The organism is Singulisphaera sp. GP187, from assembly GCF_900129635.1.
In the GTDB taxonomy this organism is placed as follows: domain Bacteria; phylum Planctomycetota; class Planctomycetia; order Isosphaerales; family Isosphaeraceae; genus Singulisphaera.
This window is the reverse complement of the sequence record NZ_FSRB01000001.1, coordinates 6,140,930-6,198,600: the sequence shown is the minus strand read 5'-3', so window position 1 is coordinate 6,198,600 and position 57,671 is coordinate 6,140,930. Positions and strand designations below refer to the sequence as shown.

Genomic DNA, 57,671 nt, shown 5'->3' with positions numbered 1-57,671 from the left:
CAAGGAATTCGAATGGGAGGGCGGCGATTCGCCGGAATCGCACGCCGTTCTGTCCGCTCGTCCGAGGCCGTTATCCCGACAGGAATGGGGGAACCGACCGAACTCGACGGCCATTCCGGGAGTCGCCGGCCTGGGGGCTGGTCCGCGTCCTTCGCCTCGCGCAGCAGCCCGACGACGCCGATGAGGAAGAAGAGGAGTAGCGTATAGGTATGGACCGCCAGCACGGTCATCGAGTCGATGGGCCGGGCGACTCGCCCCTTGAGGTCGGTGATCCCCCAGAAGAGCGTCGGGCTCACCCACATGCAGGCGAGGATCGCCAACAGCGTGCCGCGTCCGAGGGTGGTCGATGGCCGCTCGACCCAGGAGACGGCGAACGGCACGAGGAGGAGGAGAAAATAGTGCTCCCACGTGATCGGGCAAACGAGGAGCATCGCCGTCACGGCGAGGCCGTATGCCTTATCCTCCGCGGCCCGACCACGGATACGCCTCGTCGCCCAGGCCAGGAGTCCGACGATGGCGAGGTAGGAGCCGCCGATGGCAATCCGTGCCATCACCGGGCTGTAAAAGAGCGGATCCGAGCGTGAGGCGGCGCGCAGCCTCTCCGGCGCCGGGTCCAGCAACCTGCTCCAGAACCCGACCAGCGAGACGTTGTTCCACCCGACGCGAAACCACTGGATCTCGGGCAGGACATCCTTGAAGTACGCGACGTAGGTGGCACTCCCCAGCACCGCCGCGGTCAGGACCGTGAGGGCGGTCGCGGAGAGCAGGCCGCCTCCCACGACCTTCCACCGCCCGCGCATCGCATAGTAGAGCAGGAGAAACCCGGGGAAGAGCTTGACGGCCGTCGCCGCCCCGAGCAAGGCCCCGGCGGCCCAAGGCCGCCCGGTGCGTTCCGCCGCCCAGGCACCCGTCAGGAAGACGAGCAAGACCATGTTGAGCTGGCCGAGGCGGATCTGCTCCAGGAATGGGTCGGACATCAGCAGTATCACGGTCGTCGAAATCAACGTGAGCGCGGTGATCCGGACCTTGAGCTGATGAAGTACCAAGAGTAGCGCGGTTTCGAAGAGGAAGAGGGAGGCGACGTTCCACCCGCGGAAGGCTTCATCGAAACCGAGCCCGGCGAACGGGAGGGCGAGGAGCACGGAGGTCGGCGGGTGGGCGTTGACCACGACGAAAGGCCGGTTCTGGTCCGTCCGGGTCCCGAGATAGCGAGGGATCGTCTCGAGATGGCTCGTGTAGATGGGCAGCCCCTCGACTCGGTTGCGGGCGGAGGCATATTCCTGGAAGAAATCGGTGCCCAAGCCCCCCGGCGACTGGAAATTGTGGGCCAACGTCGAGCCCCGGATCAGGGCGACCCAGAAGGCGAGCGAGACCCAGAGCCATCGCCGATCGGCCCCCCGGTTGCCCGAGTGACCTGCGGCCAAGGCATGGCTCGATCCCCCTCCCGTCCCGTTGATTTCAACTCTCATATTCAGCTCGAATCAGTAACTATCCGCATGATTCAAACTGGAAAACCCACGCGGGATCACGAACGGCGACCTCGAGTCGGCGAGGCGTTCGCCGACCTGTTGAATCCGGCCCTCGCTCACGGCCCCCAACCGGCGGCCGGCGGCTTCCCTCAGGTACGCGATCCTTTCCGGTTCCATCCCCATCAGGCGGGTCGCCGTGGCATCGACGGCGAATGGGTCGGCCCCGATCACGACGGCCCCCAACGGCTTCGCCGTCCCCAAGAGGGGGCCGTCTCCTTCCATGCCGACAATCCCGTCGACTATCGAAATCCTTGGCCTGACCAGGCAAGCGATGTCGAGAATCGACTGGTGGATCCCGGCCCAGTGCAGGACGTTCTTCGGCCAGCCGTAGTAGGTGCCCGGAAGCACGCCGAAGAGGTTCTTCGCCGCCAGGGTGACCCCCGCCCAATGATGGGTCTTCAGCTTGGGCATCGAGACGACGAAGTCGGCCTCGGCGACGACCCTGGGCAAGTAAAACCGGCCCAAGCTCGTGAACTTCGTCCGATTGGCGCGTGCTACGACGTCGGCGAAATTCAGATCGATGACGTCAATCCGTCGCTCCCTGCAGAATGGGCCATAACTGGACGCTTCCAGCAATTGGTCCGAATCACGGCTGAGCCCTTGCCCCTCGCCGACGACCACATCCCCGGCGCCCCACCTTCGGAAAACTTCCACGGCCGCGCAGAGCAGTTTCGGATGAGTATTGGCATGCGGGGTCGTCCCGATCGGATCGACGAGATTCGGCTTGATCAGCACCGAGCGATCCTTGAACTGGTCCGGCGTGTACCCGATCTCGGACAGGCCCCGTCGCACCAACCCTTCGAGATCGTCGTCGTAAGAAGTCGCCTTGCCGACGAAGACCCGGGTTCGCGCCCTTCGTCCACCGAGGGTCCAGAATCCCCCGAGGCCGCATGCGGTGGCGGCCCCGGCTCCGAGGATCAGCTTCCGTCGATGTACCATGTCGCGAATCACTCCCGGGCGTACGTCGGCGGTCTAGTCGCGGTCAAAGAACAAGCCCGAATCGCCGGGCCCGCCCGAGGAGGCCGCCAGCAAGAATTGCGAGAGATGCCAGGCCGATTCGGTGATGCCGGGTGATGCCAGGTACGCTTCAAGGAGGATCCGATCGGCCGAGTCGAGGCGCCGGCCCCAGGCGTGAAGTCCCAAGAGTCCCCAACAAACCGAGTGGATTCCCTTGACCCGCGATAGCTCGCCCTTCAGATAGTCGAGACTGGCTGCAACGTCATCGGGTCCCGCGACGCCCGAGCCCGCCAGCGCCAGGAGGGCGAGGCCGGTGGGGGCGGGTTGCGCGGGGTGGGGCCGATGCTGGACGGCCTTCACCCCGTAGTTCCAACCGCCGCTGCCGATCATGCGGTCCTTGATTAGGTGTAACGCCTCCCGGACCCGAGGGTGTTCGTAGAACCCTCGACGGCGGAGTGCGATCATCGACCACGCCGTCGGTTCGATCCACGAATGCGTGTTCGCGGTCCAGGGCCATCCCGCGAGGGTGGTGTCGTGCGCATCCCACTCGCCGCGGAGGCGGGGCATCGTCCTCCCCTTCTGATCGAGCAACCAAGCCGTGGCCCGGTCGGATGCGTCCTTGCAACAGCCGATCCGGGACCAGACGACGATCGCGAGCGAAGTCGGCCAGCCCGGCCCCGCCAGCCCGGGGTGGACGCTGATCGACCCGTCGGGATTCTGCCCGTCGGCGAGCCATCGTGCGGCCTTCCCGACGGCCTCGCGACCCTGATCGTCGCCGACCCCGGCCACTTGCTCCGTCGCCAGCAACCCCATGCAGGAAAGGGCCGTCGCCTCCGCGCTCGGGGTGCCTGACCGTGTGTACCCCCACCCGGTCCGTTCCGGACGGATGCGAATCAGGGTCGCCCTCACCTCCACGAGACGTCTCATGATGTCGGGATGCTCGTACGCCATGATGAGGCACTCGGGGTGTCTGACGCGTCGGGAACTGGTTCGGAGTGGCGACGACCGGGGATCGCCCGGACTCGTGGCCCTGCGGGAAGCGCGGGCAAACATCGAGGTGGTCCCCTCTGCCAGGACGCGAGGTTTCGGTCGCCTGCCCGGCGCGTTCAGCGGCCGGGGCTACCGACCGCCTCCCCGCTGACCTCGACCTCGACCTGTTGCTGGTCACGCCAATCGGTGAATATCGCCGTCTTGAGTTCGAACGGGCCCGGCCGGGAGGGGGCCTTCACCTGTGCCTGGACCGAGGCCTGACTGCGTCTCCGGATCAGCTTCGGGAGTCCGAGGATCGAGATGCAGCCGCGAGGGCCGCAAAAATCTCCTGAGCCGACGAGTTTCACGTCGCCCGCCGAACGATTGGCCAGGGCAATGCTCACCCGGACCTCCTCCCCGCACTCGATAGGACCTTCGAGCCTACAAGGGACGCTCTCGACGATCGCCGTGGAACTCCAGGCCAGCCGGAACGAATACAAGGCGAAGGCCGAGAGAACGAGGGCGAAGGAAAGGGCGATCAAGGCCTGTTCGACGCGACCCTTCATCGTCACCTCGGCGACAACCGCTTCAAGAGGAGCGAAACCAGGAGAAAACCGACGCCCAGCGCCAACAGGAGCAACACGGTGTGATCGCGCGGCTTCGCCCTGACGTAGATATCCGGCAGGCCATAAGCCGCCAAGGTGAACGCACTGTCCTCGATCTCGTCGCGGGACACGGCGGTGATATCGGCGACCTTCTTGTCATCGCCATGCGGGTAACGATAGATGTATTCCACTCGCTCCGGAAAGACCCCGACATCCGGCCATCTCCGATTCACGATTTTCCCCAGCCGCTTGGACCCTTTCGGTATGGTTTGCTGACCGGGAGCTTCCGAATTGATGTCGAGGTCGTATTCGGTCACAGCCCAGTCGAGGGAGGGATCGAACACCAAGCGGCCGCCCCCGACCCAATGATTCGCGGACGAGTTGTCGAACTGGAGCTCCACCTTCCTCGCTTCCTCGCTCTCACCGGCCGCCGCCGGCAGGAGTGTCGCTTGACTGATCTTGCAATGGTCATCCCAGAGCAAGTCGGCCAGGCGATCCTTATCGATGGCGTAATTCTGATTGGTCGTATGAATCGAGTTAATAGAAACCCCCTCCAGGAAGTTTCTCGACGTTTCGTCCCTAAGCCCTACCGACCTCAGGACGTAAGGGCCGGGCTTGCCCGCCTGGTACTGGGAGTGGAGTTGGAAGGAGTACTCGGGAGTCACACAGAACACGTACGCGTCGTCGATCTTCTTGCCCCGCAGCAACGTGTTGTGGTTAACGACCAGGATTTTTTTCTGCTTGTACAGGATCAACTTCTGGATTTTGGTGTGATCATTCAAGCCGGTGATTTCAAAGTCGGCCTGGCATCGGAGCTGATCCGAGACCGCCTCGAGCCGGCTCGCAGCCTGCCGGTATTCTTTGCGGAATCGGTCCAAGACGTCGTCCGAGGCGGACGCAACGCCGACGAAAACGATCGGGGCGAGCACGAGTGCCACAGCACGGAAGATCCAAGGCCTGGCCGCTCGGATTGCCGCTCTCAGTATTAGTCCCGTTCTGTTCACGACAAATCACTCCTGGGCATTGCGTGAAGAAACCAAGACGACCCGTCCGTCCACCCCGCCCCAAAATCGAAACTCGACGAAACTCATTCACGCAGTTGATGGCATCGGACGCGACTGCGAAGACTGTGACGGTTGACCAAGAAGCAGCGAGACATTTGCGATTCTCTCGATGTCTCCAGTGCGCGCTCAGGCCGCGGATGCGGTCCACAAATACGATCGTCACAAGGAGCGAGGCTCCTGCGGCGGCGCTCAGACTCCGACCATGACAGTTCCTCGACGTCTCGATCGAGGCGATAAAATCTTCGACATTCGCGGCCCAATCGAGGCGGACGCCCACGCGTCGAGTTCATGGAGAAGCTAGCTGGCGTCGCTTGCCTCGCGGAGGCTTGCATCACGGAATACGAATCAACCGCGGGAGCCTCGCCGAAGCCCATGGCCGGCTGGTTCGCGGAACGCTTACAACCCTCCGCAGAAAGCCCGGCACGGACCGCCAATCGCTCAGGTCGCACTTAACTTGCTACGGGAACATGTCGGCACTCCGATCGAAGTGCTGACATCCCTGAGAGGAGATCGACCAATCAGTGATATCAGCACCCGATGAAAACGTCATCAACGAGAGCGAGCCCGCGAACAAGCCTGGAGCCGGGGGCGACCCACATCGGTGACTTCCACACGCTCGATCAGGCTGCTCTCACCCTTGGACGTGGCAAGGCTTCAGTCACCACCACCTCGGGATCAGCAACCTCAAGTCGGATAGCAGACCGTCCCCTGGCAGGCACACGAAGGACAGGTTGCCCCCGTGAGGCATGTCGAGGTCGCGGCGGGACAACCGTCGCAAGTGGCATCGCCACAATTCGCCGTGAGGAATTCATCGGCCATCGCGGTCGAGTTCACGCATGCGACCCCCATCGCCAGGGCGAGGGTGATCGCGCACAGCGAGGCCGAGACGGAAGACGCAAATTGAAGGAGCCGATTCATAAATTTCTCCTCAAGCAAGGATTTGTGAAAAGGATCATCTCCGAAAATTCTCACTCCGCGGTCAATGGCCTGAACCCCCGACATCCAGACTGGGCGGCGACACGTCCCCGACGACCTCCAGCGGGACGGTCCGATCGGAATCCAGCGACGTGAAGAGGATGACCGTCTCCTTCAGACTGCCGGCCTTCCCCTTCGGGTCGATGCGTATATTGAAATTCTTGGAGGATTTGGGGCCTATGGTAAGCGGCAGCTCGTCGGTAACCAGGCAGGTGCAAGACAACTTCGCACCGACGATCTCCATCCGCTTGCCGGACGAGTTGGAGATCTTGAAGGTCACGACCTTCGTCTCGGCCTGCCCGAGGTGCCCCACCGACTTCGATGCGGAATCGAGGAAGACGCGGTTCCCCGAGAGGTACTTCAGCGATTTCTCGACCGACCCGAAGAGGGTTATGGCGCCGAGAACCAATGCGACAATGAGCACATTTGTCGTAATAAGAAATTGGCTCATCCAATTGCCTCCCCTGCCGAGGTTGCCGCCGTTGCCGATTTTTATTTCGCCCATCATTCAGCCCTCTTTCGCCAGTATGACACGGCAATGCGGCACCACGAGTTGGGGCGCAGCATCTCATTGACCCACCGGAGAAGCTCACCGCTCCAGGCAGAACGACTGCGATGGTTTTTGAAGCTACCGAATGAAACAGATGCCCCCGCTCCACAAATGGGCATGCGTACAGCAATCCAGAAAACCTTCGAGACAGGCCTGCTAAGGCGATTTACCCATCAGCGCCCCCGCATGACTTGGCTGTTCACTCACTGGCGAAGATCAGCGCAACTGCCTACGGGCCAAAGAGTTCCTGACGCACCCGCAATGCGGGCAGAGAGGCTATCGAGCTATTCCGATTTATGCCACATTGCCTCTATCAGGTGATCTTGACGATTCAAAACGGCGGGGTCAAGCAAAAAAACATAGTTCGAGCTAATTCCACTGCAACCGTTTTAGGAATCTCGTAACTCATTAGTTGAAGTCCATTTGCGAACGACTCGGAGGGCATTCCTGTATTCGTGCATATCAGAACTGAATTCGTGAGTTCTCGTTAAGCCGCAGCACTCAACTCACTTCTGCGGCGACCTGCTCGCGGAGCACTTATAACCACACATGACTTGATTTTGACACTCTGACCGCCGGAATGTCCCCCTCGACTCACCGTCGCCCCAAACACAAAGCCACACATCCACAACTGGCAATGTTACATTACAATGCCATCCCACCCCGCTCCGCACCTCGTAATGATCGAGATCGGCCTCACCGTTGCCGGCCTCGAAAACCTCCTCGATCCGGTGTCGTTGACGCGGGGCGCGAACCATCTCGGCCAAGGGGACCTCGTCATCGGCGTTGGCCCGATGTTCGGCCCGATAGAATTTCGGGAGATCGCGTTGGAGGAAGTCGGTCACGCGGTCCGAATAGCCCGGAGCGGCCTCGGGTGTGAGGATCGCGTCGTTCAGGAGCGTTTGAGCTTCGGGGTGATCAGAAGCGACATGAGAGGCACGTCCCGACGCAAACTGTCCACAGATTACCCGTTGAGAAAGCCTGTCCCGAGAAAGTCCCGCCAAGGGGCGATTTTCGATTCCAGAACCCCCTACCATCCCGGCACTTACAGCAACATTTAGAAGACTTAATCTCCGTTTAACGGTCAGCTTAGGCTCGACCGCTAAACTTCCTCTCGGATCAAGGACGTGCTGGCTGAGTTCCAGCCGCCCCATCACGACCCGGGAGGAAGTGTCATGGACTCATCCGCATTCCACATCTTGGTCATCCCCGTCTGCCAGGGCCTCGGCCTTGGGCTGATCGCCGGGTTGGCGAGTCATCTCACCCTCAAGTGGCTTGCCGCGCTGATCGAGTTCGGCCGCGAGACTCCTGCCACTCCGGAACGGCTCATCTTCAGCCAGCGGAGTGAGCCCGCCTGGGGATTCGCCAACAATCGACGCCTTCCGAGTCACCGGGAAGACGGCATTTGGAAGTAACACAACAACCCCTCATAAACTCAACTCTTACAACTCCAACGAGGCATTCCATGATGCTTTTAACCTTCATCAAATTCGCCCTGACCCCGTTCGACGCCCCATCGGCTGATACAGACAACCTGATGGACGAGTCTCCGAACGACGTTCGCGAGGAGGACCTGACCTGGTTCAGCCTGAATCTCGATCGCCGAACGCTCGGTCGGCCAGGCGATGAGCTGGCCCGGCTCAGCCTGACGACTCCCGAGCCGGGCTCGGCGGCAAATTCGGATTTCGGGCGTTGGATGTGAGCGCGCGAAGCTTGAGGCTGTCTACAATAGAGCGATCAGGTTTCTCCTCAGAGGCGATCGGCGGGACCGGTTCATGGGCATCCGCATTTTGATGGTCGAAGACGATGAGCTGATCGCCACCTCCGTGGTGCGCGGACTGCGGGAGGAAGGGTACGTCGCCGAGCGGGTCGCCGACGGTGAGGTCGCCTGGTCGATGTTGCAGCACGGCGACTGGGATCTCGTGATCCTCGACTGGTGGCTGCCCGGGCAGGATGGCCTGACGATCCTCCGCCGCTTTCGCCAGCGCGACCGCGATACGCCGGTCCTGTTCCTGACCGCCCGCGACTCCGTCTCCGACCGGATCATGGGACTTGATGGAGGCGCGGATGATTACCTCTGCAAGCCGTTCTCGTTCGACGAGCTTCTGGCGCGGATCCGCGCCATGCTTCGCCGCGCGGAAGGGCGAGCCGGCACGGTCTTGACCGCGGCCGACGTCTCAATCGATCTGGCCACCCAGCGCGTCGAGCGGGCCGGACACCCTCTCGATCTCACGGCCAAAGAATACGCCCTCCTGACCTACTTCCTCCGCCATCCCGGCGAAGTGCTCTCGCGGACCCGGATCTACGAGCACGTCTGGGACGAGCGGTACGACGGCCTCTCGAACACGCTGGAAGTCCACGTGTTCGAGTTGCGGCGAAAGCTCGAAGCGCAGGGCGAACGGTTGATCCACACGCTCCGGGGCCGCGGCTACGTCTTCGGCGCAGCCCCCGGCGGGCCCGAAGGAGACCCGGTATGAGCCTGGCCACGCGCGTTTCCGCCTTTTTCCTCGCGGCCCTCGGGATCACCCTGCTCGGGTTCTCGGTCGTCCTGTACGCGCTGGCCGACCATCACCTGCACCGGCAACTCGACGACCGCCTGGAATCGGCCCTGGCCACGTTGGAGGCCGCCGTGGACGTCGAACACGATGGCCTCGAGTGGGAGCCGACCGAACGTCGGCTCACCCTCGGCCTGGAACCGGGCGTGGAACAGGTGCACTGGTCGGTCCAGGATGAACACGGCCATATGATCGACCACTCGGCCAACATCGGACATGACTCCGGTCACTTTCCGATGAGCTGGAAGCCGAACCGTTGGCCGACTCAACCGACCGACGGCACCGTGTTCGACGCGAACCCAGGGTGGCGCCTCGCCGCGCGTCGGCTCTTGCTCGAAGACCTCCTGCAACACGGTCGGGGCCACCCCGAAGACGATGGCCCCGAGGACGACATCGAGTACCCGATCCTGGTGATCACGGCTGGGATCTCGCCCACCCCGGTCGAGGCCAGCCTGAACCAGCTCGGCCTGACCTTGGCCGGCCTCTCGGCGAGCCTCTGGCTGGTGGCCGCCATGCTCGGACGCAAACTCTGCCGCCACGCGCTCGCTCCGCTCGGCGCCATGGCGTCGGCCGCCCGCGGGATGATCGTGGCCGGGCACGGCGAGTTCTTACCGGCCCCCGGCACCCGTGACGAGTTGGACGATCTCCGCGTCGCCTTCAATGAGTTACTGGCTCGGCTCCACGAGACGCACGAGCGCCAGAAGCGATTCACCGGTGACGCCTCGCACCAGTTGCGGACCCCACTTGCAGGCCTGCTCAGCCTGGTCGAAGTCATCAGGCGCCGGCCTCGGCCCACCGCGGAATACGAACAGACGCTCGACCAGGTCCACCAGGAGACCCTCCGGCTCAGTCAGATCGTCGAGTCGTTGCTCTTCCTGGCGCGGGCCGAGGCCGACGCGGAATCGCCGAAGGCCGAAGTGGTCGACCTCGCGGCCTGGGTCCCCGCCCAGATGACCCGCTGGATGGATCACCCGCGGGCCGCCGACATTCGCGAGGAAGGGCCCAACAACCCGCTCCCAATCCTGGCGCAGCCGTCGCTGCTCGCCCAGATGCTCGAGAACCTGCTGGACAACGCCCTCAAGTACAGCGAACCGGGCGACCCGGTCCTGATCCGAACCTGGCGAGAGTCGGACGCAGTCTTCCTCGCGGTGGAAGATCGAGGCGTCGGCCTCGCCGAGGACGAGCGAGAGAAGGTCTTCGATCCGTTCTATCGCTCGCCCCAGGCGCGACGGATGGGCCGGACCGGCGTCGGCCTCGGACTCTCGATGGTCAAACGGATCAGCCTCGCCTTCGGCGGCTCGATCGACGTGGAGAGCACGCCGGGGCGCGGCAGCCGGTTCGTGCTTCGCTTCCCCGCGCGCCCCGACTTGCCCGCGCCCCCCGAGTCTGAAAAGGCCCGCAGCCTCCGGAATCAAATCGAGGCGGAAACGATCGCGGCCCGCGCCTCGTGAATCTCCCCCCGCGGTCCCGCCCCCCTGGGATCGCCGACGGCGGGCCAACGCCCCTCGACGATGACGATCGTTGAGGGACGGAGGCCCGCCGTTCCCTATTTTTTTCTTTCGGGATCAGAGCGACTCGCCCCCCAATCACAGCACAATCAAATCACATTATCGCTTAAGCAATTCTCTAAATTGCTAACCATTTTTCCTTTTCCATAGGCTTCCGTCAGTTCCTTGGTTAACTTCCTTTTCGAAGTGACTGATTCCGAACGAACCGTGAGGCCTCGCATGATCGTTCCTCCTTTTACCCGCGAATCGGCGATCCAAAAGGTCCGAGCCGCCGAGGACGGCTGGAACTCACGCGACCCGGAGCGCGTGTCACTTGCCTACACCGAAGACTCGGTCTGGCGAAATCGCATCGAGTTTCCGGTCGGCCGCGCGCAGATCCGCCAATTCCTGACCGCCAAGTGGGCCCGCGAGCTCGACTACCGCCTGATCAAGGGACTCTGGGCGTTCACCGATAACCGGATCGCGGTGAAATTCGAGTATGAGTGGCATGACCACGCGAACTCCTGGTTTCGCAGCTACGGCAACGAGCTCTGGGAATTCGACGAGCGCGGTCTGATGCGTCGTCGTGAGGCGAGCATCAATGACCTCCCCATCATGGAGGCCGACCGCAAATTCTTCTGGCCCGCTCCCGGACCAAGGCCGGCCGATCATCCTGGCATCGAGTAACGGCTTCAGCGTTTGCCATCGTCGGATTCCATCGGCACGGTAGGAAACCCTTCGCTCACTCCTGCCGAGCCCGAGCTCATTCACGTTGTCGGCATGCGTTATGCAGGTGCCCCTCAACAACGAACAAGGAATCCGCGATGACTGCGAATGTCCAATTTGAACCCAAGGCCGAGGAATTTGCCAAGGCGACGGCGAACCCACCATTTCCCTTCGACCCGCTCCAGGTTGATCGCCAATTCACCGTGGTTTCGCATGACGGTCCGTTCGATCGGGCTGAGTGACGCGCGGCGGTATCGGCCGTCGCGGCCCCCACTCGAGGTTCTTGTTCTTCTCAATCGGGAGAGCTTTTCATGACACGAGAATCGGCCCCCATGACTCAAGGCAAGAGGACTCCCATCGTCCCCCCACTCGCGTTAGGCACCGGAACCCCACCCCGAAACGAGGGCAAGCGGCCCTGGCTGGTCGGCCCGGCCACGTTCGGCCTCCTGGTCATCGCCACGGTCATCCCGCCGGGGTTCGCCGCAGTCCGGGCGGAAGAGCCGGCGGTCAAGTCGAGCTACGACCAGATTGCCCCCGTGCTGATCGGCAAGGGAACGTTCCAGGCTGTGATGACCAAGGACAAGGCCGACAAGCCGCCGGTCATGGCTCGCCAGAAGGAACTGCTGGAGACGCGGTACAACCTCACCTCACGGCCGGACAGCAAGGTCCACATGACCCGCGGCAAGCCGATCCAGGTCGGGCCAACGGCCAAGCTGGCCGAAGGCCTGACCTGGGAGAAGTTGGCCGCGATGGATCCCGAAGAGGTCCGCGACAAGGGCCTCTTTCCCAAGGGCTACCTCCCTCTGCCGCACCCGAAGCACGAGGTCGGCGGCATGCTCTTCCCCCAGATGGAGATCAAGCAACTCCCTCGCCTCGAGCGGTTTGACCTCGATTTCGACCTTCCCGAGCACTTCCTCCCCGAGTTCCCCCCCGCCTTGTTCCTGACCACCCGGACCGACCTGGGCGACGTCTCCCAAGGCAAGATCATCACGGTGGACAACTTTCAGGAGCTCTTCCAGGGCATCCTGAACGCCAAGGACCTCGAAGGCCTCCGCTTGCTGGTCACCCAGTTCCCCCAGCAACAGTTCAACGCCACGAGCGACCGCAAGACCGAGAGCCCGATCGGGATGCTCGGCGTCTCTTGCTTCGATTGCCACGTCAACGGCCACACGTCGGCGGCGACCCACCTCACCGGCGACATCCGCCCGCAATCGCACCGCCGGCGGATCGACACCCCGAGCCTCCGCGGCGTCAACATTCAGCGTCTCTTCGGCTCGCAACGCGCGTTGAAGTCCATCGAAGACTTCACCGAGTTCGAACAGCGCGGGGCCTACTTCGACGGTGACCAGGTCTCGGCGGCCGCCAAGGGAATCAACCCCCTGGAGCGCGGCAGCCAGGTTCACTTCATGTCCGAGCTCCAAGAGCTGCTCGACTTCCCGCCGGCCCCCGGCCTGGGAATCGACGGCAAGCTCAACCCCAAGAAGTTCGGGCCCGACTCCCTGGAAATGAAAGGTCAAAACGTCTTCTTCGGCAAGGCCGACTGCGCCTCCTGCCACCCGGCCCCGTACTACACCGACAACCTCATGCACGACCTGAAGGTCGATCGCTTCTACAAGACCCAGACCATCAACGGCCTGGTCGCCACCTCCCAGGGACCGATCAAGACGTTCACACTTCGAGGCATTAAAGAGTCTCCGCCCTACTTCCACGACGGTCGGTTGCTCACGCTCGAAGACACGGTCGAGTGCTTCAACCTGATCCTGGAAACCAAGCTTTCCTCGGAGGAAAAGCAAGCCCTGGTCGCCTTCATGCGCCAGCTTTAACACGGCGACCGTCTGCCTTCGCCTTGATGTCGTCTCGGCCCTGACCGAATCCCCACGGCGCACCTGATCCGTCGTTGGGGATCCTCCCTCCCCCGGCGCGAGGGCCGGGGGAGACCGGTCCACACGCACTTGGCATCGCACCCGACTTCCTTGTTTCAATCGTTTCAATCCGCCCCCGGCGCGAAGGCCGGGGGAGACCTTCTCTGCCAGTCGGACGGCCTCCCTCCGATGCAGTTTCAATCCGCCCCCGGCCCGGAGCCGGGGAGACACGACGGCGGTTGCCGAGGATCTTGGCAGTGACCCGTTTCAATCCGCCCTCGGCCCGGAGGCCGGGGGAGACTTCCATCCTCCGGAACGGCGGCGTACCTAGTCTGGTGTTTCAATCCGCCCCCGGCCCGGAGGCCAGGGGAGACTTTTTGTCTGCCCGAACCGATCCATTCGTCGCAAGTTTCAATCCGCCCCCGGCCCGGAGGTCGGGGGAGACCCTCGTGGCCGGTTCCGCCATGATGTTGCACGGCTGTTTCAATCCGCCCCCGGCCCGGAGGCCGGGGGAGACCTCCCGGAGTCGCGCAGCTCTGGCCGCCAGATTTTGTTTCAATCCGCCCCCGGCCCGGAGGCCGGGGGAGACGCGCTTTCGCCAGGTCGCCACACACGATCAGGGAGGGTTTCAATCCGCCCCCGGCCCGGAGGCCGGGGGAGACGACGATGTCGGGGGTGAGCTGGCCGTTGTTGACCTGTTTCAATCCGCCCCCGGCCCGGAGGCCGGGGGAGACGAGGTTCCAGGGGATGTACAAGCCTTGCGCGGGCTTGTTTCAATCCGCCCCCGGCCCGGAGGCCGGGGGAGACGAGCGACCGATCCTCTTGGGTACGCCGTGGGTCAAGTTTCAATGCGCCCCCGGCCCGGAGGCCGGGGGAGACAGCGACATCGGGGGTATTCTCGCCGCAAAAAAATTCGTTTCAATCCGCCCCCGGCCCGGAGGCCGGGGGAGACCGAGCCCTCGCCGAAGGCCACCTCGTCTTCGTTGCGTTTCAATCCGCCCCCGGCCCGGAGGCCGGGGGAGACGGAACGGACAAGGTTAACGCGGTGACTTGCGTGATGTTTCAATCCGCCCCCGGCCCGGAGGCCGGGGGAGACTCGATCACTGCTATTCCTGCCTGGTTTTGGGCAGTTTCAATCCGCCCCCGGCCCGGAGGCCGGGGGAGACTCGATCACTGCTATTCCTGCCTGGTTTTGGGCAGTTTCAATCCGCCCCCGGCCCGGAGGCCGGGGGAGACCAGTTAACGATCTGAACGCCATTGCAGTACATTTGTTTCAATCCGCCCCCGGCCCGGAGGCCGGGGGAGACGCGCGACGACGTCCTCGAGCGTGACTGTTTGCTTCTGGTTTCAATCCGCCCCCGGCCCGGAGGCCGGGGGAGACGCTTGGGCCAGGGTTTTGGTGGCGGGGATTGTGCCCGTTTCAATCCGCCCCCGGCCCGGAGGCCGGGGGAGACGAGATTTGGTCTTGGATCATGCTTGAGAACGTATTGTTTCAATCCGCCCCCGGCCCGGAGGCCGGGGGAGACGTGGAGGTCTGCCGGTCTCGGCCACCGCGACAAACGTTTCAATCCGCCCCCGGCCCGGAGGCCGGGGGAGACGCAGACGACCACGGAACCGTTAGGATAGAGGTAGGACTGTTTCAATCCGCCCCCGGCCCGGAGGCCGGGGGAGACTCCGGAGAGGCCGCGAGCTTGCTGATATCGCCAGTGTTTCAATCCGCCCCCGGCCCGGAGGCCGGGGGAGACAATCTCGAAACGGGACGCACCTACAAGATCGCGGTTTCAATCCGCCCCCGGCCCGGAGGCCGGGGGAGACGGGATCACCGATCGCCATCGGATCCGAAGCAAACAGTTTCAATCCGCCCCCGGCCCGGAGGCCGGGGGAGACGCCGACGGTCGAGTCGAAGCTCGAGGACGCCCAGTTTCAATCCGCCCCCGGCCCGGAGGCCGGGGGAGACAAGGCATCATGAACGAACTCGTCCGACTCCGCACGTTTCAATCCGCCCCCGGCCCGGAGGCCGGGGGAGACTCCCGCATGGGGGCCAAATTTACGGCATGACGTTCGTTTCAATCCGCCCCCGGCCCGGAGGCCGGGGGAGACCCCATGCCGTCCACCTTCATCTGGCAGAACAGCGAGTTTCAATCCGCCCCCGGCCCGGAGGCCGGGGGAGACTACCGGATGGGCTTCATCCCAGCGCCGACCGATGCGTTTCAATCCGCCCCCGGCCCGGAGGCCGGGGGAGACCGGTGATCGGCCAAGATCCAGCGGCAGGCCGCGCGGGTTTCAATCCGCCCCCGGCCCGGAGGCCGGGGGAGACCAGCGTGCCCAGCGAGTTCCGCAACCGTTGCGATGGTTTCAATCCGCCCCCGGCCCGGAGGCCGGGGGAGACGTTCGAGTCACCGTCGATCGAGTGAGTCAGATGGACGTTTCAATCCGCCCCCGGCCCGGAGGCCGGGGGAGACGACGCTGCCGAACTCCGGTCGCTCGATCAAGAGGTGTTTCAATCCGCCCCCGGCCCGGAGGCCGGGGGAGACGTCGAGCGAGTGGGTCCAGCGAGTAAGGGTTGAGTTTCAATCCGCCCCCGGCCCGGAGGCCGGGGGAGACCTCGATGGCGACCTCGGTGCCTTCGTAGAGGAAGTTTCAATCCGCCCCCGGCCCGGAGGCCGGGGGAGACCCGCTTGTCGCGATCGGCAACCTTGTGCTTGATGACGTTTCAATCCGCCCCCGGCCCGGAGGCCGGGGGAGACCGCCAAGGCACTTCATCGCGTCCACGACGAATTCCGGTTTCAATCCGCCCCCGGCCCGGAGGCCGGGGGAGACGGACGCTCGGGGACCTGCAGGTGGGAAAGCAGCTTGTTTCAATCCGCCCCCGGCCCGGAGGCCGGGGGAGACAGGTAACGCTTGACGCGACGGCCGTCAGGCAGGAGTTTCAATCCGCCCCCGGCCCGGAGGCCGGGGGAGACACCGGGTCGTTGAACAGGTACGACACGCTTTCGCGGTTTCAATCCGCCCCCGGCCCGGAGGCCGGGGGAGACACGCTTCGGTGGTCGCGGTGACGAGAGTCTGGAAGAAGTTTCAATCCGCCCCCGGCCCGGAGGCCGGGGGAGACGGCCAACGACTCCCCCGTAGTGCTTTGCCAGGAAGTTTCAATCCGCCCCCGGCCCGGAGGCCGGGGGAGACTCCAGGGATTCGACTCGAACGCGAACCCTTTCTTGTTTCAATCCGCCCCCGGCCCGGAGGCCGGGGGAGACGCCGCGTGGTTGAGAACGCGGAGGGCGACGAAGTAGTTTCAATCCGCCCCCGGCCCGGAGGCCGGGGGAGACGCCGAGCGGGTAGTCAGGAATGCGACCATCAGAAGGTTTCAATCCGCCCCCGGCCCGGAGGCCGGGGGAGACCCTGAGTCAGTCAGTATCAACGCCCGGATGATCCGTTTCAATCCGCCCCCGGCCCGGAGGCCGGGGGAGACGGGCTTCCCGGAGCGCCGGTCGATCGAGATTTTTGTTTCAATCCGCCCCCGGCCCGGAGGCCGGGGGAGACGGTCCCGCTTCAGCTTGTTGATTGCCCCATAGATGTTTCAATCCGCCCCCGGCCCGGAGGCCGGGGGAGACCGGCACGGAGTACTCGACGAACCTTCCGGAAGACGTTTCAATCCGCCCCCGGCCCGGAGGCCGGGGGAGACGCCTTTTCCCATCAGCCCCTCACTTCCTTATATATAGTTTCAATCCGCCCCCGGCCCGGAGGCCGGGGGAGACGAAGAACTCCCCGGTCTCATCAATACTAAAGTTGTTTCAATCCGCCCCCGGCCCGGAGGCCGGGGGAGACACAGCCGATTCGTTATGATTGGGAATGAGTGGAAGTTTCAATCCGCCCCCGGCCCGGAGGCCGGGGGAGACCCATCATGCTTTGGCCGAGGCCGAGGCGACGACGGTGTTTCAATCCGCCCCCGGCCCGGAGGCCGGGGGAGACTGTTCACACAGCACGACATGACCGCGCTCTTGCGTGTTTCAATCCGCCCCCGGCCCGGAGGCCGGGGGAGACTCTGGGTGATCTGATTCATCGTCCGGAATTGGCTGTTTCAATCCGCCCCCGGCCCGGAGGCCGGGGGAGACGGCACCTACTGGGCCGAGGTCGTCACGCTCAGCGGTTTCAATCCGCCCCCGGCCCGGAGGCCGGGGGAGACACGAAGTGCCACCGGAAGCACAAACAGCCATTGAGTTTCAATCCGCCCCCGGCCCGGAGGCCGGGGGAGACCATTATCGTCAGTCACGAACCCACATATTGATATGTTTCAATCCGCCCCCGGCCCGGAGGCCGGGGGAGACGTCGGTCGCGGTTTGCAGAGAAGTGATCAAGAGTGTTTCAATCCGCCCCCGGCCCGGAGGCCGGGGGAGACTTCGGACTGTTTGCCTGCGCGGAAAAAGAGGGGCTGTTTCAATCCGCCCCCGGCCCGGAGGCCGGGGGAGACGCGTTTCCGAAGCCAGATCGCGAGGCAGGAAGACGGTTTCAATCCGCCCCCGGCCCGTAGGCCGGGGGAGACCGTTGACCAGGGCGGTTTCGGCGTCCTTGAGCTTGTTTCAATCCGCCCCCGGCCCGGAGGCCGGGGGAGACCCCTCGGCCACCTTGTGCTGGACAGTCATTACGATGTTTCAATCCGCCCCCGGCCCGGAGGCCGGGGGAGACGATGTACGGCTCGACTGACCCCCACGAATACCCTGTTTCAATCCGCCCCCGGCCCGGAGGCCGGGGGAGACGCGATCCCGCGAGGTGTAGAGATCGGCACCGACAAGTTTCAATCCGCCCCCGGCCCGGAGGCCGGGGGAGACCCCGCACGACCGGGAGTGGTTTCGCGAATTGACGAAGTTTCAATCCGCCCCCGGCCCGGAGGCCGGGGGAGACGTCATGGCTTATGACGAGGGCGCCTTGGTCGGCGCGTTTCAATCCGCCCCCGGCCCGGAGGCCGGGGGAGACGGCCAATCGGAGCGGCGGATCCGCGCGGTGAATCGTTTCAATCCGCCCCCGGCCCGGAGGCCGGGGGAGACCCCGCGGTGACGGGGCGACGGTCGGGATGGTGGCGGGTTTCAATCCGCCCCCGGCCCGGAGGCCGGGGGAGACCTGAGGAGCTTCGCCTGCTCGGTCGGCTTCTCTTTGTTTCAATCCGCCCCCGGCCCGGAGGCCGGGGGAGACACAAACCGAGGCAAGAGCACCAGACAGTTGTTCCGTTTCAATCCGCCCCCGGCCCGGAGGCCGGGGGAGACCCAGGGGGCCGCGAGGATCAGGAAACTCTCTGAAGAGTTTCAATCCGCCCCCGGCCCGGAGGCCGGGGGAGACTCAATCGTCCCCGTGTCGCCGACACCGAGATGCTGTTTCAATCCGCCCCCGGCCCGGAGGCCGGGGGAGACGCAAAGCCGCTGGTGTTGTGGAATTGCTGTGGAGTTTCAATCCGCCCCCGGCCCGGAGGCCGGGGGAGACGGCCCGCCCCTAAGTTCAAAGGACGCCGGAGTTTGCATCGCGGAATTCGCGAAACTCTTTTTAAGCGGTACAGAATCCGGTGTTCTTGAGAGGGAGGCTCGCCGGAAGTCATTAAGGGGGCAGCTCCTTTCGACGATCGCGAAACCCCGGGGCTTGAGCCGGAGCGATGGGTTCGCGGAGAGCAAAATCATTCGGTTAGAGTGCTTCAATAAGAACGGAGAAGAACCGAATTGTCAAAGAGCGATTCGGAAGGGGGGGGCCGAAAGTCCGAATGTCGACGACAACGCGTCAGACGATCAACGGGCCTTCAAAGTCGAGTGGTTCTTTGGTTCCGTAATGCTCAATACGCTTGCGAACGGTCTCGTCGAGTGGATAGAAGCGCAGGCTGTCGTGCTGGGTGTCGATGAGAGATAGCAGAGCTTCGCGGAGCAAGACCCACTCTTGCGGACCCACGACACACTCAAAGACCGACTGCTGGACGCGCTGACCGTAGTTTTTGCAGGCGGTCGCAACCTTGCGCAGGCGACGTCGACCCTCGGGGGTTGTCGTCGCGACATCATAGGTCACTACAATAAGCATGCTTCTCTTCCGTTTCGATAAACGGGTGCCGGGATCGAGGCGGGAGGCGGTCGGGGGTCCGCTAACGAACGACGCACGGGACATAAACTTCGGAGTCGCCGCGGAGATGGCGGGCGAGGAGTTTGGCTTGCAGGAACGGGAGTTGGCCGATGCGTGCCGACGTGCCCAGGAGCGGGTGCGTCAACTCTTCGCGTTTGCGGGCGACGTAGGCTTGTACCAAGGTCTTCCTCGCCTCGACCGACATTTCCACGGCACCACCATCGCGACGGACGAAGTCGGAAGGGCCGATCTGACGGCGGTTGAGCAAGGTCAGTACCAGGCGATCGGCCACGAGCGTGCGGAACTCCTCCACCAGGTCGAGAGCGAGCGACGGACGACCAGGGCGATCGACGTGGAGGAAGCCAATGTCGGGGTCGAGCCCCGCGGCCGTCAGCGCCGCGACGCAGTCGTGAGTCATCAGGGCATAAGTGAACGACAGCAGCGCATTGACGGGGTCGAGCGGCGGTCGTCTTGAACGGCCGCTCATCGCGAGTTCATCGCGTTGGCTCCGGATCATCCGGGGGAACGCGGCGAAATAGCTGCGAGCCGAATCGCCTTCGCGGCCGCGAACCGAGTCGAGCGAGTCGGCCATGGGAAGCGATTCGACGTGTTCACCGAGCCGCGCGGCCGCCGCGTTCAAGGCGGCCACATCCTCGGCATCGTCCGTCTCTCGGGCTGACCGCAGTAACGAATTTCTCGCGTTGTGGAGCTTGCCCGCGATGAACGAGCGTGCGAGCGGCAGGCACGCCTCCGGCCGATCGGACCGGCGAAACTGCTCGCGCCGGAGCAGCACGTTGCCAGAGCGGGGGGCGTCAACCCGACCGATCAGCCGCCCCGAATCGCTCAGGTACGACAGGGCGACCCCCGACTCGAGGCAGAGCCCCACCAGCCCAGGACTCACCATGATCGGCCCGAAAAGCGCGATCGCATCGAGGTGATGGATCGGCAAAGAGAGCCGCACCTGCTTCTCGACCTCAACCACGACCGTCAGGTGGTCACGCCGCAAGTAGGCGCCGGCGGTGAAGACGTAAAGTGTGTTGAGTTGCACATCCACGGCAATTAATCCTTTCCCTCCGGATCGAACGGGGCAGTGACGGTATCAAGGCTGCGGATCGGAATAATGGGCCGAGAACAAGTCGCGAGCGAGCGCTTCGGCACGCCGAGGATGAGCGAACGCCTCAGGTAAACAATGGCCCCGTAGCGAACAGCCGCGACAGCGCGGCTTGAGCACGGCCGGGGGCACGGCGTGCGAGGCGAGCAGGGCATGCAAGCCGGCGATGGCCGCCTCGGTCTCGGCGCGGAGGATGTCGCTGAACGGAACCTCCCGTCGTTTCCGGCTCAGGGCATGGTAGACGGCTCCCGCGGGGACGGGCTCGCCGAGCATCTCTTCCAGGCATAGCGCCTGTGCACATAGTTGCACGTCATCATTATTCCATCGGCGGGACCGCCCGCGCTTGTATTCGACTGGGTAGGGGACCGCCCCCTTGGCGCGGCGGTCCCCCGTGAGCTTCGATCGCTTGTGGAACTCAACCAGGTCGGCACGGCCGTAGAGTCGGAGCCGTTGCGAGACGATCCAGAGCCCGCGCTCGGTGCGCACGCCGGGGCGACGCTCGACCCCCATCTTGTCGGCGCGTCGGTGGCCGATATCCCCTTGCCGGGTGTGCTCGTTGTGGACGTGGAGGGCGTCAAGGTGCCTCAGGGCCGCCCGACGGTCACAATACAAGTAGGCGTTGATGGCCGAGAGGGGGACGAGGTCGTCCCCCTCGGTGTCGTCGGATTGGGTCACGGGGATCGCCTCACGTCACGGGGTGCGCGGAGCAATGTGCCGGTGGAGCACCACACCAGGGAACTGCTTGGAGCGTCCCTTGGCGTCCCACTCCCCCTTGTCGAGATCGAGGCGGTAGTCGGCGAAGCTCTGGGGTGGCTTCTCCTTGTCGCGAAGCTCGACCGAGACGGACTCGAACAGCTCGTGCGCGTGGGCGCAGCCGAGCCGCGCTTCGCGCCGGTTCTGCTCGGCGTTGGCGCCGGCCTGGGTGCCGACGTGCTCGAAGTCGAACAGCCCGCGCACGACCATTTCGCCCCGGGCGGCCGATCGATCATGGTCGAACAGGTGGGTGAGGGCCTCAATTAAGAGGTTGTAGTCATCCTGGTCGAACCCCGTGTTGTCGGCGAACGCGGGCGAAACGTAGCACTTGGCCGAGTAGAGTCCGTACGGCACGATGTATTTCTGGCCCATCGTCCGTTCCTTGGCGGCATCCTCTTCCTTGGTGACAGCGCACCGCGTGATCGTCACCTCCTGAAACGTGATCGGATCGAACGACCGGCCGAACGTGAACTGCGCCGGGCCGCGGACCTGGCCGTAGGCGGATCCTTTCATGACCTCGTTACCCGTCGAGACCACCGCCCCGAAGGTACGGATGTCGTAGAACTCATTGCAGAGCCAATCCTTGACGAGTCGGGCGTGCTCGCCCTGATCTTTTCCTTTCTCCTTACCTTTGACTTTCCCCTTCGTTTCCTCGATCGCCTTCTCTTGCTCTCGATTCAGGACTGCGCCCTGCTGCACAAAGATTTTATAATTCTTGCCGTTGGGCTCCGGGGCGAACATCTGGACATAATTTCTGACCTTTCGTTTCAGGCAGACGTCCGAAACGAGGCCACGGTTCGAGAGCGCATCGACGCGCGGCTGGTTGCCAGCGTCGGGGTCGCCGTTCGGGTTCCCGTTGGTGACTTCGAAGAGGATCAGGATGTCGTGGCGATGGGCGATCGGCTGGGTCATGGCAGGTGATCTCCTCAGTTGAAGAAGCAATTATTTGCGACTGCAGCAAAAATGCCGGGATCTCGTTCCCACGCTCTGCGTGGGAATGCCGTCCGCGACGCTCCGCGTCGTCTTCTCCGGAGGGTGGCGCTGCCGAGCGTGGGAACGAGTTTCTCCCGCGAATTTCGGCCTCCGGGACAGACAAACCCGATTATTCGGACGCGGAATCGGCCAGGAATTCGTCGGTGGCATCCAGGTCGGGCGACGTATCGCCCGCGGCTTTTCTGGCCAGATACTCCTTGATGTCGCGATCGTCTTTGGCTTTCTGCTGGTGAAAGCCGAGGGCGAAGCGGCCTTGTTCCTGGAGCGAGAGCGTGCCCGGGAAATCGGGGGGGCCTCCAAAACTGACTGGAGGAAACAAGGCAGTCACATCGTTAAGCTTTACGGATAGTGCTTTGCCGATATACCGCTTCTTATGATCCTTCCTCAGTTTAGAACTGTGGTGTTTCTCAAGGCGGAGCAGGCGCGGGAACACGTTGCGAGGGAAGGTCGACGCGTTCCCATAAAACCTCGCCACGACATCGGCCACGACGTCTCCTTGAGCGGCGTACTGAATGTCATCCAGGATTGCCAGGAGCCGCCCGCAGTTATATGCCGGGTCGTTCGTCTCAATGAGCTGGCGTTCGAGCATAGGTTGTTTCTCCGATCGAATCAGGATCAACTTGAGCAGGGCGAATCGTGACGTCTGAAATCGAATCGCGTTCCCCGACTGCGCGGCCGCGATCCTGAGACGCTGCAAGAGTGGGGGGAGCAACGAGACCGGGTTGGCCTCCTCCAAGGCGGCCCGATAGAGGGCGTCGTAGACGGTGGACTGGACCTCCGAAGCCACCCGCGCGGTGGTCGCGGCTAGCGCATAGATCGAGAGCGGAAGTGGGCCGGTCCCGGTCGACTCGCCGATCGGCTCGACGTCGTCAGTCGCGGCCCGAGCCTGGTTCTTCCCCTTGCGCCCTCCTCCGTTCGCAACGCCGACGACTTTCCTCGGGACTTCGATCGGTTCGATGTCGAGGTCGGTAAACCAGCGCTTCAGCGCGGCGACCGCCGCGCGAAGCGGCTCGTCGAGCCAGCGGCGCACGACGATGCGGCCGCCGTTCGCGGCGAGCGTCAAGGAGCGGAACTGCCGGGTATCGAGGGCATGGTGGAAACTCCCCTGGCCTTCGAACGCGTCAAAAAACGTTTTGACGGCATCCTGAGCGGGCGTATCGAGCAAGAGGCTGAACGCCTCGCTGATTTCCGGTTCGGACTGGATCCAGGAGCAAAGGACGGCGTTGCCAAACCTGCGCCGGCAGACCTTATCTGCAAGAATTTCATTCAGGCCGAGAGCATAGGCCGCCGCCGCCTGCTCGGAAACCGGGGCATTCCAACCTCGTTCGAAGCCGTAGGAACTGAGCGAAGGCGTCGACGTGTCGAACGAGACCAGGTAGCCGCCGATCGGCGGCAGGCCGGGGACCCCTTTGATGAGCGTGCGATGGACTTCCGCAATTTGCTGGTTCTCGAGCCCCGTCACCAGGCAAACTCCCCGGTTGTTCGCTGACGACTCGGGGGCGTCGGCGAATCGCTCGCGGTTGAATTCCCCTTTCCAGTAGTCGTGGAGCGGAGAGCCCTTCTCGAACATCGGACCGCTCGTGACGCCAACCTTGAATGTGATCGTCTTCTTATCTAGCGGAATATCTTGTGTTGCCGTGATTGCGCAAAAGGTAGGTCGATCGTCCTTACCGAAGGGACGGAGATCGGCGATGCTCTTCAACGCGACTCGCCCCTCGGGCGTCGCGAGGTAGCGATCGCGGAATGCGAGGAGGGCGGTCAGGCTGGGGTCGGCGGTCGCCTTGTGGGCGTCGGCGATGCGCTGCCAGAAATGGAGGAACGCCTTCGAGGCGTTTTGGCCGTCGTCGGCGATCGGTTCGCCCGTCTTGCCGTTGCATCCGAGCACCTTGTCACAGGCCTCGGCCAGAAAGTTCGCCTTACCCCCCGAGTTGACGCCGGGGAATTCAGGCATCCAGAGCGGCCGCCCCGGCTCCTCTTTCTGGGCTTCTTTCTTCTTGGGATCCACAATCGTACGCGTCAGCAATTGCCAGGGAGATCCTTCGGCGATCGACCCGTCGGGCCTGATCGTGAGCACGAGATGGACAAGCCGCTCCTTGGCCTCCATCTCTTCGACTAGCCTGGCCTCCACGGCGTGCTGAAACAGGGCCTGGAGAATCATCGCGATGCCTCCCGTCGCACAAGCGTGACGCGATCGGGATGACAGGCAAGCCGGGCGTTCTCGATCCGCGCGTGGAAGAACACAGGGATCGGGGCCACCGAGCGGCCCGACACCCGATCGCGCGGGTCGAACACGTCGTAAAGCATTAATCCGAGATCTTCCTTGGGCCACTCCGAAGCACAGAGGGCCACCTCCGAAGGGTCGGGGACGAAGGCGAAGTGGGCGTCGAATTCCCGGCAACCGAGGTAAGGACGCGAGTAACACTTCCCCGACTGGGCTCGTCGCGTGAACAACCCATTGTATTTCTCCAGCGAATCGCGTGGAGGTTCCGCCCGCTGGGTCAGCCGGATCTCGGCGGTGATCAGATACTCGACGTCGGCCAGGGCCAGCATCCCGCGCTGGGTCGCATCCGCGGCGCCTCCACCCGCCCGGATCGGCGTCAGGTCGCCAGACTCGGCCATCGCCACGGCCGCGTCGCGGAACGAGACCACCTTCTTGACCTCGTTCCGCCGAAACGAGAACCAACTTCCCCGCTTAATCACTCCGATTTCATGAATGACATAAAACATCTGCGGTTCATAATAAATGGCTTCGAGCACCCCTCGCGCGGCACTCGGCGTTAAGAGCGGATACGAGACGCGTTCCGCCTTCAAATCAGGCCGGGTCGCACACGCGAAGTCGCCCCACACGCGAACCGACACAAGGCTCGGACTCTCATTCTTTTTCATGTCTTCTCCGGTCTTTTTCAACGACCCGATCCAGGGCGAGGAAGCCGCTCGCGACTCGTTCCCACGGCCCCCCGTGGGAATCAAGTCTGGGACGCTCCGCGCCCTCGGCTTTCGAGAGCCAGACGACGCGGAGCGTCGGGGACGGCATTCTCACGGAGGACCGTGGGAACGAGGGGGATTCCTCGCTCGATGGCGGGTCATTGTTCTTTTTTCCCTTGAGACACCAACCCACGACGCTCAACACCGCGCCCCCAACAACACACGAATTCCATTCAGAGCTATCGATCCCAACCCCGAATTCAACTCCACAATGGACAACGAATGATTGCAAGACCTTTTTTGTTTTCCCCGAACCCTTTTCACTTGTGATATACCGACGATATTACTGTTTCGTACAATGAACTTGACGAGTCAGAACCGCTGGACCTCAATAAGGTTGCAATGCGACCGATTCACCCATTCCCGCGGCCTCGCTCGCGGAGAATGGGTGCGGATTGAAACGGTATTTCACTTCTGAAAAGGGTGAAGACTCTCGGCCCGGCAGGTTGGCGGGACCGAGAGTCCCACCTCTCGTCAAATCAAGAATTGCTCTGGCGGAAGTTCTCCCAAGCGAATCCCGAGGGCGTCCTTGTCGTAAAGGCCTTCGTAGTGAAGCAATCCCTCGTCGGAACCGAAGACAGGGCGAAGATGAGCACCGAGGTGGGTGATCCACTGAGGGAAGAGGTTTACGACGAAGCGCTGAAGCCGTCTTCGGTCGTCGAGCGAGAGGAAGCCTCGGCGGCGAATCGATTCGAGCAACGCGTCGGCGTTGCCATAGGAGACAACGACTCCTTGTCCGGACTCGCCGATCATCTTGAAAAGGCGATCCACTTTCTTGAAGTTCACGGCATTGCGGGCGTGCTGGATCTCCTGAGCCGCTTCGCGGCCAATACCCCAGGCGATGAGCTCGCGGTGAAAGTCGGCGAACAACTTCGGATCATCGAACAAGCGATCAGGATTGGCGGCGAACTCGGCTAACCACAGACGGGTACGCTTGGTCGCTTCTTCATAGAATCCGTGAGGAGTGACGGGGCCGTCGGCAGGTTCGAAGACGACCACGCGCCCGCCAGGCGCCCCACCCAGTTGGGTCAAAAGGCCTTCACGGTCGCAGCGCCCCGCGGCTTGAATGATCGCGTCGAGCGGTCCGATCGCGCGAAACACGGTCGGAAAATCGAGGTCGACGCCGGCCTCCACGACCTGCGTGCTCACGACGAGGCAAGGCCCGCCCTGTCGGAGGCGGAGGGCGTGATAGATCGTCCCTGGTTTGGGATCATCCTTTTTCCCCAACACGGCCTCGCGATGCGCTGGGCACATGGTGCTGGAGAGGTGAAATAATCCCTGAACACCCTGGTTTCTCAGGCAATCGTACAGGTCTTGTGCATCTTTGCGCAAGTTAACGACAACCAAAGCGCGAGGTTCACTCTTCAAGCGTTGGGCGAGTTGGTCCCAAGTCCAACGTCCCTCCTGAAGAAAAGGGAGTTCGAGCCGGGCGCGGCGGAGGACGCCAAAGGTGCGTTGCGGATCGTCGGTCAGTTCGCGGCATTCGCCGGACTTGAACCCGGAAGGGAGGTTACTGGACGCTCCGAAGCTTGGGAGGGTGGCCGATCCCAAGAGAACCGAGACGCCGAAATGACTGCGCAGATCGCGAACGACGCTGAGAATGGGGTCGAGCAACGAGAAGGGCAAAGTCTGAACTTCGTCGAACAACACAACGGACTGAGCGATATGATGAAGCTTACGGCAGCGCCCTGGCCGGCGTGAGAACAGCGACTCGAGGAACTGCACGGCCGTCGTGACGATCACCGGGGCATCCCAGTTCTCGGTCGCTTGCTTGGCCCGGACCCGACCTTGCGTCTCGTTCTCGATTCCGGTGTCGCCGACACCGATTTCTTCCGCCCCTTCAATGGCCGAATGGTGCTCGAGCACAAGGTCAACGGGATCACCTTCCACGGTCAACGCTTTCCGGTACACCCGCGCGTTCTGCTCGATGATCGCCAGAAACGGCAATACGACAATCACCCGGCGCAGTCCGTGTTTCTCGGCGTGCTTCAGGGCGAACGCCATCGCAGCGAGCGTCTTGCCTGCCCCGGTGGGAGCGGTCAGACTGAAACACCCCGGCGGGAACGCCGAAGCAGCGACGCATGCGTCATAAACCTCGCGTCGAGTTCGGTTCACGGGAGTCGGCTCGGCGCCGTCGGACAATCGACGAACGTAGGCGTCGAGCCGCTCAAACAGAACGCGTGCCTGAAACGGAATCGGCTCGCGCGTGCGGCCCGTCATATACCGTTCCGTGTCGAGATAATCCGCATCGACGAGGCACGAGAAAAGCATGCGAATTCGAAGTTCGTCCTCAAACTCCACGCAAAGCCCCTTCGCTCCCCGCTTGATAAACTCCCGGAGTGGCGGAACGCTTCCGTTCGTGAGCTCAGGACAGTCTCGATTCAGCCTCGCGACCAGTTCCATCGACGTCTTGAGCGGGTTGAGGGCGGGATCCTTGAGTTGATCCTGCAGATCCCCAATGTCGTGCAGCCCTGCATGATGCCCCAAGATGGCCAAGACGACCGCCGTCGGAAACCGGCTCAAGCACGCCCCCGCCGCGCCGAAAACCGAGTGCCTGGTCTCCAACCCGCCCCGGCGTCTGCCGAACAGATACTCTTGAAATTCCCCACGAAACTTACCGACATCGTGAAGCCATCCGGCCGTGGCGGCCAAGAAGGCGAATTCAGGGTCTTGAGGACAGGCCGCGTTCGCCTTACTCCTCGCCCCCGCGGCGACGTCCCGGAGATGCGGGATCAAGCCGTGGGGTTTGCCGTCAAATCCGTCGCGATGCGCATACGCCTCTTCCATTAAATCATCCTTATTATTTAGATTCAGCAGAATCACTGCCACCAACGCCCCGACTTCGCACTTCGAATTCCGCTTGGCAAGCTCTTGCCTTCGCTTGATCTCACGCGTATGGTCTTGTCTTACCCGCCGAGCTGGCACTATACACACGAACACAGCCCCAGGATCAATCCTTCACCCAACGACGGTCGACGGCATCCCAGGCAGAATTCGCACTCATAAATAGGCGAGCGACGCGTGTCGGGTCCGGTCGCGGTTTCGGCGAAAACGAACGCGAGTCGGCCTAAAACGAAACAAGGATCGCCTTATTTACCACAAGAACAACCACGACTGTTCGATTTACCACAGGGGTATTGATATTCTATGCGTCTTGAAATAACGTCACTCTCAGACGCCTGATGCCCTTCGTGGGTCCGATGATGAAAGTCGGGATGTGGGGGCAATCGACGGTCGCGGACCGCCGCTCAGGCTCTGCCGATTGCGGCTAATACCCACGCGTTCTCAATGTGAGTCGATGTTGACTCAGAAAGAACGGCCAAGCGATGAAGCGACACGGCGAAGCACGGTGGCACGAGTCAGAATGGCACGGCAACCCTTGCGTTGTGCTTCCGGATGTGGCGGTGATGCGCAGCAATCTACCTATCGGCCAGGGACGGGGCGAGTTCAAGCTTATGGAGCGGGAGGCGGGGGCGTCAGAAACGGGGAGTGAGCTTGGCGACGACATCGCCACGCTTTCGAGGATCCTGGCCGTCCAGACGGAGATCGGCAAGGTGGGGCTCGATATCGACGAGGTCATGGCGTTGGCCGCGGAACGCTCCCAGATGCTGACGAAGGCGAATGGGGCCATCGTGGAGTTGGCCGACGGTGAAGAATTGGTCTACCGCGCGGGCAGCGGGGCGGCGGCCGGCCATGTCGGGACGAGGATCTCGGCGGCCGCCTGCTTGTCGGGCCTCTGCCTTCGGACCGGCGAGGTGCTCCGCTCCGATGAGACGCGGACGGACCCGCGCGTGAACCAGGAACTGTGCCGGCAGGTCGGGCTCCGCTCGATGATCGTCGTGCCCTTGGTTTACGGGGGCCGAACGTTCGGCATCCTCAAAGTCTTCTCGCCGCGGCCCAGGCGGTTTGGCGACCGCGAAGTCCGCACCCTCCAACTCCTGGCCGGACTCGTCGGCGCGGCGATGGGACACGCGGCCGAGCACCAAGCCAGGCTGGTCTTGCTCGACGAACGGACCAGGGCCGTCGAGGCACTGCGACGGAGCGAGGAGCGGCTCACGCAACAACTCGGCCTGACTCGCCAGCTCAATCGTCGACTGGAGCGGGCCAATACCCAGCTCGCCGAGATCGCCAGGACCGACGTGCTGACCGGCTTGCGGAACCGACGTCACTTCGACGAGGCCCTCGATGGCGGCTGCTCGCTCATGGCACGACGCGGCGAGCCGGTCTCGGTCGTCTTGGTGGACGTTGACGAGTTCAAGCGGCACAACGACACCCACGGACACCAGGCAGGGGACGAGGCGCTCCGGACCGTCGCCGCAGCGTTGCAAGGCTGCGCCCGACGCCATGACACGGTGGCCCGGTTCGGAGGCGAGGAGTTTGCGCTCATCCTGCTCGGGGCCGACGAATCGGCCGCGGCCACGCTCGCCGAACGGCTTCGTCTGGCCGTCGAGGCGGGCCCTTGGACGGAGAGCCCGGTAACGGCCAGTTTCGGGGTTGCCACCGCTTGGCCCGGCTGCATCACCCCCCTGGAACTCGTCAAAAAGGCCGACGAGGCACTCTACCTCTCGAAACGGCGCGGACGGAATCGAGTGACCTGTCACGAGCATTCCGGCTCGGAAATCGGGGTCTAAACCGACAGACATCGACATCCCTTGCATGGCGAGCACGCCCCGAACGGGCCGGCAGGACCAAACCCATCCAGGCCGGATTTGCTCCGCCCCAGGCGGCCCTCAGCCCTGGCGAGGTCGATCCGCTGACTACCCTGGTGGCAACCGCCCTCGTTCTCGAGCCACCGCCCGATCGCACGGCAACCGTCAGTCGCTCTTACAGCGCCTGGACCTGTCCCCCCCTTGCCGCGCGAGCCATCCAGCCCACAGAGGATTGGGCCGCGCATCAGGGCCACCCAGGCCCCTCCGAACCCTTGCTATTCCCCCGCCAGCGAGCCGAAACCGGCGAAGCCCACACGCCTCCGTTCCCCCCCCAATCCCACGCTTCCGATCAGGAAAAGAGCATTCTGAAGCGACTGCTCCGCGTCAGGGGCGAAGCGCACTTCATGCCGCCTTAATCGTTTTAACCCCTGTTCCTTTATCGAATTAGACCTCTTACCCACTTAGAATCCACCTCGTCTCTTCTCAATCCCTACAATTCCGATTGGCTTCCTTGACATCAATTTGCGGGGCGCGTATACTCCCTGGTGTCTGATAGTGGTTACGAAAGGAGGCTGTTCGTGTTGACCCGCTTTGAGATGAACGGACGAATTGACGCCGACCCGACCGCGCGTACGCCGGAACTGATCCCGGGCGGGCAGGTTTGTCCGGCGGTCGTCGATCCGTTGAGCGAGCGGGCCTCATCGAACATCGCCTTGCTTTACGGCGGCGTCTTCTCGAGGCCGTCGATCGAGAGTGGAGCGGCCCCGCAGCGGGTCTGGTTCCCCTCCGCCACTCGCAAGGCGTTCGCACGATAAGCCAACCCAACCAGCCGGTGGTGATCCCCGATGCGATTCATCGGGGATCTCACCCCGCGAACGGTGCCTTGGTCGCTCCTGCGACGAAGCCGTTCCACGAACCAAGCGACCTGCTTCCGGTCGTCGGCCGGCCCCGATGCCTACGCCCTGTGGTTTCACTCCGACTTTCACTTCCCATCGCATCTCCCCACTCCGCACTCACAGCGCCCTGCTTTGGAGACGGCTTCGTCCCCAGAGCAGGGCGTCCCGCATTCTTGCTTTCATTAATTCCAATACACTATTCCAAATAATCATATTTTCAACACATGACACACCAGAAGACTTCTGAGCAGTTGAACAGTATCTTCCTTAGAGTTGCGTGCGGGCTTGAGGTGCCTCGGGTTGGACTCAACCCGCGAACCAAGGAGCGAAACCCGCTGGCGTTCAGGCAAATAAAAAAGGGGTCGCCTCTTGGCGACCCCTTTGAAACTTGAACGGAGAGGGGGGGATTCGAACCCCCGAAGGGCTTTGACACCCTTAACGGTTTAGCAAACCGTCGCTTTCGACCACTCAGCCACCTCTCCAGCCAATTGAATGTCACCCCAGCAGTGAGTTGGGGACGACATTTGAGTTTCAGACCTTACCAAACGGAGGTAGCTGTCGTCAATCGGAAGATTCTGAGAGTTTCAAAATGGCGTCGGTTTTGGGGCATCCGCCGGCGCCGTCCCGAGCGTTCCCAGTTCGCCGCCAACCCCATTTCTGATGGGCATCACTCACTCGAGTTGAAATCCACGGGACGATCATGCCTTGCAGACGGATCCGGAGGGAGCGTCCCTCGCGGTTTCTCCGAGAATCCTCACGCCTCGCAGTGACGTTCCTGCACGCGTTTCGTGGGGCAGGGGGGCACCCTCGCCTTTGGTGATGCGGCGATGCGATTGCCAAGATGCGTCCCGGAAGGTTAGGTTAGGGGGCTGACGCGGGAGGAAACGCAGAGCCGCGGCGCCTTGTTCGCGGCCTCCACGAGGGAGCCAAGGGATCATGTCGGTCGGCGACCCGATCCGAAGCGAACGCGAAGAGGGCGACATCCCCGAGTTCCTGGCACGGATCCAGGCCGGGGATGAGTCAGCCGCCCGCGAACTCTTGACGCGGTACGAGGCCGAGGTCCGGCTCGTGGTCCGCAGGCAATTGCCGCGGCTGCTCCGGTCGCGGTTCGACTCGCTCGATTTCCTCCAGAGCGTCTGGGGAAGCTTCTTCCGGAGAGTGCGGACCGGTCCGGCTGAATTCGAAGATTCGCGACATCTTGTCGCGTTTCTGGCTCGCGCTGCGAAGAATAAGGTAATCGACGAGTACCGCCGCGCCGCCAGCCGGAAGCAGGACATGCACCGAGAAGAGCCGCTCTGGGTCGAGGGGAGTCGGCCCAAGGACCTCGCCTCTAATATCGATTCCCCCAGCGAAGTCGCCCAGGCTCGCGAGGTCTATAGTCGACTTCGTGATCTTGTCCCCGAAGACCGGCGCAACGTCGTCGAGCTCAAGGCCGAAGGACTCTCGAGCAAGGATATCGGCCAGCGACTTGGGATCAGCGAGCGGACCGTCCAGCGGGTCTTGGAGGACCTTCGACGGCGGGCGCAGTCGGAGTTGGAGGGGAGCTGATGAGCCTGTCCACCTCGGGCCGGACGTGGGAGGATGCCTCGTCCCCCGTCGCCGTCCGCGTGGCCAGGCGGTTCGAGGCCGCCTGGCGCCGCTCGAAAGGCCGGCGTCCCGAACCTGACGACTTCCTTCCTCCCGAGAGTCTCGATCGCCCCGGTGCCCGGCTCGCCCTGCTCCGAGCCGACATCGGCCTGCGCTGGGAGATCGGCGAGAAGGTCCACGTCGAGTGGTATCGCGACCGCTACCCCGACCTCGGGGACGAGACCCTGGTCGCTTTGATCTATGAGGAATTCTGCCTCCGCGAGGAAGAGCAGGACACACCCGACCCGGCCGAATATACGACCCGCTTTCCCGAGGTTGAGGCCCGGCTGCGACGCGTCTTCGACATCCACGGGCTGGTCGGTTCGGGACAGACGACCACCACGCATGCCCCCTCCTGCCCGGAGATCCCGTATCCCGAGGCCGGGCAGACAATCGCCGGCTTCCACCTCGTCGAGGAACTGGGCCGAGGCGCCTTCGCGCGGGTCTTCCTCGCCGAGGAACGGCAGCTCGCCGACCGGCCGGTGGCCTTGAAGGTCGCACGCTCGGGCTCGCGTGAGCCGCAGACCCTCGCCCGGCTTCAGCACACCCACATCGTCCCGGTACACTCGACGCGGACCGACCCGGCGACGGGCCTGCACTTGCTCTGCATGCCCTACTTCGGCCGGGTCACCTTGGCCACCCTCCTGGCCGACCCCGAAGTCAAGTCGGCGCGCACGGGGGCCGAGCTCGTCGAGGCGCTCGACCGGCTCGGCACCGAGAAGGCGCCTTCGGGTCGTTCGAACGGCCGAGTCGCCCTGGCGCGACGGTCGTATGCCCTGGCGATCGCCTGGTGGGGCGGGCGAATGGCCGAAGCCCTCGAACACGCACACGAACGCGGGGTCCTGCATCGCGACGTCAAGCCGTCGAACGTCCTGGTGACCGGCGACGGCATGCCGATGCTCCTGGACTTCAACCTCGCGCGCGAAACCGTGTCCGACGACCCCGACTCGGCGGCGAGCACGCTCGGCGGAACGCTCGACTACATGGCCCCCGAACATCTCGAGGCGCTGGCCGATGGCTTGGGCCGCCACGTCGACGCCCGGTCGGACATCTACGGCCTGGGCGTGCTCCTCTACGAGAGCCTGATGGGGGAGCGGCCATTCACGACGCCCAAGGGAGCGCGGTCGGCCGCCGAGCTGCTGCTCCTGGCGGCCGAAGAGCGGCGGGCCGGAACCCCGTCGCTCCGGAGCACCCACCCCGAGGTGCCCGCCGCGTTCGAAGCGGTCGTCCGCCGCTGTCTCGCCCCCGATCCGGACGACCGCTATGCCACGGCGGGTGAGCTGGCGGCCGACCTGCAGGCGGTTGCCGACGATCGCCCCCTGAAATACGCCCGCGAGCCGCTTCCCAGCCGTGCCGTGCGCTGGACCCGGCGCAATCGTCGGGCGCTCGCGATGGTCACGCCGATCCTCGTCGCCCTGGCGGTGGTGGTCGCGATCCTCCTCAAGGTGCAGAGCGACCGAGCGCACCGCGGCTTGGAGATCGAGCACTGGGTCAAGGAGGGCGAAGCCTCGGCCCGGGAGAAGGACTTCCGCACCGCGGCCACAAAGTTCGAGACCGCGAGGCGATTGGCCGAGGGCCGCCCTTACTTCGTCTCCCTGTTCAAAAAAGCGCGGGAAGGCGCCGTGCTCGCCCAGCAAACCGGCGATATCCGCGAGAACGCCGACAAACTCTTCCGTGAAGCCGAACCGTTGCGGTTCCGACTGACCCTCTTCCTCGGCGACCTGGAGGTGGCGTCCCAACGGCTCCAGGCAACCCTCAAGCCGTTCTACGTCCTCAAGAATCCGGACTATACGACGCTCGCCGACCTCGAGCTCCTCGACAAGAACCGACGGGATCGCTTGCACAACGAGGTCAACGACCTCCTCTTCCTGTGGGTCACGGCCCTGGCCCGCGACGGTTCGGGCGACCGGAACCGGCTGCGGGAAGCCACGGCGCTCTGCGATAAGGTGCTCGGGTTCGCCTCGCCCAACTCTCCCTGGCCCAAAGGTCCCTGGAAGGCGCTGCGCAGGATCCTGACCGAGCGGCTCGGAGAGCCGGTGAGACCCGGAGATCAGGACGCCACCGCCTCCACCGCAGATTCGCCGCTGACCTGCTTTCAGTGGGGCTATATCCATGAGCTCGAAGGTCGGCGCAGTCAGGCACTCGACTGGTTCCGCCGGGCCGCCTGGAACGAAGAAAACAACTACTGGTATCACTATTACTTGGCCTATCTCGCGGGCCTGTCCGGGTTCTCCGAAGAGGCCCTGAGACATTACGGCTCGGCCGTGTCACTTAAAGAAGACTCTCCCTGGGCGCGGCTCGGTAGGGGCCAGCACCACCGCGAACAAGGGGCCTTGGCGATGGCCTTGACCGACCTGAAGAAGGCGGAAACGCTCTTCGAGACGCTTCAGCGGGAGCGCAAAGAACACGAGGAGGGGCTCGAGCTCCGACTGACCCATCTGGCCCTCGGGTTCGTCCTCCAGCGTAAGGGCGACCTGACCGGCGCGCGGGCCGAGTACGATCGGCTGATCGCCGCCAACCCCGATGACAATCCGGGACGCGCCGCGCGGTTGAATCGGGCGACCCTCGACGCCGCCGACGGAGCCGTCACGAAGGCTCGGGCCAGCTACGACTCGCTCGTCGCATCGGACCCGGACGACCGTTCCGCGCGGCGAGGCCGCGCCCTTTTGGCGCTCCGGGCGGGAGAGGCTGGCGCGGCCGAGGCCGATTTTTCGGACCTGGTGCGGCGCCCCCAAGGGCGCAACGATCAGGATCTCGCCAATCGGGCCCTGACCCGGCTGCTCCTCGGTCGCCCTGAAGAAGCCGAGGCCGACGCCAGGGAGGCGAACCGGCTCAACCCGTCGCCAGGACACACGCGACTCTGGACGCGGACCTTGCTGGCGCTCGGCCGCGTGGAGGAATTGCCGATCGACCGCCCGGACGAATTGGCAAGGCTCCCCTTGGGAGGGTCGGCACTCAGGGCCGACTTGCGGAAGGGGGCGGACCGGCTCGCGTTGGTCGCGGCCGGAAGCGGAACCGCAGCGCTCAAGGCGAGTCTCACCCGCGCTTTGCTCCTGGCCGCGGTGCGCGATCCGGCCGCCGAACGGGAGGCGAATCACGCCATCGCGCTGGCCCCGCTGTCACCGCAGGTCTATCTGGTCCGGGGCCGAGTCCGCCGCTGGCTGGGCGTGCCCCGAGGGGCCGTGAGCGACGCCGACCACGGGCTCGAGCTCGATCGAGACGACGTTCGATTGCTGGAATTACGAGGCAGGGCGCGGATCGAAGCCGGCAGCCCTCGCGCGGGTCTGGCCGATCTCGATCGGGCGATTCAGCTTGGCGCCGGCCAGTCGCCGCGGGGCGCCAGGGCCGAAGCACTGCTCGCCCTGGGCGATCCCCGTGGGGCACTCCGCGCGTGGACGGACGCCCTGAATGATGACCCCGAGGATCCTCACGCTTACTTCGGCCGGGCGAAAGCCTACCTCCAACTCCGGCAGCCGGACCTCGCCCTGACCGAACTCGAGCAAGCCTCCGGCTGGGCGGGCGACCAACCCGGCCTCAACCTTGCACTCACCCTCACCTCGGTCCGCTGTCTCCCCGGACGCCCCAACCAAACCCCTCGCGTCCTGGCACTCGTCAGGCGTGCCTGGACGACGAATTCATTCGCTCGCCCGTAAGGCGAGCGGGGAGAGTCGGCTCCCTGTCTTCGTGGTATGAATTCACCCGCCCCCAAGGCGAGTGGTGAGCGTCGACGAGCCAAACCCGCAGTGTCTCGCCTATTGGCCTTTGAAAGCCCGGCGGATCATGCGGAGCCGAAGCAACGGCCGTGTCGGGGCGTGGAACTGGAGCGAAGCGACGAGGTCGGGGAGCACCAGGCCGATGCCCAAGGCGAACGCAAGGGTCAGGCCGGGCACAACCGACGACCGATGGGATCGTTTCGAGGCGCGCCCCGATGACTCGGTCGGGGTACGGGAAGAGGACGCGGAGGCAGTCGGTTCGGCCGAGAGTGAGCTGGCCTGAACCTGGGTCACGACGGGCCCCGTAGCAACGGCGGCTTCCACCGACTCGGCCCCACCCTGGGCGGCCTTGGGATCGGAATCGGTCCGAACGGAGACAGCCGAACCGGCGATGAGTGCCGTCGCCAGCAGGGGAAGTCCACCTGGGCCTCGCAGCGTAATGACCGGGGCGGGTTCGGGCTCGGCGGCCGGGACAACCTGGCGAGGATTGAAGTCAACGTCTTCGAGGGCCCGATCCGGATCGAACTCGGCCAGGTCGGCCCGCGCCGGCTCATGCCGATTAACCGCGGGAACCGAATCGGGCGCGGCAAGTGCACCGCCCAAGGGGGCAGTGGATCGCACCGGCAGCGGCCCGACGGGCACCGGAAGGGAGATCGTCCCGGCCCCTCCCTCGCCAATCGGGCCCTTCGGAACGGAGGGTGTGGGGCCGTATGGCAGCGGCAGATCGGCATAGTATTCAGGGCCGCCAGGACTGGTATCCTTACCTGGACCAGGAGGAGTCGGCGGATTCGGAGTGGATGGCGGCCCCAGCGTGGACGGTGGGATCGTGATCGCGTTCGAAGGAGGATACGATGCGTAGGGGCTCACCTCTTGGGGCACAGTCGAACCAGGCGTACCGCACGGTGCAGCATACGAGGGTCGCCAGACGCGAGTGATTTCCAAGAGATAAGGGAAGGAATTGTCGGCTTGCCCACTCAGGCGATCCATCCCCGCGGGCAGACCAATCTTCAAGAACACCGACGAAGCCGTCCAGGAGCGCACGGTGATCGTGAACTCAATGACCTGAGTGGTCGGGCTCGTTGAGTACTTTACGAGTCCGTTGTGGTTCGCGTCGAGAACCTGCAGATCCTCGGCGACCGGTTGATTGTCCAAGGTCGACTTGAGCGAGAATCCGAACTCAGTGTACCCTTGCGCAGCATGCAACTCGAGCAAGTCCGGGCCCGATCCCAGGTTGGGATTCCCGTTCACTTGCACGTACATGGCATTCGGCACGAGATGAGCCGTGGACCAGTCGTCTGACGCGGCGATTGGGAACTGCAAGGTCACCATCGAGCTCAGCGCAACCACGCCTGAGTCATCGGACCTCGACATGTCCTGCATGATGAGGCCGTAGCCGTCGGAGATGTCAACGTAGCCCCAGGACGTCCTCGACTCTGCTTCGCCGCCAGCCGTCGTCGAGAGCAGCCAGCGCGGTTCGAGCGATTCGACCCGGAAGCGAGCGCGATGCCGGCGCGGCCGGGTTCGCGCGGACCGCATGTCCGGTTTCCCCTTCCAACGCTGTAGCCAGCTCAGTCCTTGGAACGCGGCAAGCATCCGTGGCACCGTGGGGCGATCAGTCGTCAGGCGTCCATGACACCGAAACGGGGAATTGGCCCGCCCCAATCTAGGGAGCATCCACCTCTCCGTCGTAGACCTTAACGAAAGTCGCTGTCGGATCCCGACAGGAAAATCTTGATTTTCGGCCACAAACAACCAAGAAATCGCCGGAACCTCCTCCCCAAAAATACCTTAAGCACAAAATTAGTATCGCGAAATTCGGGTCTCGATCGCCGAGGGCGTCGCGGTCGGATCTTTCTTTTCGAGTGAAAGACGTCTAAGGATATGGGGACGAGGACGTCTAACCAATGCATGGGGGGAGTGGTGTTCCGACTGGCTTCGTGCGCCCGGGCACCCCCTCTTCGGTCCGTGAAAGATTCAAAATGAGGGCGAGGAACGGAGTTTCCTCGAAGGACGTCCAAAGCAAAGAGGCGTCGCACCCATCAACGTCGTGGCTGTCCCCACTTCAGATCAAAAGTTCGACACTGGAGATCCCTGCCGTGACACCTCGCAACGGCCAAGGCCTCGTCTGGCTCGGTAGAGTCCTCGTGGCGTTATTCGTTCTGGAGGCGGGCGTCCGCGCCGCCGACCCGCCGGGGGCGAAGACCACAACGACCCGGCCGATCAACCCGCGCGCGGCGGTGGAACCGGCCGCCCCCGTCTTGCCCGCGGAACTTGTCGCGGCGATGCAGGAAGGGCGGTTCGCCGATGCCGGGACCACCCTCACGGCGCTCGCCGAGAAGGCGACAACCGACGAGGAACGGGCTTACTATGCCCTGATCCGGGGCGTGGCCGAGCGGCTCGGGGGCCAGGGTGAGACCGCTCGCCGGGTCCTGGCCGCCGCGCTCGAGGCCGCGCCTCAGGGGCCGTGGGCCGCCAAGCTTCGCGCCGAACTGGCCGCCGCCGAGCTCGCCGCGGGCCACCCCGACGCCGCGGAAGCCCTGGCGCGCGCCGAGGCCGAGTCGCTGCTCGCCGGCGCCCGTAAAGACCGGCTCGCCGAGGTCTACCACGCCTTCGCCCGCGCGCTGTTGAAGCCCAGCGACCCGGTCACGCCGGCCGACCCCAACGGCGCTTACGACTTGCTCGTGCAAGCGCGCGGGTTGGCCAAGGGAGAGGCGCTCCACGCCAGCTTGCTGCTCAGCATGGCCCGAGCCAGCCAGGCCGCGGGGAACCATCCGCGGGCGATCCAGGACTTGCAGCTCTATTTGAAAGAGTCTCCCAAGGGGCCGGACCGCGCGGAGGCGCGCTACCGCCTGGGCGAAGCCCAACGGAACACAGGCCAGGCCCTCGCCGCGCGCCTGACCTGGGCCGATCTCGCTCGCGAGCTCGCCGCCTCGGGCAAACCACTCTCCAAAGGGGACGACGAGTATCGCGCTCGCGCCCTCTACGGGGTGGCCCTGACTCACGGCGTGCCCAATCCCCCCAATGACGCGAGCCTGAACCTGGGAGTCGCCGCACTCAAGCGATTCCTGGCCGAGTACCCGGCCAACCCGTTGGCCGTGGGGGCCGCCTACCAGGTCGGCGCCTCCTACCTGGCCCGAGGCAAGGGGCAAGAAGCGCTCGAAGCGCTCAAGGCCTTCCTCAACGAAGAGGGCTTTCGCGCCGAAACCGACGAGGCGAAACGCGACCTGGCCCGGCTCCTGATGACCGCGACCTACCAGGTCGGCCAGGTCTTGCAGGGGCAGGAGAAGTTCGACGAGGCGATCGCGGCCTGGCGGGGCTACCTCGCCAAGTTCCCGGACGGTCCCCAGTCGGCCGACGCCCAGCGTGCCATTCTCGACACCCAGCTCCTGACGGCCGCCGAACACCTCCGCCACGGCCGATACGCCGAGGCCCGCGCCGCCTGGCGCGCGTTCGCCACCGTCAACCCGCTCGATGCCCGCGTGCCCCAGCTCCTCTATGAGATTGGGGAAAGCTCGGTCGCGGAAAAGCAGTACGACGACGCCATCGCCGCCTGGGCGCCGCTCCTGAGCAAGTTCCCCGCCAGCGAGCCCGCCGCTCATGCCCAGTTCCGGATCGCCACGATCTTCGAGGACGAGAAAGGGGACCCCGAAGCCGCGATCGAACGCTACAAGAAGGTCGTTGTGGAACCATGGCGGGCGCGGGCGCTCGAACGGATCGGCGTGATGGAGGCCAAGGCGCTCACGATCGTCACCCCCCGTGCGTTCCGCTCCGGCGAACGGGCGAAGCTGAAGGTCAGCACGCGGAACCTGGAGTCGCTCACCTTCACCGCCTACAAGCTCGACGCCGAAGCCTACTTCCGGAAGAAGCACGTCCTCGGCGGAGTCGAGTCGCTCGACATCAGCCTCGTCCAGCCCGACGCCGAATGGACGCTCACGGTCCCCGGCTACGCCAAATACAAGCCGATCGAAAAAGAGTTCGAGCTCGAGAAAGTCAAGATCCCCGGCATCTACGTGGTCAAGGTGACCGACGAGAAGTCGCTGCAAGCGACGACGCTCGTCATCGGTAGCGACCTCGAGGCGATCGTCAAAACGTCGAATGAGCAAGTGCTTGTTTTCGCGCAAGATGTGCCGACGGGCAAGGGGCGGGCCGGTGCGCGGGTGATCATCGCCGACGGTGAGGAAGTGATCCTCGAGGCGAAGACGGGGGCCGACGGCGTGCTCCTGAAGACCTGGGACAAGCCGCGACAGCCCGGCAGCCAGCTCCATTACCTGGTTCTGGACGGCCCGAGTGCGGCCGGCTCGGGCCTGGGGGTGCCGGAGAAGGTGGCGCAAGGGCTGACGGCTCGCGCCTATCTCTACACCGACCGGCCGGCGTACCGGCCGGGCCAGCAGGTGGCAATTCGAGGGGTGGTCCGTGAGGTGGTGAACGGCCAGTATGCCGACACGCCGGGCGCCGAGTACCGCCTGGAGGTTTCGGACAGCCGGGGCCGGCGGATCGTGGCCCGGCCGGTCAAGCTTTCCGCGTTTGGCACGTTCCATGAATCGCTTCCGCTCGACAGCGGAGCCCCCGTCGGAACGTATCAGGTCCGGGTCTATCAGCCAGGGGCCAGCGACTTCTCCGGTCAGTTCGAGGTGCAGGCGTACCGGCTCGAGAAACTCGACCTCGCCTTCGACCTCAAGAAATCGGTCTACTTCCGGGGTGAGACCATCAAGGGCGACGTCGTGGCCCGCTATCAGTACGGCGCACCGGCCGCGGGCCGACCGATCGCCGTGCAGTTCCCCGACGGCCGCGTGGTCCGGGGCCTGACCAACGCCGAAGGCAAGTACCCCGTGGAATTCACCACCGAGGGATTCGCCGAAGAGCAGGCGCTCCAACTCATGGCCCAGTTGCCCGAGGACGGCGTCGGGGCGGTGGAGCGGGTGTTGCTCGTGGTCCGTGCCTTTTCGATCGACGTGAAGACGGCACGCGACGTCTACCTCGATGGCGAGTCGTTCCCGCTCACCACGACCACGAGCGACGCGCAAGGGAAGCCGACGGGTGAAACCTTGAGCATTGCCGTGCTCAAGCGAGTGACCCTGGCCGGGCGAGTCACCGAGCGCGAAGTCCTCCGCAAGGAACTCAAAACCGATCCCGCAACCGGGCACGGGGAGACCACGCTCAAGGTCGACGACGACCAGGGCGGGGCCTTCATCGTCCGGGTCGCTGGCGTGGACCGGTTCGGCAACCCGGTCGTCACCGATCGGGCGCTGACGATCTCGGGGAAGAAGGACGAGACCAAGCTCCGGATCCTGGCCGACCGCCAGACGTTCAAGGTGGGTGAGGAGGCCACGGTCAACCTCCACAGCCGGGGCCGAGCCGGAACGGCGCTCTTGGCCTGGGAGGCCGACCGGATCCTGAGCTACAAGCTCGTTTCGCTCGTGGACGGCGACAATGCCGTCGCCTGGGCGATCGACGGCGCCCAGTTCCCCAACTTCACGCTGACCGCCGCGCGGATGTCCGGTACGCACTTCGACGAGGCCCGCCTCGACGTCCGCGTCGAGCGCGACCTGCGGGTCAAAATTCAGCCGACCAAGCCGGCCGTCGGGCCGGGCGAGAGTGTCGAGGTCGAGGTCACGACCGAGGATCAGCTCGGACGGCCGGTCGCGGCCGAGGTCGCCCTGGCCCTGGTCGATGAGTCGCTCCTCCGCCTCTACAACGACAACCGGCCGCCCATCGGCCAATTCTTCTACAATCAAACGCGCACCGGCGCATTCACAACCGTCTCCACCAACACTTTTAAATACACGCCCGCGACGACCCCCGTCTCCGAGGCTGTGGTGGAGGAGGCCGAGCGGGACGCCGCCCTCCTGGCCAACGAGGCCGCGAAGGTCAAGGTGCTTCAAGACGCCCAGAAACAGGCGATCGCCCCGGCCCCCGCGGCGGCACCTCGCGGCTCGGCCCTCTCGATTCCCAATTCCGTGGATGGCATCACCACCTTCAACGGCGCTCCTGCTACTGCCGGGATGGGCGGCATGGGGGGCGGCATGGGGGGCATGGGAGGCAAGTTGGGGATGCCGGCGGGAATGATGCCTGGCATAACGAGTGCCGAGAAGGAGGCGGGCGCGGTCGATTTCTTTACGGCCTCTGACTTTGCGGCCCCTGGCCTGGACTCAAAAAGCGAGTCGTTTGGACGTGCCGTCGACCTGCCAGAAGGGGGGCTTCCCAGTGGCCGTTACGCCAACGTCCTCGGTGAGGATCGTGTTGAACGCGACTTCGAGCAGACCACGCCAACCCTCGCCAAGCGAATGAGCCGGGGCAGAAACCCCGTCCAGGTCCGTCAGCAGTTCGTCGAGACCGCCTACTGGAACCCGAGCGTCGTCACCGACAAGCAGGGCAAGGTCAAGATCACGTTCCCCGCTCCGATGGCGCTTTCGCGCTATCGCTTCTCGGCTCGCGGCGTCTCCGCCGGGGACACCCTGGTCGGGCAGACGACCGCGGACCTGGCCGTCCGCAAAGACTTCTTCGTCGACCTGAAGTCCCCCGCGACTCTGACCCAGGGGGACAAGCCCCGGTTCCTGGCCCGACTGCATCACGTCGGAGCTGTCGGTACGGTCAACCTCAAGCTGGGCATCTACGCCGGAGGCAAGGACGAGGTCTTTCCCAAGACCATCGAGGTCAAAGCCGACGGCGTTGACGAAGTCCTCTTCGAGCCGTTCGAGGTCCCCGACGGTGAAAACGTCCGCCTGACCCTTTCCGCAACGCTGGGCGCGAGCAAGGACGAGCTCGTGGTCGAGGTGCCGATCCGGCCTTGGGGCGTGCAGTCGTTCGCCTCGGCCTCGGGCACCGCCAGCGACGGCGCCACGGTCTTCGTCGGCCTACCGGCGGGCCGGGCCTATGAAGGGTCCGAGATGCTCGTCGTGCTCTCGCCCACGCTCCGGCGGATGCTCATCGAGCTCGCCCTGGGGCAGGATGCCTACCCGCTGGGCGCACGGATCAACACGTGCATCTTCCCGCCTCCTCCGTCGACGACGGCCGACCGCGCGGGCGAATTGTTGGCGGCGACCCAGGCACTCAGCTACCTGAAAACGATCCGCGCGACCGAGGCTCCCGAGGCGGAGCGGCTGACGTCGCGGATCCGTGGTCTCGTGGCCGAGCTGATCGCCGCGCAAGGCGAAGACGGCGGCTGGCCCTGGGTGGGCGGACCGATCATCGCCGGCAAGCCCGCCAACCCGAGCGACCGCGCCACCTCGTCTCGCGTCGTCTGGGCCCTGGCGACGGCCGAGCCCCACGGCCTCCTGACCGACCCCGGCGCGGTCTCCAAGGCCGCCGTCTACCTGACGATGGAGCTGGCCAAGCTCGGCGCGACCGACCACGAGACGCGTGCCCTGCTGCTCCATGCCCTGAGCACGCGCAAGGCCACGACGTTCGAGCAGGCCAATGCGTTGCACCGGCTGCGCCAGGGCCTTTCCGACGCCGCCCTGGGCTACCTGGCCCTCACGTTCGTGAACCTCGACCGGGCGACGATCGCGGGCGAGGTCCTCGACATGCTTGGCCCTCGCGCCAAGTCGGAGCCGACCGAGCCGGGCCATCCGCGTCGTCGCTTCTGGACCGGCGACAGCCGCCTGCCGTTCAACAAAGGGCCGGTCGAAGCCACCGCGCTGGCGGCCCTCGCATTCGCGCAAGCGAGGCCCCAGGACCCGGTGATCGCCGAGGCGACCGACTGGCTGCTGGCTCATCGCCAGGGGACCGGCTGGCAGCCCCGCAAGGCCCAAGGGCCGGCCCTGGCCGCCTTGACCGCCTTCTACGGCCGAGCCCAGGGCGCGGAGGATCGTTATCAACTGATCGTGACGGTCAACGAGACCGAGGTGTCGCGGCTCGACGTCGTCGGCCCCACCGAGGGGAAGGCGATCCTGGTCCCGCGTGACGCCCTCAAGCCAGGGGCCAAGAACCGGATCCGGTTCGACGTCGAAGGCCGCGGGACGTTCGGCTACGCCGTCACCCTGACCGGCTTCGCCCGCGACCTCGCCCCCGACCAGGACCGCACGGGCCGGACCGCGGTCATCAACCAGCGCGTCTACCTGCCCGCCCCGCCGGAGCTCGACGGCAAGGCGCTTCCGATGGGCTTCGGGGTCGCGGTCGACGCCTCCCCGTTCGAGAACAAGGCGAGCCAGGTCGCGGTCGGCGGCAAGGCACGAGTCCGGATCGACGCGTTCCGCAACCTCAAAGGAGCGGTCCCCGAGTGGGAACGTGACTTCCTGATCGTCGAGGAACATCTGCCGGCCGGCACCACCCTGATCGACGGGTCGGTGCAGTCGCAGGCCGGCTCGTACACCCTGGCCGATGACATCCTGACCTTCTACTTCGCCCCCAACCAGTGGCCGGGGGCCATTCAGTACGACGTCTACGGCTACCTGCCGGGGCGCTATCGTGCCTTGCCCGCCTCGATCCGAAGCGCCTACGAGCCGGGGCGTTCGCACCTCGGGCCGGCCGGCGACCTCAAGGTTCTGGCGCCTGGGGAGGCGAATACCGACGCCTACAAGCCCACGCCCGACGAGCTCTTCGCCCGCGGCAAAACCCAGTTCGACGCCGGCCGCCTGGCCGAGGCCGCCGATCCGCTCGGTCAACTCTTCGCCGGCTATACCTTGCGGGACGACATCGCCAAGGACGCCGCCCGGATGCTGCTCTTGATCCACATCCGCGAGTACGACGCCCGCAAGGTCGTGCAGTACTTCGAGGTCGTCAAGGAGAAAGCGCCCGACCTAGTCATCAGCTTCGACGACTTGAAGGTCATCGGCCGGGCCTACCGCGATATCGGCGAGTTCGAGCGGGCCTATCTCGTCTGGCGCGGAGTGGCCGAGGCCAGCTACCTCGAAGACGCGCGCGTCGGCGAGGTCCTCCGCCAGCGCGGCAAGACCCTGGAAGGGGTCGCCTACCTGATCGCCCTCTGGCGGGAGTATCCCGACTCGGCATCGATTGATGCCGACTTCTTCGGACTTTCCCAGGTCCTGGCCCAGCTCGCCGGCAAAGCCGTGACCGACCCCACCTTACGGCGGGAGTTGGCCGACGCTGGGGTCACCCGCTCGGAGCTGCTGCTGCAGGCGATCCGCCTGATCCAGGCTTCGCTGGCACGGACCCCGAAGAGCCCACTCGCCGACGAGGCGAGCCTCGCCCTCGTGGGCGCCTTCCTGGAGTTGGGTGATGACGAAGCGGTCGTCAAGCTCTCCGCGCGGTTCGCCAAGCTCTATCCCAAGAGCACGTTCCTCGACAGCTTCCAGTACAGCGAGGCGCTCGGCGACTTCCACCTGGGCCGGTACGACCGGGCCATCGCGGTGGCGGAAGCGATTGCCAAGGCAACCTACAAGGATGCCGACGGGGTCGAGCAGCCCAGCCCGAACAAGTGGCAGGCGACTTATATTCTCGGGCAGATCTACGACGCGCGACGGCAGCCGGGCAAGGCTCTCGAGTATTACCGGCAAGTCGCCGAGCGGTTCACCGACGCCGCCGGGGCGGTCCGGTCGTTCACGCGCAAGGACCTCAAGCTGGCCGAGGTCACGGTCGTCCGACCCGTCGCCCCTCCCGCGGTCGCCGGCGACCGGCCTGGGCTCCGCTCCGTCACCCCCACCGAGGCCAAAGACGCGAAGGGGACTAAGCCGGGGTTCACGCTCGACTATCGCAACGTGGCCGAGGCCGAGGTGAAGGTTTACCCGGTCGACCTGATGCGTCTCTATCTCACCAGGCGCAACCTCGACGAGATCGCCGGCATCGACCTCGCCGGGATCACGCCGCTGCTCGAGACCAAGGTCACCCTCGGCAAGGGGGAGGACTATGAAAACCGCACCAAGACGATCGAGCTCCCGTTGGAGAAGGAAGGGGCTTATCTGATCATGGTTCGTGGGGATGAGCTCTACGCCTCGGGGATCGTCCTGGTGACCCCGTTGGAAGTCGAGGTGCTCGAGGAGCCGGAGGCCGGCCGGGTGCGCGTGACGGTCCGCGACGCACGGACGAAAGACTTCGTGCCCAAAGTCCTGGTGAAGGTCATCGGCGGGGAGAACGAGGAGTTCGCCTCGGGCGAGACCGACCTCCGCGGCGTCTACGTCGCCGAGGCGCTCCGCGGCTCGGTCACCGCCGTGGCGCGACGAGGCACCGCGCAATACGCCTTCTACCGCGGTACAACCCACGTCGGTGCTCCCCCCGCGCCACCGGCCGGTGCAAACGCGCCCGCCGCGGGTGCCAAACCAACCGAAGAGCCGTCGCAGTCGCTCGACGAGAATCTCAGGATTCAGAACAACTCGAACCAGATGCGGCAGATCGAACGGCTCCAAAATCGCTACAACCAAAATGAACCAGGAGGGGCCGCGGTGAAGGGATTCAAGTAAGCATCCTGCGGGAGTCACCAACGGGCCGGGCCGGTCTGGGGTGTGAGTCACACCTCAGGACGGCCCGGCCCGTTTCGATTCCGTAAGCTCGAAAAAAACACCGACCCGATCCAGCGCGAGGAAGCCTCTGGCGACTCGTTTCCACGCTCCCTCGTGGGAACGAAGGGGATTTCCTCGCTCTCTGGCGGGTCGTTGAAAAAAAAAGTTGGAACGAACCCGCGGCCCCGTGCATGGTGAAGAGAGAAGCCTGTGGTGTCGTGCCCTCTTGTACGGTGGGCACGGCCCACCGGTTTTCACCCTCAAGGCGTAAAGCATGGTGGGCCGGGCTCATCCGACAATTGAGGAGGGGGTCATGGCTAAGAGCGAGTCACCCGCCGTTCTCCGCGACGTCCAGACGCTCTTCAGCCTGGGGACCATCCACGGACTGACCGACGCGCAACTGCTCGATCGGTTTCGGTCGGGGCCCGACCCAGGTTCGGCGGAGACGGCGTTCGCCGGCCTGGTGGCGCGGCACGGCTCGATGGTGATGGGAGTCTGTCGACGTGCGTTGAACGACCCCCACGACGTCGCCGACGCGTTCCAGGCGACGTTCCTGATCCTGGTCCGCAAGGCGGAATCGGTCGAGGCCCGAGATTCGCTCGGCCGCTGGCTTTACGGAGTCAGCCGCCGCGTGGCGCTCAGGGCGAAGCGGACCGCCGTACGGCGATCGGCTCGTGAGAGCGACGGCGTCGAGTCGCTGGCCGTGTTGGCTCCCCAAACGCAGGAGCACGACCTCCCCGCCATCCTCGACGAGGAGATCGGCCGCTTGCCGGAGAAATACCGAGCCGCAGTGATCCTCTGCGACTTGCAGGGCCTGGGCCAGGAGGAAGCCGCACGCCAGTTGGGCTGTGCGACGGGTACGGTCAAGAGTCGGCTGAGCCGTGGTCGTGAGAAATTGCGATCGCGGTTGATCCGCCGAGGCGTCGCGCCCGCCGTGGTGGTTGGGGCGTGGTGCGGTGATTCCATCGCGACCGCGGTGCCGGCCGCGATCGCCGAGGCCACAGCCAAGGCCGCGATCCGGTTCGCGGCAGGTCAAGCAGGGGCCGCCGGGGTGGTCTCTGCCAGTGTCATCAAGCTAACCCAAGGAGTGCTCAAAACCATGTTATTCACAAATATACGCATTTTATTTACAACAACAACGGCAATCGCCGCTCTGGCGACGGGTGCGGGCGTGCTGGCGCGGCAAGCCACGGCCCCTGAACCACAGGGTGCGCAGTCCGCCGATCGAGAAGGAGCGAAGGTACAGGAAGCAAGAGACAAGCCTGAGACGGACAAGGCGGCACCGTCCGTCAAAGAAGACTCGAACGGGAATGACGAGGAACGAAACGACCGCATTGATGCGCTTCAACTCGATATCGAACTCCTGTCAAGCGAGCTTACGGGCATAAAAAACAGCCTTTCCCAACGAGCATCGGCCATTCGATCTTTTGACGGCGGTCTCGGAGGCGGTAGATTTGGCGGTCGAGGTGGGGCCGGTGAAGACGACCCAGCAAGAGTACGATTGCGTGAGATGGACAAGCAACAACGCGAGAGCAGCTTGAAGCTCCGCGAAACCTACCTCGAGAAAAGCAAGGAACTCAGGCAGAAGCAACGCGAATTGGCGAAGCTTTTGAGTCGTCCGCAATCCACTGTCTCGACGCCACCATTCGTGCAACCCGGTTCCGTCGCGAGTCGGCCATCCTCCCCCGTCGAGGCGAAGGACGCACCGGCCCTCGAGCAACGGATCAACGCGATCGAACGCAAGCTTGACGAGGTCATGACTCTGTTGAAGGAATTGAAACGCTGAAAGCCAGGAAGTCGCGGCCTGCACCAAGGGGCCAGCGGCCTCGGGCTTGAGTCAGGCCGACCGCCGGGCTATAACCGGACGATGCGTTTCCATTCCTCAACAGGGAGAGCCTCGATGATTCGTGCCTTGACGTTGGGTCTGTTGCTGGCCGCCACGGCCGCCTCGGGGTTCGCGGCCGAGCCGAAGGCAGAGAAAGACAAGACCGTGAAGGGGGCGACGGAGGAGGAGTGCGATTGCTGCGACACGGGGCCGGCCAAGGTCTTCGAACTCCGGACGTATTACACCAACGAGGGCAAGCTCAATACCCTCAACGCCCGGTTCCGCGACCACACCAACCGCCTGTTCAAGAAGCACGGCATCACGATCGTCGGCTTCTGGACCCCGCAGGATAAGGAGAAGGGGAAGGAAGACACGCTCGTCTACCTGATCTCGTTCCCCAGCCGCGAGGCCGCCGCCGCGTCGTGGAAGGCATTCCAGGCCGACCCCGAGTGGCACAAGGCCCGCGACGAGAGCGAAAAGGCCGGCAAGATCATCAAGAAGGTGGAATCGATCTATCTCGACCCCACCGACTATAGCCCGATCAAGTAAAAGTACGCCGCGGTTGCCAATCCACGCGAAGCCCGGCTTCCTGCAGAAGGAGGCCGGGCCGCTTGCTTGATCGCGTCTGCATCAAGGACGGCCGAGGGTGTCGTTGACGACCACTTTCAGGCTCTCGCCGAGTCCCTTCTGGCGGATGTGCTCGACATCGGCGCGACAGGCATAGAGGGCGTCGATCACGTTGGGGTCCCACTGAACGCCCGACCCTTTTTTGAGGATCTCGTCGATCTGCATCGGGGTCAGCCGCTTGCGATAGGGGCGGGTGCTCGACATGGCGTCGAACGAGTCGGCCACGGCAAGGATCCGCGCTTCCAGCGGGATCGCGTCACCGGCGAGGCGTGAGGGGTAGCCGTTGCCGTCGAGGCTCTCGTGGTGGTGCTTGATCCCCGGCAACAGGTGGAGCAGCTTCTTGAGGTCGGAGAGGATGTGGACCCCGATCTCGACGTGCGACTGGATGAGCCGGTATTCGTCGGGGGTGAGCGGTCCGGTCTTCTTGAGAACGCTGTCATCAATGCCGATCTTACCCACGTCGTGCAAGAGCCCCATCAGATAGAGGTCACTCCGCTGATTGGCGGTCATGCCGAGTTCCTCGGCCAGCCGCACCGCGATCCGCGCCACCCGCTCGGAGTGACCCGAGGTATACGGGTCCTTGGCGTCGATGGCCGAGGTCAAGGCGCGGATCACTCCGAAGAGAAGCTCTTTCAGGTCGGCATAGAGCCGTGCATTGGTTTGCTGGGTGGCGATCAATGAGGCGACGGGCTGGAGGATCTCCACCTCGGCCGCGGTGAACGGACGCCCGTCGAGCGGGTTGAGGGCCACCAGCCAGCCGGTCAGCCCCTGGCTGTCGGCGGCGACCGCGGCAAGCCTCCGGAGCGCGAGCGCGGGGAACCCGGACGGCTGATTGTCGACCTGGACCAGTTCGTTCTTGGATCGAGAGATCAGGCCGTGACAGTCGCTGGCACTCAAGCCGGCCACCTCGCCATTGAGCATCACGGGCTCGTGGTGCTGGCAGGGGACCCAGGCCACCGCCTCGACGCCCATCGCCCCGCGCAACGCACTGAGCGCCAGGTTCTGGAACCGCTCCGGCGGATCGGAGATCTTGAGCCGGCGGATCAAACGGGCGATCAGCTGACGTTCACCCCCCTCGGTGCGTGTGTTTCCTCCCGCGAGCGCCTTGGAAGCGACTTCGCCGCGGAGTTGGTCGGCCACGACCTGTCCCCAGGCCCGAAGCGCCTGCGGCGGGCAGACCGGCCCCCAGGAGACCGCGTCGTGTTGCGCGACCGAGGACGCGAAACCGGCCAACGCGATCAGGTCGCCCCCTTCGGACCGAGCCACCGGCAGGGCGAGCCAGAGCGGTTCGGATTCACGATCGGACTGCCAGACCACTGCGCGTCCTGGCCCGAAACCATTCGCCACCAGCGCGGCGATCAGGTCGCGATCGGGCCGCGGGAACCGCCCGGCATCGGCCCGCTCGAGCACGCACCAATCTCCCACGCCGGGATCGAGCAGGCCGATCGGAGCGCTAAACTCGTGGGCGAGCCGAGCCGCCAACTGGCGGAACTCGGTCGCGTCAAACGAGTCGTTGGTCCTGGTTCCGGTCATTGTCGCGGGCATTGAACGTGTCCCGTACATCCATGGCGTCTCGATCGAGTGGATGCCCGCCGATTCGCGCACCCCCCCTAAGAACCTAGATCATGACTTTCATCGCGGCGAATTCGCGCCATCCATTTGATCGCGAAGTGTGGTCTCGAACCGACACCCAGGGTCGGCGCGTCTCCGATTTGGACAAATCCTCCGTCTCAGTCTATAGCTAATTAGATAGGATGGATATCCTCAGGACAAGGTAGGTCGAGAAGCCAGTCGCTTCACGCAAACAACGCGATGCCAGCGTCACAACCGCCCGACCGCTTCGCCGCGATCCGTTCGACACCAGGAATTATCCGCCTCAAGGCAAGGGAAGCGATGAACATTCCCACCCCCAACTCGGATCGGTCGGACGAATCCAAGACCTCAAAGGGGTTCTCCCACGACTTGAACTTCCATGACGACTGGAACCCGTCCGATCCGACACCAGGGGAGGGGGCCGAGTACGATTCACTCCTTCGCGAGTTCACCGGGCCGTCGCCACTCGACCGCTCCTTCAACCGCAAGCCCGACCGCCTCTCGGCATTTCTCGGCGCTCGGTCCGCGACCGATGCCGCGCTCATCGGCGGCTTCACACTCAACGAAGGCATCGACGATTCGGACGGGCCGATCGAAGCCGACGCCGGACTGAAGGTCCCATCGCTCCCGCGGGAGGTCGCACGTCCGTTGGTGCTCCCCAAGCCGGGTGAGCACATGGGGGGCTTTCTGATCGTGGGGGAACTGGGCCGGGGGACGTTCGCACGGGTCTATCTCGCCAGACAGGAGAGCCTGGGCAACCGCCTCGTGGCCCTGAAGATCTCGCGGGCCGTGGGCGACGAACCGGAGATCCTGGCGCGGCTCCAGCACAGTCACATCGTCCCGATCCACTCGGTCCACGACGACCCGGAAACGGGCCTTCGAATGATGTGCATGCCCTACCTGGGCGGGGCCAATCTCGCGCAGGTGCTCGAGGCCGTCGAGACGAAGCGGACCGCCCAGGCGAACGGACGCAGCCTCGTGGATGCGCTCGACGCCGTCAGTCAGCGCATGCAGTCGACCTCGGGCCTGAGCCGATCGACCCGGGCGGTTCGATCGTTCCGCTCGTTCTCCTCACTCCCGGCGCAGGTTTCGCCCCACGCGGTCACGCGACTCGCGACCGAAGCGATCCCAGGGTCGGAACCGCCGCCGACCTCCTTCCTGACCGGCTCAATCACGACCGACTCGGGCCGGTCACTCGGCACGATCCAATCGCTCTGGACCCGGATCTCGGGTCGAAGCCGGCCGACGCTCGTCGAAGATTCGGCGCATGACGAACGCGAAATCGACCAACCGTCGCGGCAATTCCTCCGCGAGGCGAACCACATTCAGGCCGCGGTCTGGATCGTCGCCCGGCTGGCCGAAGGGCTCGATCATGCACATTCGAAGGGATTGCTCCACCGCGACCTGAAGCCGTCGAACATCTTGATCACGGACGACGGCACGCCGATGCTCCTCGACTTCAACCTCGCGGCCCTGCGCAGGCTGAGCAGCACCGAAGAGGGAGCCAAAACGACGACGCTCGGCGGTACGCTCGTGTTCATGGCTCCCGAGCATCTGGACGCCTTCCACCCCAACGGAGCCACCCCGCCCGAAGCGGTCGGCGTACCGGCGGACCTCTACGCCCTCACCTTGATCCTCTTCGAGATGATCGCGGGCGAAGTTCCCTTCCCCGAGCCGCCCAGTACACTCCCGCTCCATGAGATCATCCAGTTGATGATCGCCCAGCGCCGACGCGTTCCGTCGCTCCGTGTGGTCTGCCCGCAAGTGCCCTGGAGCCTCGACTCAATCGTCGCCAAGTCGCTCGATCCCGACCCGAGCCGGCGGCATGCCCGGGCACGCGACCTCGGCGAGGACCTCCGCCGCTTCCTCGACGACCTCCCGCTGAAATACGCGCCCGAGCCCAGCCTTCGCGAACGCGCCGCCAAGTGGATCCGCCGCCATCCGAGCACCACCAGCTCGACCTCGATCGCGTTGCTCGCCCTCGTCCTCCTCTGTGGGGCGGGCGGAATGATCTCGCTCCTCTCGAATAGCCTGCAAGGCGTCTCGGCCCGGCTCAAGTTCCGCACCTTCCAGTCGGAGTTCAGCGAATGCCAGCTTCGCTTGAACACCACCAGCGGGCCGATCGAGCACCTCGACAAAGGGATCACGATCGCGCAAAACGCCCTCGACCACGAAGGGGCAGGGCTCTGGGACGAGACCCGGCAAGGGAACTGGACCCGCTGGCTCACGTCCAACGAGCAAGCGCTGTTCCGCGAGCAGATCGTGGAGCTGATCCTGCTCGAAGCGAGGGCCAAAACCTACCTGGCGAACAAAGCAGGGTCCGAGGGCGATCAACGTCAAGCGCTCGAGTGGGCGGTCCAATGGCTCGACCGCGCCGAGCGGATCGATCCGCGTCCCACGCCGGCTCTGTACGGCGACCGCGCCCGCTACCTCGCCGCGCTCGGCCTGGCGGACCGGGCTCGCAAAGACCGCGCGAACGAAGCCCAAACCCCGCCGCGGACCAGTCGAGACTTCGCGCTGCTGGGCACGTCACTGCTGGTCAAGAGTGAGTGGGAGCGGGCCGAAGTCGCCTTGCTTCGCGCGGTCGAGTTGGACAAACGCCGGTTCTGGGCCTGGTTCGGCCTGGGCTATTGCCGCTTCAATCAAGGGCGATACCTCGAAGCCTCCGGCAACTTCGCCGTCTGCACCGCACTCGAGCCCGAGTTCGCCTGGCCCTACATGAACCAAGGTCTGGCATTGGCCTGCGCGGGGAGGCTCGGCGAGGCCCTGAACCTCTACAACCAGGCCCTGGAACATAACCCCCAATTCACCGAAGCGCTGGTCAACCGCGCGTTGACCCGGCTCGAGCTCAACGACCTGCCGAACGCGGAAGCCGACCTGAACCGGGCGATCTACCTGGGTCGCAAGGAGCCGAACGTCCTGGCGGCGTGGGGCGAAGTCCTCGCCCGACTCGGCCGTCGCGACGAGGCCGAGCAATTGTACGCTCGCCTGCTCAAGGCCGCCCCCGAGAACGAGGCCTTTCGGGTCGCGCGGGCAGTGCTCCGACTCAAGGCCGACCCCACGGGCAGCCGTGCAGACCTCGACCACGTCCTGGCACGCAACCCTCGTAACGCCCGCGCCCTTTACGTGATGGCCCGGCTCGTCGACGAGAACGACCGGCCCAAGGCGTTGGACTACGTCGACCAAGCCTTCAAAATTGACTCGAGCCTGGGTGACGCCCTCCAGCTTCGCGCCCTGCTCCGTGCGCGACTGGGCCACCCGAGCGCCCTCGAAGACGTCACTCTCCTGGTCCAGGCGCCCACGGCCAACCACCTCTACAACGGAGCCTGCGCCCTGGCGATTCTCTCCGAGACCACCGCCGATCCCCGGCTCACCGACCGCGCGCTCGCCCTCCTGGGCCGCGCGCTCGAAGCCGGTTTCTCCCCCACCAGGGCCGCCGCCGACCCGGACCTGAAACCCCTTCACACGCTCCCGGGTTTCCAGGCCCTGATCCCCAACAAAGCCCAAGATGCTCACGCCCCCCAGAACGGCGAGCGGGGAGCGTGAGCTCTCTGTATGCTGGTCCACATTCTCGTGAAATGCATTCGCAACAAACAGGAACCTACGCTCGCCTTGATTGGCGAGCGCATCCTTCATTCGAGCTCTTTTCATGTCTGGTCAATTGAGTGGTGTCCTTCCCCAAAGCATCAGCGAGACCCCAATCGCCGTTCTCGACTTTGAGACGACCGGGTTGACTCCCGGGTTCGATCGCGTGGTCGAGGTGTCCGTCGTTCGCGTCGACCCTGGCTCATCGCCGCGACTGATGTTCGACACCTTGATCAACCCTGATCGGCGGATGGCGGCCACCGAGGTCCACGGCATCACCGATCAAGCGGTGGTCGACGCTCCTCGGTTCGAGGACGTGGCGCACGACCTCCTCCGTGCCCTTTCGGGCTGTGTGCTTGCGGCCCACAACGTCTATTTCGACCTGCGATTTCTCCGGTTCGAGCTGGATCGACTCGGCCTCTTCCAGGAACTCCCCCACCTCTGCACCATGCACTCACGTCCCTTGCTCGGCCTCAAGGCATGTGGCCTTGATGACGCGTGCAAGACCGACAATATCGCCTTCACCCCAACCCACAGCAGCCGGTCGGACTCCACGGCCGCCGCCTTGTTGTGGATGCGTTATCGCGACGCCTTCAAGGATCGGCGCGTGCTTACATTCCACGATTTGACCAAACTCGGAAAGAAATACAAATTCTTCTCGAGCTTCGAATGCGGCACGTTGACGACCGCTCGAAAGGCGAAGAAACGCCCCAATCCCCTGAAACCACGGATGCCGCTCGAGCCCGATTACGAACGGACCTTCGGCGCAATCGCTTGAGCAACATCAGCAAATCCAAATGCTTGATGCCGATCGGAAATCGACCCGACCCCTCGTTCAAACTCCGGCGGAGACGACCGTCCCCGCCATCGGGCAATCCCCGGTGCCGGTTCGCTGCTCCAGCCGACGACGGAACCGTAAGTGCCTCCGTCGCGTCGCTTCCACGAGCGGGTGCCAGACCGCCCCCGTCAACCGATGGCGGATCAGCAGGTGCCAGAGCCGATTCGATCGCTTGTAGAGGTAGGACATCGCCAGGTAAGGGGGTACGGCCCGCCAATCCCGCGGCCTGCGCCGCCAGATCGAACCATGCGAGAACAGGTGTTCGTAACACCAGGCATAGCCCTCCTCCAGTTCCTCCGGCGTCATCTGCCTGGGCCGGAAGACGGCGTGCGCCGTGTCGTAGCGGCTCCAGTCCTTGTGGAGCAGCCGCCCCTCCGCCTCCATCGAGCGGAAGAGTGGCGTTCCCGGATAAGGCGTGAGGATGTGGAACGTGGCGCACTCCAGACGCGCCCCCTCGATCCAGGCGACGGTCCTCTCGAACACATCCTTGCGGTCATGGTCGAAGCCCAGGACGAAGCTGCCGTTGACCTGGATGCCGTGGTCGTGGAGCACCGCCACCCGCCGCGCATAATCCGCCGGGCTCGGGGTCTTCTTGCCCGCCTCGGCGAGGTTCTCAGCGGCGAGCGACTCGAAGCCGACGAAGACGCCCGTGCAGCCCGCCAGCGCCATCGCGCGGACCAGGGACGGATCGTCGGTCACGTCGATCGTCACGGCCGCGCTCCAGATCAGGCCCAGCGGCCGGAGGGCGAGACAAAGACTCCGCAAGTACTCGGGACGGGAGCCGAGGTTATTGTCGATGAAGACCGCATAGGGCTGACCGTCCTTCAGGAACTCATCCACAACTTGCCGCACGTCCCGGACCTGATACGGCATCGTCAGGCCGTCGGTCGCCAGGTAGCAAAAGCCGCAGCGGTTGTGACAGCCCCGCGTGGCGATCAGGCTCGTGGTGGTCAGGAAGCCACGCCGAGGGATCAAGTCGCGACGGGGCGGCGGATCGTCGCGGTAGGGACGGCGGTAGCTCCCGCGGTAGACCTCCTTGAGCGTCCCCGCCTCAATATCGCGGAGGATCTCCGGCCAGACTTGCACGCCCTCGCCGATCGCCAAGGCGTCGGCGTGGGGCGCGGTCTCCTCGGGGCACGACAGGACGTGAAGCCCGCCGAGGATCACCTTCGCACCCCGCTCGCGATACCAGGCCGCCAGCGCATAGGCACGGTCGGCGAACGTCAAATGGACAGTGATCCCGACCACCTCCGGGAACGGCTCCCAGGGGGGCGGCCCTTGGAGCAGATTCTCGTCCCAGTAGGTGACCTCCCAGTCGGCAGGAGTCGCCCCGGCGATACTGGTGAGCGCAAGCGAAGGCGTGAGGACATGCTTACCGTAGCTCGCGTGCGGATCCTTGGGATAGAACGGGTTGATCAGAAGGGCCGACTTCGGACGAGGCGGCCCAGGTCGAATCGCGGACGCCAGAGCAGGAGCGATCCGCAGCGCGCGGGGAATCCACGGGGACTTCATGCGCAAGTCCTTGTTCGGGGAGCGAAATGATGACCGACTTAGACACTTTGCACCGCAAAGCAAACTCAGCTTTGCGACACAAAGTGCGATTGTCAAGTGCCAACGCGGATGGGTTCCGTGTGAGCTTCCGCTCGCACTTCCCAATTCAAGCCCGCGGCGTTCGGTCAGGCATCATCCGATAGGCGGTTCAGAGCCAGCCGCAAAAATTCCAGCAACTCCTCGACTGGGAGCGACGGGGCGATTCCCGAGGCCCGAAGGAAGAGGGGAAGGTCAGTCAGCGGCCAAATCGAAGTTGGCAAAAATTGCCATTCGTGCTATTCTGGCGAGGAGTAGCCAACGGAGGAAGCGCCGATGCCAACGCGGAATATCAATCTCACGGACCACTTCGACCAATTCGTCGAAGAGCAGGTGGAAGCCGGGAAGTACAAGAACGCCAGCGAGGTACTGCGGGCGGGCCTGCGACTCTTGGAGCAACGTTCCCAGACCGAGGAGCAGAAGTTGATCCTCCTCAAGAAACTCGCGACCGAGGGCTTCGCAGCCCTCGACCAAGGGCGGGGTCTTGCGCTATCAGGAGACGAGCAACTCGCGGACGCCATCGGACGGATCGGCCGTCGGGCCGCGAAGACGAGTTCGAGCCCTTCCGCGGAATGACGCATGGGTAGCTATCGTCTATCCCCGCTCGCCGAACAGGATTTGGAGGCGATCCTCGCCTGGAGCCACGAGCATTTCGGCGAACAAGGGCGCCTCCGCTACGAGGCGCTTCTCGTCCGCGCCATCCTCGACGTGGCCGCCGACATCCGGCGACCGGGATGTCAGTCCCGTCCGGAACTCGCCGCGGGCGCGCTAGTCTACCATCTCCTCAATAGCCGCGATCACGTTCCCAGGGCCCAGGGCCGCGTCCGGAAGCCGCGACACTTCTTGCTCGCCCGCTTGACCGCCGACGGCTGTCTGGAGATCGGTCGCGTACTGCACGACAGTATGGATCTGACGCAGCATCTGCCGGAAGAGTACCGCTCCCAGACGGATCACTGATCCTAAATCGGTTCACCCATGCATTGCATACGAGCCAAGGAATTCGAAACAAGCGGCATTGGCACCGTCTCGCCGTAACCTTCCCAACCGGCCCTGACAAGTTCACGTGTCTCTTGCTTTCGGCTCCGAAGCGGCGACCGTCAGAGCGTGCCTACGCGGTTGACGGTCGCCGC

35 protein-coding genes, 1 tRNA gene and 1 CRISPR repeat array (1 of these 37 cut by a window edge) are annotated in these 57,671 nt (G+C 64.5%); of the genes, 18 read left to right on the top strand and 18 right to left on the bottom strand.

The genetic code is table 11. The features are described from left to right. The 7 genes from BUS42_RS24295 to BUS42_RS24265 form a co-directional block, all read right to left on the bottom strand. A protein-coding gene (locus tag BUS42_RS24295) for a glycosyltransferase family 87 protein (RefSeq protein ID WP_074310442.1) crosses the window boundary here: on the bottom strand, positions 1-1,469 show its 5' portion. It extends 1 nt beyond the left edge of the window; the window shows 1,469 of its 1,470 coding nt (coding positions 1-1,469); the start codon lies at positions 1,467-1,469; the stop codon is cut by the window's left edge — 2 of its three bases fall inside, at positions 1-2. A gap of 12 nt (positions 1,470-1,481) precedes the next feature. Next, on the bottom strand, positions 1,482-2,468 hold the full coding sequence (locus tag BUS42_RS24290; RefSeq protein ID WP_074310441.1) for a DUF362 domain-containing protein: 987 nt from the start codon (positions 2,466-2,468) through the stop codon (positions 1,482-1,484). 33 nt (positions 2,469-2,501) lie between these two features. Then, positions 2,502-3,413: a prenyltransferase/squalene oxidase repeat-containing protein gene (locus BUS42_RS24285; protein ID WP_074311416.1), complete on the bottom strand. Its 912-nt coding sequence runs from the start codon at positions 3,411-3,413 to the stop codon at positions 2,502-2,504. A gap of 179 nt (positions 3,414-3,592) precedes the next feature. Further along, the gene (locus BUS42_RS24280; protein WP_074310439.1) at positions 3,593-4,021 is read right to left on the bottom strand and encodes a hypothetical protein; all 429 of its coding nucleotides are present in this window, start codon (positions 4,019-4,021) and stop codon (positions 3,593-3,595) included. Positions 4,022-4,023: 2 nt separating this feature from the next. After that, positions 4,024-4,998, bottom strand: a complete 975-nt coding sequence (locus BUS42_RS24275; RefSeq protein WP_074310437.1) for a hypothetical protein — start codon at positions 4,996-4,998, stop codon at positions 4,024-4,026. Between the two features lie 810 nt (positions 4,999-5,808). Beyond that, positions 5,809-6,042, bottom strand: a complete 234-nt coding sequence (locus BUS42_RS24270) for a hypothetical protein (RefSeq protein WP_074310435.1) — start codon at positions 6,040-6,042, stop codon at positions 5,809-5,811. A gap of 61 nt (positions 6,043-6,103) precedes the next feature. Further along, positions 6,104-6,550, bottom strand: a complete 447-nt coding sequence (locus BUS42_RS24265; protein ID WP_159452286.1) for a DUF1573 domain-containing protein — start codon at positions 6,548-6,550, stop codon at positions 6,104-6,106. Between the two features lie 1,274 nt (positions 6,551-7,824). Here BUS42_RS24265 and BUS42_RS24255 point away from each other — a divergent pair. The 7 genes from BUS42_RS24255 to BUS42_RS24230 all read left to right on the top strand — a co-directional run bounded on the left by BUS42_RS24255 (position 7,825) and on the right by BUS42_RS24230 (position 13,240). Next, positions 7,825-8,064, top strand: coding sequence for a hypothetical protein (locus BUS42_RS24255; protein WP_074310431.1), 240 nt, complete (start codon positions 7,825-7,827; stop codon positions 8,062-8,064). A gap of 50 nt (positions 8,065-8,114) precedes the next feature. Then, positions 8,115-8,351 carry a hypothetical protein gene (locus tag BUS42_RS24250; RefSeq protein WP_074310429.1) on the top strand — a complete coding sequence of 79 codons (237 nt, stop codon included), beginning with the start codon at positions 8,115-8,117 and terminating at the stop codon, positions 8,349-8,351. Positions 8,352-8,424: 73 nt separating this feature from the next. After that, the gene (locus BUS42_RS24245; RefSeq protein WP_074310427.1) at positions 8,425-9,126 is read left to right on the top strand and encodes a response regulator transcription factor; all 702 of its coding nucleotides are present in this window, start codon (positions 8,425-8,427) and stop codon (positions 9,124-9,126) included. Then, positions 9,123-10,655: a sensor histidine kinase gene (locus tag BUS42_RS24240; RefSeq protein ID WP_074310425.1), complete on the top strand. Its 1,533-nt coding sequence runs from the start codon at positions 9,123-9,125 to the stop codon at positions 10,653-10,655. The genes BUS42_RS24245 and BUS42_RS24240 overlap by 4 nt, the downstream gene beginning before the upstream one ends. A gap of 276 nt (positions 10,656-10,931) precedes the next feature. Further along, complete coding sequence (locus BUS42_RS24235; RefSeq protein ID WP_074310423.1) at positions 10,932-11,378, top strand: nuclear transport factor 2 family protein; 447 nt, start codon at positions 10,932-10,934, stop codon at positions 11,376-11,378. A gap of 137 nt (positions 11,379-11,515) precedes the next feature. Then, the gene (locus BUS42_RS43820) at positions 11,516-11,659 is read left to right on the top strand and encodes a hypothetical protein (RefSeq protein WP_159452285.1); all 144 of its coding nucleotides are present in this window, start codon (positions 11,516-11,518) and stop codon (positions 11,657-11,659) included. Positions 11,660-11,728: 69 nt separating this feature from the next. Beyond that, positions 11,729-13,240, top strand: coding sequence for a cytochrome B6 (locus BUS42_RS24230; RefSeq protein ID WP_074310421.1), 1,512 nt, complete (start codon positions 11,729-11,731; stop codon positions 13,238-13,240). Between the two features lie 161 nt (positions 13,241-13,401). Continuing rightward, a CRISPR array of direct repeats spans positions 13,402-18,748; the repeat unit is 37 nt; unit sequence GTTTCAATCCGCCCCCGGCCCGGAGGCCGGGGGAGAC. Between the two features lie 288 nt (positions 18,749-19,036). Here BUS42_RS24230 and cas2 read toward each other — a convergent pair. From cas2 to BUS42_RS24195, 7 genes are all read right to left on the bottom strand, one after another. After that, positions 19,037-19,327, bottom strand: a complete 291-nt coding sequence (cas2, locus tag BUS42_RS24225; RefSeq protein ID WP_074310419.1) for a CRISPR-associated endonuclease Cas2 — start codon at positions 19,325-19,327, stop codon at positions 19,037-19,039. A 61-nt stretch (positions 19,328-19,388) separates the two neighbouring features. Further along, positions 19,389-20,420 (bottom strand): type I-C CRISPR-associated endonuclease Cas1c, encoded by a 1,032-nt coding sequence (gene cas1c, locus BUS42_RS24220; protein WP_074310417.1) that lies wholly within the window; start codon positions 20,418-20,420, stop codon positions 19,389-19,391. 45 nt (positions 20,421-20,465) lie between these two features. Continuing rightward, a complete protein-coding gene (gene cas4, locus BUS42_RS24215) occupies positions 20,466-21,152 on the bottom strand; it encodes a CRISPR-associated protein Cas4 (RefSeq protein ID WP_074310415.1) in 687 nt (228 codons plus the stop codon). Positions 21,153-21,167: 15 nt separating this feature from the next. Further along, a complete protein-coding gene (gene cas7c / locus BUS42_RS24210; RefSeq protein ID WP_074310413.1) occupies positions 21,168-22,142 on the bottom strand; it encodes a type I-C CRISPR-associated protein Cas7/Csd2 in 975 nt (324 codons plus the stop codon). Between the two features lie 190 nt (positions 22,143-22,332). Beyond that, positions 22,333-24,381, bottom strand: a complete 2,049-nt coding sequence (gene cas8c, locus BUS42_RS24205) for a type I-C CRISPR-associated protein Cas8c/Csd1 (RefSeq protein WP_074310411.1) — start codon at positions 24,379-24,381, stop codon at positions 22,333-22,335. Further along, positions 24,378-25,109, bottom strand: coding sequence for a type I-C CRISPR-associated protein Cas5c (gene cas5c / locus BUS42_RS24200; RefSeq protein ID WP_074311414.1), 732 nt, complete (start codon positions 25,107-25,109; stop codon positions 24,378-24,380). The genes cas8c and cas5c overlap by 4 nt, the downstream gene beginning before the upstream one ends. Before the next feature lie 573 nt (positions 25,110-25,682). Further along, complete coding sequence (locus BUS42_RS24195) at positions 25,683-27,995, bottom strand: CRISPR-associated helicase/endonuclease Cas3 (RefSeq protein WP_074310409.1); 2,313 nt, start codon at positions 27,993-27,995, stop codon at positions 25,683-25,685. A 539-nt stretch (positions 27,996-28,534) separates the two neighbouring features. On the opposite strand from BUS42_RS24195, the gene BUS42_RS24190 reads away from it, so the two are divergent. Next, positions 28,535-29,839, top strand: a complete 1,305-nt coding sequence (locus BUS42_RS24190) for a sensor domain-containing diguanylate cyclase (protein WP_074310407.1) — start codon at positions 28,535-28,537, stop codon at positions 29,837-29,839. A 596-nt stretch (positions 29,840-30,435) separates the two neighbouring features. After that, complete coding sequence (locus tag BUS42_RS24185; protein WP_254053709.1) at positions 30,436-30,672, top strand: hypothetical protein; 237 nt, start codon at positions 30,436-30,438, stop codon at positions 30,670-30,672. Between the two features lie 474 nt (positions 30,673-31,146). On the opposite strand, the gene BUS42_RS24180 is transcribed toward BUS42_RS24185, so the two are convergent. Continuing rightward, a tRNA-Ser gene (locus BUS42_RS24180) sits at positions 31,147-31,235 on the bottom strand. A 454-nt stretch (positions 31,236-31,689) separates the two neighbouring features. Here BUS42_RS24180 and BUS42_RS24175 point away from each other — a divergent pair. Further along, positions 31,690-32,301 (top strand): RNA polymerase sigma factor, encoded by a 612-nt coding sequence (locus tag BUS42_RS24175; protein WP_074310405.1) that lies wholly within the window; start codon positions 31,690-31,692, stop codon positions 32,299-32,301. Further along, on the top strand, positions 32,301-36,032 hold the full coding sequence (locus BUS42_RS24170; protein ID WP_074310403.1) for a serine/threonine-protein kinase: 3,732 nt from the start codon (positions 32,301-32,303) through the stop codon (positions 36,030-36,032). Before BUS42_RS24175 ends, BUS42_RS24170 begins: the two co-directional genes overlap by 1 nt. Before the next feature lie 99 nt (positions 36,033-36,131). On the opposite strand, the gene BUS42_RS24165 is transcribed toward BUS42_RS24170, so the two are convergent. After that, complete coding sequence (locus tag BUS42_RS24165; protein WP_254053708.1) at positions 36,132-37,685, bottom strand: hypothetical protein; 1,554 nt, start codon at positions 37,683-37,685, stop codon at positions 36,132-36,134. Between the two features lie 503 nt (positions 37,686-38,188). Here BUS42_RS24165 and BUS42_RS24160 point away from each other — a divergent pair. The 3 genes from BUS42_RS24160 (at position 38,189) to BUS42_RS24150 (ending at position 48,860) form a co-directional block, all read left to right on the top strand. Continuing rightward, positions 38,189-46,447, top strand: a complete 8,259-nt coding sequence (locus BUS42_RS24160; RefSeq protein WP_074310399.1) for an MG2 domain-containing protein — start codon at positions 38,189-38,191, stop codon at positions 46,445-46,447. Between the two features lie 352 nt (positions 46,448-46,799). After that, positions 46,800-48,272: an RNA polymerase sigma factor gene (locus BUS42_RS24155; protein WP_074310397.1), complete on the top strand. Its 1,473-nt coding sequence runs from the start codon at positions 46,800-46,802 to the stop codon at positions 48,270-48,272. A 114-nt stretch (positions 48,273-48,386) separates the two neighbouring features. Next, a complete protein-coding gene (locus BUS42_RS24150) occupies positions 48,387-48,860 on the top strand; it encodes an NIPSNAP family protein (RefSeq protein WP_074310395.1) in 474 nt (157 codons plus the stop codon). A gap of 81 nt (positions 48,861-48,941) precedes the next feature. Here the strand turns inward: BUS42_RS24150 and BUS42_RS24145 are convergent, their stop codons facing one another. Then, entirely contained in the window at positions 48,942-50,483 is a 1,542-nt protein-coding gene (locus BUS42_RS24145; RefSeq protein ID WP_074310393.1) for an HD-GYP domain-containing protein, read from the bottom strand. Positions 50,484-50,831: 348 nt separating this feature from the next. Between BUS42_RS24145 and BUS42_RS24140 the strand changes: the two genes are divergently transcribed. Both BUS42_RS24140 and BUS42_RS24135 read left to right on the top strand, forming a co-directional pair. Then, the gene (locus tag BUS42_RS24140) at positions 50,832-54,077 is read left to right on the top strand and encodes a serine/threonine-protein kinase (RefSeq protein ID WP_074310391.1); all 3,246 of its coding nucleotides are present in this window, start codon (positions 50,832-50,834) and stop codon (positions 54,075-54,077) included. Positions 54,078-54,180: 103 nt separating this feature from the next. Further along, positions 54,181-54,894, top strand: a complete 714-nt coding sequence (locus BUS42_RS24135; RefSeq protein ID WP_074310389.1) for a 3'-5' exonuclease — start codon at positions 54,181-54,183, stop codon at positions 54,892-54,894. A 57-nt stretch (positions 54,895-54,951) separates the two neighbouring features. Here the strand turns inward: BUS42_RS24135 and BUS42_RS24130 are convergent, their stop codons facing one another. Beyond that, a complete protein-coding gene (locus BUS42_RS24130) occupies positions 54,952-56,466 on the bottom strand; it encodes a B12-binding domain-containing radical SAM protein (protein WP_074310387.1) in 1,515 nt (504 codons plus the stop codon). A 351-nt stretch (positions 56,467-56,817) separates the two neighbouring features. On the opposite strand from BUS42_RS24130, the gene BUS42_RS24125 reads away from it, so the two are divergent. Then, entirely contained in the window at positions 56,818-57,117 is a 300-nt protein-coding gene (locus BUS42_RS24125; protein ID WP_074310385.1) for a type II toxin-antitoxin system ParD family antitoxin, read from the top strand. Between the two features lie 3 nt (positions 57,118-57,120). Then, positions 57,121-57,498 carry a type II toxin-antitoxin system RelE/ParE family toxin gene (locus tag BUS42_RS24120; RefSeq protein WP_074310383.1) on the top strand — a complete coding sequence of 126 codons (378 nt, stop codon included), beginning with the start codon at positions 57,121-57,123 and terminating at the stop codon, positions 57,496-57,498. Positions 57,499-57,671: the final 173 nt, after the last annotated feature.

Excerpts from the sequence above, each read along its gene's own strand:
- BUS42_RS24290 (WP_074310441.1), bottom strand. The coding sequence starts at position 2,468 with ATGGTACATCGACGGAAGCTGATCCTCGGAGCCGGGGCCGCCACCGCA.
- BUS42_RS24285 (WP_074311416.1), bottom strand. The coding sequence starts at position 3,413 with ATGAGACGTCTCGTGGAGGTGAGGGCGACCCTGATTCGCATCCGTCCG.
- BUS42_RS24280 (WP_074310439.1), bottom strand. The coding sequence starts at position 4,021 with ATGAAGGGTCGCGTCGAACAGGCCTTGATCGCCCTTTCCTTCGCCCTC.
- BUS42_RS24270 (WP_074310435.1), bottom strand. The coding sequence starts at position 6,042 with ATGAATCGGCTCCTTCAATTTGCGTCTTCCGTCTCGGCCTCGCTGTGC.
- BUS42_RS24265 (WP_159452286.1), bottom strand. The coding sequence starts at position 6,550 with ATGAGCCAATTTCTTATTACGACAAATGTGCTCATTGTCGCATTGGTT.
- BUS42_RS24255 (WP_074310431.1), top strand. The coding sequence starts at position 7,825 with ATGGACTCATCCGCATTCCACATCTTGGTCATCCCCGTCTGCCAGGGC.
- BUS42_RS24250 (WP_074310429.1), top strand. The coding sequence starts at position 8,115 with ATGATGCTTTTAACCTTCATCAAATTCGCCCTGACCCCGTTCGACGCC.
- BUS42_RS24245 (WP_074310427.1), top strand. The coding sequence starts at position 8,425 with ATGGGCATCCGCATTTTGATGGTCGAAGACGATGAGCTGATCGCCACC.
- BUS42_RS24240 (WP_074310425.1), top strand. The coding sequence starts at position 9,123 with ATGAGCCTGGCCACGCGCGTTTCCGCCTTTTTCCTCGCGGCCCTCGGG.
- BUS42_RS24235 (WP_074310423.1), top strand. The coding sequence starts at position 10,932 with ATGATCGTTCCTCCTTTTACCCGCGAATCGGCGATCCAAAAGGTCCGA.
- BUS42_RS43820 (WP_159452285.1), top strand. The coding sequence starts at position 11,516 with ATGACTGCGAATGTCCAATTTGAACCCAAGGCCGAGGAATTTGCCAAG.
- BUS42_RS24230 (WP_074310421.1), top strand. The coding sequence starts at position 11,729 with ATGACACGAGAATCGGCCCCCATGACTCAAGGCAAGAGGACTCCCATC.
- cas2 (WP_074310419.1), bottom strand. The coding sequence starts at position 19,327 with ATGCTTATTGTAGTGACCTATGATGTCGCGACGACAACCCCCGAGGGT.
- cas7c (WP_074310413.1), bottom strand. The coding sequence starts at position 22,142 with ATGACCCAGCCGATCGCCCATCGCCACGACATCCTGATCCTCTTCGAA.
- cas8c (WP_074310411.1), bottom strand. The coding sequence starts at position 24,381 with ATGATTCTCCAGGCCCTGTTTCAGCACGCCGTGGAGGCCAGGCTAGTC.
- cas5c (WP_074311414.1), bottom strand. The coding sequence starts at position 25,109 with ATGAAAAAGAATGAGAGTCCGAGCCTTGTGTCGGTTCGCGTGTGGGGC.
- BUS42_RS24195 (WP_074310409.1), bottom strand. The coding sequence starts at position 27,995 with ATGGAAGAGGCGTATGCGCATCGCGACGGATTTGACGGCAAACCCCAC.
- BUS42_RS24190 (WP_074310407.1), top strand. The coding sequence starts at position 28,535 with ATGAAGCGACACGGCGAAGCACGGTGGCACGAGTCAGAATGGCACGGC.
- BUS42_RS24175 (WP_074310405.1), top strand. The coding sequence starts at position 31,690 with ATGTCGGTCGGCGACCCGATCCGAAGCGAACGCGAAGAGGGCGACATC.
- BUS42_RS24170 (WP_074310403.1), top strand. The coding sequence starts at position 32,301 with ATGAGCCTGTCCACCTCGGGCCGGACGTGGGAGGATGCCTCGTCCCCC.
- BUS42_RS24165 (WP_254053708.1), bottom strand. The coding sequence starts at position 37,685 with ATGCTTGCCGCGTTCCAAGGACTGAGCTGGCTACAGCGTTGGAAGGGG.
- BUS42_RS24155 (WP_074310397.1), top strand. The coding sequence starts at position 46,800 with ATGGCTAAGAGCGAGTCACCCGCCGTTCTCCGCGACGTCCAGACGCTC.
- BUS42_RS24150 (WP_074310395.1), top strand. The coding sequence starts at position 48,387 with ATGATTCGTGCCTTGACGTTGGGTCTGTTGCTGGCCGCCACGGCCGCC.
- BUS42_RS24145 (WP_074310393.1), bottom strand. The coding sequence starts at position 50,483 with ATGCCCGCGACAATGACCGGAACCAGGACCAACGACTCGTTTGACGCG.
- BUS42_RS24140 (WP_074310391.1), top strand. The coding sequence starts at position 50,832 with ATGAACATTCCCACCCCCAACTCGGATCGGTCGGACGAATCCAAGACC.
- BUS42_RS24135 (WP_074310389.1), top strand. The coding sequence starts at position 54,181 with ATGTCTGGTCAATTGAGTGGTGTCCTTCCCCAAAGCATCAGCGAGACC.
- BUS42_RS24130 (WP_074310387.1), bottom strand. The coding sequence starts at position 56,466 with ATGAAGTCCCCGTGGATTCCCCGCGCGCTGCGGATCGCTCCTGCTCTG.
- BUS42_RS24125 (WP_074310385.1), top strand. The coding sequence starts at position 56,818 with ATGCCAACGCGGAATATCAATCTCACGGACCACTTCGACCAATTCGTC.
- BUS42_RS24120 (WP_074310383.1), top strand. The coding sequence starts at position 57,121 with ATGGGTAGCTATCGTCTATCCCCGCTCGCCGAACAGGATTTGGAGGCG.